We start from the raw sequence: 57,671 nt of genomic DNA on the forward strand, positions 1-57,671 counted from the left end.
TGGTAGCGGGAGCTGGATTTGAACCAACGACCTTCGGGTTATGAGCCCGACGAGCTACCAGACTGCTCCATCCCGCATCAATAGAAGTTTTTCAGCTGCATACACCAACTTAAATTTCTGGATTATAAGTTGGTGCGGAAGGGGGGACTTGAACCCCCACGCCCGAAAGCACTACCACCTCAAGGTAGCGTGTCTACCAATTCCACCACCACCGCAGCTGTGACGCATTCTAGTCGCATCACTCAAAAAAAGAAAGGACTAATTAAAACTATTCGGCCGTTTTTGGTGCAGTTGGTGAAGTTTCAACCGGTTGTACCGGCGCAGTCGGTGCGGACTGGACTGATGACAAACTATACGCATTTGTGGTTTGCTTCTTGGCAAGAACCGCCAAAGTCAGACTGGTTACGAAAAACAGCGCAGTAAAAATCGCAGTCAAGCGGGTCATGAAATTCCCCGAACCTGATGCTCCGAATACTGTTGCTGCACCGCCGCCACCGAAAGAGGCACCAGCATCTGCACCTTTACCATGCTGAACCAAAATCAAGACAATCATCAAAACAGCTAAGATAATATGTACTACCAGCACAAAAGTTTGCATGCCGAACTCCTAATTATTGTGTATTTGCAAATGCCTGAGCAATTTTATGGAATGACTCAGCATTGAGTGATGCACCACCGACCAATGCCCCGTTGATATCCGGGCAGGCTGCTAACTCTACTGCATTTTCCGGCTTGACACTACCACCATATAAAATCGCCATAGTCTCGCCATAGCCCGTAATCTGGCTTAAACCTTGACGGATTTGTGCATGCATGGCTTGCGCATCTTCAGGAGAAGCAGTTTTACCGGTTCCAATTGCCCAGATCGGTTCATAGGCAATCACGACATTTTTCCACTGATCAGCATCCACTACAGCAGCAATATCACAAATCTGCTGCAATACTACCGCTTCTGCCTGTCCGGCTTCACGTTGTTCCAGACTTTCACCTACACAGTAAATCACGGTTAAACCGGCACTTAAAGCATGCTTGATTTTAGCATTTAAAATGTCAGTATTTTCCGCAAATATTTCTCGGCGCTCAGAATGACCTACCAATACATACTGGATTTGGCTGTCTGCAAGTAATTCAGCACTGACTTCACCGGTGTAGGCGCCCATTCCTGAAATACGTGAAACATCTTGCGCTACAGTGTAAATAGGACGAGAAGCGGATGACAGTTCTGCCTGAATCTGGCTTAACGCAATAGCCATCGGCGCCACACCCAGATGACATTTACCCTCAGAGATTGGTGCTGTTTCCAGTAAACTCTTAAGACCACGCACCAAGCTCAATGCCTCTGCCTGCACCGGATTCATTTTCCAGTTACCTATCACCCAAGGGGTAATCGTCGAAACCGACATAATTAACCTATTTCATTTACATATTTTCAATTGGGCACATTCTACACGGAATTGGAAAATTAAAAGAATAGTTTTCTTATCACTCATTCTAGGTTTAGACTATCCTAAATGGTTATTTTTTGTTATCACTTAAAAAAATAGGGACTTCTTCTAACCAGTTCATAGTTTTACTGGATATGAGGAAGGTGGCAGCACTCTTTGCTATGGCATTTTTACGTAACAAACGTATAATTTTAATATAGTAATTAAAAAAATTTGATGAGTAGGCATTTATAGCATGACAGCTTTACAGGGGTCGCCGAGATTTACCGGATTTATTCGTCGTTTGGTCGAGGAAGGCGTAATCTCGGCTGAAGATATGCGCAGTGCTTTGGCGCATGCCAAGCAGGAAAAAATAGATATTGTGGCCGAGCTGATTAACCAGCAACAGCTTTCTCCCACCGTCATTGCCGAAACGATTTCAGTCGAATTCGGAGAACCGCTATTTGATATCAGTGTTTATGACCCTGCTCAAATCCTGCGGGATATCATTGACGAGAAGCTGATTACCAAGCATCGCATCCTGCCAATTTTTAAAAATTCCAGTATTTTATATATTGCCATCAGTAACCCGACCAATATTGAAGCAATTGATGCGGTCCGTTTTTCCACCAAACTCAACATTGAAACCATTATTGTTGAACACAATAAACTTGAAAAACTGATCGAGCAGAATTTTACCGAAGAAAGCACTTTTGAATTCGATGAAGACTTTGATCTGGATGTTGATGTCGAATCTGCTGATCCGAATAAAGAAGAGGATGACAGTAACAAGGGTGAAGAAGCACCGATTGTCAAATATATTAATAAATTGCTGATTGATGCGATCCGTATGGGCGCTTCAGATCTACACTTTGAACCTTATGAAAAAATCTATCGGGTACGTTACCGGGTCGATGGCGTTCTACGTCAGATTGCAACCCCGCCCTTACAGCTGGCAAACCGCCTGTCTTCACGTCTTAAGGTTATGTCACAAATGGACATTTCAGAAAAACGGGTACCGCAAGACGGCCGAATCAAACTAAAATTATCCAAAAACAAAGCCATTGATTTCCGTGTCAACTCTCTCCCTACCCTGTTTGGCGAGAAGCTGGTACTGCGTATTCTGGATCCATCCAGCGCGATGCTGGGGATTGATGCTCTGGGCTATGAACCGGAACAAAAAGAACTGTTTATGCAGGCGCTGGACAAACCGCAAGGGATGCTGCTGATCACCGGCCCGACGGGTTCCGGTAAAACAGTTTCTCTTTACACCGGTCTGAATATTTTAAACCGTGAAGATACCAATATTTCGACAGCGGAAGATCCGGTCGAGATTAACCTGCAAGGGATTAATCAGGTCAATGTCAATAATAAAGTCGGCCTGACCTTCTCTGCTGCACTAAAGTCCTTCTTACGTCAAGACCCGGATATCGTAATGGTCGGTGAGATCCGAGATCTGGAAACTGCAGAGATTGCGATTAAAGCGGCGCAGACCGGTCATATGGTGATGTCGACACTGCATACCAATAGTGCACCTGAGACTTTGACCCGTTTACGCAATATGGGGGTGCCTTCTTTCAATATTGCCACTTCAGTCAACCTGGTTATTGCACAACGGTTGGCGCGTCGGTTGTGTTCACAATGTAAAAAACCTGCCGATATTCCGAAACAAAGCTTACTGGAGATGGGTTTTACCGAAACCGACTTGCAGCAACCTGAGTTCCAAATTTATGAACCGGTGGGCTGCAATGAATGTCGCGAAGGCTATAAGGGTCGTGTGGGTATTTATGAAGTTATGAAAGTAACACCCGAAATTTCCAGAATTATTATGGAGGACGGCAATGCACTTGAAATTGCCGATGCTTCCGCACGTGCAGGTTTTAACAATTTACGCCGGTCAGGTTTAGTCAAGGTGATGCAGGGGGTGACTTCTTTACAGGAAGTCAATCGTGTCACCAGCGAATGATCGGGCGCTGATCTAAAATAAGGATAAAGGTATGGCAGCAGTAAAGAAAGGCCAGATGATGCCGATCTTCAGCTATGAAGGAATTGATCGTAAAGGGGCAAAGATCAAGGGGGAATTGCCAGCAAAAAATATGGCTCTGGCCAAGGTCACCCTTCGGAAACAAGGCATCAGCATAAAAACCATTCGGGAAAAGAAAAAAAATATCCTTGAAGGCTTGATGAAGAAAAAAGTCTCGACACTGGATATTACAATTTTTACCCGACAGTTGGCGACCATGATGAAAGCCGGAGTACCGCTGGTACAAGGCTTTGAAATTGTTGCAGAAGGTCTGGAAAACCCATCCATGCGTGAAGTTGTACTGGGAATTAAAGGGGAAGTCGAAGGGGGTAACACTTTCGCTGGAGCACTGCGTAAATACCCACAATACTTCGATAAATTATTCTGTTCGCTGGTGGAATCAGGCGAGCAGTCGGGTGCTCTTGAAACCATGCTTGATCGTGTTGCGATTTACAAAGAAAAGAGTGAATTACTCAAGCAAAAAATCAAAAAAGCGATGAAGTATCCAGCTTCGGTAGTCGTGGTTGCGTTGATCGTTACCATTATTCTGATGGTCAAAGTGGTCCCAGTTTTCCAGGAATTATTTTCTTCATTTGGTGCTGATCTACCCGCTTTTACCAAGATGGTGGTCAATATGTCGGACTGGATGCAAAAATATTGGTTCCTGCTGATTATTGCCATTGGAGCCATCATTACTGCTTTTCTTGAAGCCAAAAAACGTAGCAAGAAATTTCGCGATTTTCTGGATAAAGCAGCGCTTAAGGCACCGATTTTTGGCGATCTGGTATATAAGGCGATTATTGCCCGTTATAGCCGTACCTTGGCCACCACTTTTGCAGCTGGTGTGCCCTTGATTGATGCACTGGAATCTACTGCGGGCGCAACCAATAACGTCGTATATGAAGATGCTGTGATGAAAATACGTGAAGATGTCGCCACAGGTCAACAGCTGCAGTTTGCTATGCGGGTCACCAACAAGTTTCCTTCCATGGCCATCCAAATGGTCGCAATTGGTGAAGAATCTGGTGCACTGGATGCCATGCTGGATAAAGTGGCCACGCATTATGAAAATGAAGTCGACAATGCAGTTGACGGCTTAACTTCGATGATGGAGCCATTAATTATGGCTGTTCTCGGTGTGCTTGTCGGTGGTCTAGTGATTGCCATGTACCTTCCAATTTTCCAAATGGGTTCTGTGGTTTAATGCAAGATCTTATTCAATATTTTATTCAAAACCCAACGGCGTTGTATATCGCAGTTGGGCTTTTTAGTTTATGTATCGGCAGCTTTCTAAATGTAGTGATTTACCGCACGCCCAAGATGATGGAACAGGAATGGCGTACCGATTGCCAGATGTTTTTGCATCCAGAACAGCCGGTGATTGATGAAGCGAAATTAAGTTTAAGCAAACCCGCTTCGACTTGCCCTAAATGTTATCAGCCAATCCGCTGGTACCAGAATATCCCAGTTATCAGCTGGCTGGTCCTGCGCGGAAAATGTAGCAACTGCCAGAATCCTATCAGCATCCGTTATCCTTTGGTTGAAATGCTGACGGCAGTTTGTGCACTGCTTGTCGTAGCAGTATTTGGTCCGACAATGCAAATGCTGTTTGGCCTGATCCTGACTTATGTGCTGATTGCGCTAACCTTTATTGATTTTGATACCCAGTTATTACCGGACCGTTATACCCTGCCCCTGGCTGCACTAGGTTTGGGGGTAAATAGTTATGCACTCTATACCTCCCCAAGCTCTGCCATTTGGGGGTATATCATTGGTTTTCTGTGTCTATGGATAGTGTATTACCTGTTTAAAATCATCACCGGTAAAGAAGGCATGGGTTATGGCGATTTTAAATTACTAGCGGCTTTGGGTGCCTGGATGGGTCCATTATTACTGCCTTTAATTGTGTTGCTGTCTTCCCTAGTAGGTGCGATTATCGGTATCATTCTGCTAAAAGTCCGCAAGGAAAATCAGCCTTTTGCTTTTGGTCCCTATATTGCGATTGCCGGCTGGATTGCTTTTCTTTGGGGTGAACAAATTATGAAAGTGTATTTAGGTCAATAAATTGAAATTTGTACTCGGTTTAACTGGTGGGATTGGCAGTGGCAAGTCTGCTGCCAGTCAGTGGTTTGAAGCACAAGGGATCACGGTAGTCGATGCCGATGTGGTAGCGCGTGAAGTGGTCGAAATTGGGCAGCCTGCACTGACCCAGATTCAGCAGGCTTTTGGCGATTGGGTACTGCTTGCCGATGGCTCACTGAATCGTCGTGCCTTGCGTGAATATATCTTCCAGTCTCCTGAAGCACGCAAAACTCTGGAAAGTATTACCCATCCGGCAATTCGTACTTCCATTATCCAGCAACTACATGCTGCGCAAAGTCCCTATGCCATTCTGGTTTCACCACTTTTATTTGAGACCAATCAGCACGAACTCACCCAGCATACCTTGCTGATTGATGCCACCATCGAACTGCAAATTGAGCGGGCCTCACAACGTGACGGCCAGAATATCGAACAAATTCGCAATATCATTGCTGCCCAAATGTCCCGCGAACAAAAGCAGACCATGGCCGATGATATTGTCCTAAATGATGGTCATCTGGATCATCTCTATGCTCATCTCAGACCATTACATCAAAAATATTTAAACATGGCAGCCAGCTGAAGCATAAAAAAAGCAGTCTGATTAAGACTGCTTTTTTTGTTCTGCCAATTTTCGGCTCAGACTGTCCTGATGCTGTAACCAGCGCCACGGCTGTAAGGCCCCAACTGCCATACCCATCAGGCCACAGACCATGGCCAGACTTAAAGTTTCATTTAATAAAGGTACAGCCAGAATTGCCGCAATAAAAGGTGCAAGATTGGTAATACTGCCTGCCTTAAATGCACCAAGACGCTTGATGGCTTCTACATAGCTTAAAGTGGCAATAATCACCACAAATATGCCGTGAAAAATGGTCTGAAACAGTAAATGCTTGGGTTCAGGCACACTCAAATTTTTCGGTAAAAATAGCAGATAAATCGGCACATATATCACTGCCGACCAGATCGCGACCCCACACATTGCCTGCCATGCAGTTAGCTGATATTTACGCAATAAAACGGTAAAAATCGCCCAAAGTATGGCACTGATAAAAAACAGCCCGTCCCCTGCCCCAAAGGCCACACCAGTTTCCCGATACATCAGCATACTCATGAGACACAATACTACAATCATAATGATCAGGCTGGCCCAGGTATGTTTATCAAAAGCCTGCCCCATCAGAAAAAAAGCCATGATCGCGGTACAGATCGGAATACAGCCATTCAAGAAAATTGCAGCATGGGCGGTAGGTGCGTAGTGAAAAGCACTATAGGCAAACAGGCAATAAATCACCCCGCCAATCATCGCTAAAATAAAAGGCTCTTTTTTCAGTAAAAAAGCGGCCTCTTTACGATAAAGCAAGATCGGCATCAGAATCAGGAAGGCCAGAGAAAAACGCAAGGCCACGATATCCCAGGCACTGATCTGCCAAAGCGCATTCAGGCGGGCCGTTAAGGTAAAACCGCCCCAGATGCACATGGTAACAACTAAAAAAACATAGCCTTGCGTACGGTCTGACAATGTCATCATCAATTAAAGGTTACGCTGACGGCAGGCTTCATACAGCGCCATACCTGTAGCCACACTGACATTCAGACTTTGCAGATTGCCTGCCATCGGAATATACACGGTCTGATCACATTGGCTTTGCGTGATTGGACGCAGGCCAGTATCTTCCGCACCCATCACCACACAGACGCCGGTACCGGTGAAATCAAAATTCTGGATCGGTAGTGCTTTTTCATCCAGCATGGTACCGACCACACGAACATTAAAATCTTCTTTGATTTGACCCAAAGTACGCGCCAGATTGGTCACCTGAATGAATTTGACTTTGTCCGCACCACCTGCAGCCACTTTACGTGCTGTCGGGGTTAGGGTAGCTGAACGATCACGTGGTGCAATCACTGCCTCAACGCCCATTGCAGCGGCTGTACGGATACAAGCACCGAGATTATGCGGATCGGTAATATGATCCAGAGCCAATAACAACGCTTGAGGATTTGCGCTCAACAGTGATTCAAGATCTTTTTCATTCAGTGTCGGATGTGCACGTACCGCAGCGACCACGCCTTGGTGAAACGGCTGGCCGGCCAGTTTCTCCAGTTTGTCACGGCTGGCTTGCTGCACACTGATTCCAAACGGTTCAGCCAGTTCCAGTACACGCTTTAAACGCTGATCATCGCGTCCTTTGAGAGTGAATAATGTCAAGACACGTTCAGGCTCAAGCTCTAACAATGACTCCACTGAATGTACGCCATAAAAATATTCAGGTTTTGCCATGAACGACCTCTAGATTAGTTATATACAAAAGAAAAATCCCGTAAAGCTGACTTCACAGGATTTCTGTAGCTGATTAGTTTAACCGATTCGCACTGAAATTTCTTGCCCGGTTTACACTGATCTTGAATCTGGACTTAACCTTCAAAATGGCAGACATAGTCCAGCACATCATCGGTTTCGATTTTAAAACGGCTATTGCCCGGTACATAGAAAGACTGACCGGCACGGAACAGCTCACTTTCTTCGCTATCGCCAATCTGAACACGGCATTCACCTGAAACAATTTCCATGCGCTCAGGAACATGTGTTTCAAAGGTCAAGGCATTTTCTGATGGCAGAATGACACCCAACGTTTTCTTGGTCCCGTCTTCAAATTGTACAATGTGACTAATACACAACCCGCCGAAATATACATTAGATTTTTTAAGTACCGATACATGATCAAACTGAGCTGACATGCGATTTCTCCAGATAAAGCATTTTGTAATATTTTGATTGCTGTAGTTTAAATGTGCACCCTCAACTAATCAATCGAAGTTTATCGACGTCGATAAAATATTCTGTATCGCTGAATCCCTTTTAGTTGCAGCATGTTTTGGCCTGTATTTTGCTGGCATATCGGCTTCAGTTTCGACTTAACCACCTTCTGCTGAAATAATTTTATTTCAACTATTAGCTTAGAGAACATTGATGGCAAAAATATGAAAATCAGCAATGAATTAACATACTTCTGAGTCAGCTTGTTGCGAAAATACAGTGAAATAAGCATATATGAATCTTTAAAATTTAAGATAGAATGAAATTGATTCGTCCTGATTTATAATAATCCCAGCCATGTTGCGACCCCCAATCCGACATCAGGCTATTTCAATCAAACTTTTCGCAGCCCGGATGCGTTTATGCTGACACATTTAACTCTGATCAATTTTGCTTTAGCTGAGCATCTTGCTATTGATATTGATAAAGGTTTTAACGTTTTAACCGGTGAAACCGGTGCAGGTAAATCCCTGTTACTAGATGCATTGTCTGCCTGTCTGGGTGAGCGAACCGATACCAATTATGTGCGTTATGGTACGGAAAAGGCAGATGTCACCGCCAGCTTCAGCTACCAAGAGCACAGTCCTGAAGCAGCCTGGTTGAAAGAGCATGAACTGGATGATGAATCAGGTGAAATTCATTTGCGTCGGGTAATTTTTGCTACCGGCCGCAGCAAGGCCTGGATCAATGGACGTCCGAGCAGCCTGTCAGAGTTGAAAGAAATTGGGCGTCTGCTGGTTCAACTTTATAGCCAGCATAGCCAGCAGCAACTTCTGGAACCACCTTATCCAAAACACTGGCTGGATCGCTATAGCAATTTTTATGCACCAGCTCAGGAAGTGCGGGACGCTTATAGCACCTGGCAGAAAAATATTCGTCAGCATCAGGCAGCGCTAGATGCACAAGCGAACCGTAAGCAGCGCATGGAAACCTTGGAACTGCAGCTAGAAGAACTGGAAGAAATTGTTCAGACGGATTATCAGGAGATTGAACAGGAATTTGACCGGCTTTCCCATCATGAAGCGATCATGCAGGACTGTGTCTATAGCCTGAATAGTCTGGATGAAGGCGAACAGAATATTTCCCAAGAACTGGCTTCCATTCTACGTCGCATGGAATCACATGCCGGTCGTAGCGAACAGCTTTCCCAGATTCATACTTCTTTACTAAATGCCCAGAGTGAACTCGAAGATGCAACGGCAACATTACGCCAGTTTATGGATCGGCAGAGTTTTGATCCGGAACGTATGGAAGAACTGAATTCAACGCTGGAAATTTTTCATCGTTTGGCGCGCAAATATCGCACCCAGCCGGAATTACTAAAAGAAGAATATGAGGCCTGGCAGCTTGAACTTGAACAGCTACAGCAACTGGAAGATCCGGAAACCTTGGCTGAGCAGGTCGAAGTCTCTTATCAGGAGTTCCTGCACAAAGCCCAGCATCTAGACCAGATCCGTCGTGATGCGGCTAAGCCACTCGCTAAAAAACTGACTGAACAGGTTAAACAGCTGGCGCTACCTGAAGCGCATTTTGAGTTTAAATTTGAGCCTCTGGAGCATCCGTCCAGTGAAGGTCTGAGCTTTATACAGCTGCTTTTCACGGCCAATAAAGGCATTCCGGCTCAGCCGCTGGCTCGCGTTGCATCAGGCGGTGAATTGTCGCGTATTGCGCTGGTGATGCAAGTCATGAATGCGGAAAAAACCGAAGCCGAAGTACTGGTCTTTGACGAAATTGATGTCGGGATCAGTGGTGGTACTGCAGAAATTGTCGGACGTTTACTGGCCGGTCTGGGCCAGCATGTACAGATTTTGTGTATCACCCATCAGGCACAGGTGGCAGCACAGTCTGATCATCATTTGCTGGTAAAAAAACAGCAGACCGACCCTGCGAGCAGTACCATTATTAATCTTGAAGAAAATAATATTATTCAGGAACTTGCAAGAATGACAGGGGGTATGGAGATTAGTGAAACGACTTTACAGCATGCCCGCCAGTTACGTCAGCTGAAATTTCAGCAAGCTTAAATCTTTACAATCCGGACAAATAAAATTTGGTGAATCCAAAAAGCTCGAGTAACGTAGCAATTAGGATCATAGGATTTCTCTGCGAAGAAATTAATTTTAAGGAGAACTGCTCAGGTGACCAAACAGTTTCTGACACATCGTTGTCTGATTGCACCGCCGCATGCGAATAATGATTTTTTTGCCCGGACGGTCATTTATCTCGCGCGTCATGATGAAGATGGTGCTCAAGGCATCATTATTAATCGACCTGCCGGCATTCAAATTAAAGAATTGCTGAATGATCTTGATATTGAGGCAGACAACGTCAATCCGCATGAAGTATTGCAAGGTGGCCCTTTACGTCCCGAGGCCGGCTTTGTCTTGCATACCGGCCAGCCAACCTGGCATTCCTCCATTGCAGTCGGAGAAAATGTCTGCATCACGACATCCAAAGATATTCTGGATGCGATTGCACATAATGAAGGGGTCGGTCGCTATCAGATTGCCCTTGGTTATGCCAGCTGGGGCAAGCATCAGCTGGAAGAAGAAATTGCCCGTGGTGACTGGCTGATATGCGATTCCGATATGGATCTGATTTTTAACTTACCTTATAACGACCGTTGGGATGCTGCCTATAAAAAAATGGGCGTAGACCGCAACTGGTTATCTTCCGAGATTGGACATGCCTGATGTAAACGCGCCACAAACGATTATGGCGTTTGATTTTGGTACACAAAAAATGGGAATGGCTGTCGGTCAATCCCTGATTGCAAGTACCAATCCCTTAGCTTTATTTCCCATGAAAGATGGGATCCCCAACTGGGATGAACTGCTTAAAATCGTAAAAAGCCATCAACCAGGCTTATTTCTGGTGGGTTTGCCACTGAACATGGATGATAGTGAATCTGAACTGTCGACACGGGCGAGAAAATTTGCCCGCCGTTTGCGTCATCAGACCAATATTGAAACCTGGATGGTGGATGAACGTTTGACCACCCGTGAAGCACGCGATGAACTGGATCATTATCAGGCGCAAGGTCGTGGCAAAAAACTGTCTGCGGACAGTATTGCGGCTGCCCTATTGATTGAAAGCTGGTATAGGCATCCTGCCGGAATTACACCTTAATTTACTTTGAAAGGTTAAAAACAGTATCCTTTGGGGTACTTTTTTATGTCTGAATGCCGCCTAAGGATAAAAATAACGAAAAGTCAGATTAATTCTAGGTTGCAGCACTTTAGTGGTTTTACGGATACAGTGCTTCCAGTATTGCTGGGTCTGTCCACGCATTACAATCAATTGACCACTCTGCAACAGCAGATCGACTGTTGCCTGCTCGGTTTTATGTTTAAAGCTCATCTTGCGGGTGGCCCCCAGACTGAGCGAGGCAATAACATTTTCCCGGGATGTTCCCACATATAACGCAGCTTCATCATCACTGTGCCAGCCCAGACCTTGCGAACCATCTTCATATAAATTGGCCAGACAGGAATTAAACGAATGACCGACCAGCTTTTCAATATGCTGTTTTAAACGGAACAGACCCGGTGTCCAGATCTGAGCCTGCTTGAAACTTCCAGAATAGTGATACTGATAGTGTTCATCGCCATACCACACCACTTTGCGTCCCGTAATATAATGCTTGCCAAATAAATTCACTTCGTCCGGCTGCCAGACCAGATGAGCCAAAAAATGCTGTAGATATTGCTGGCTCTGCTTTTCATCCAAAATCTGGCCATAATCCTCCACGATCCCATCAAAGGGTAATAAATTGGCTTGAGCTTCAGGCGCAAAAAGATCCAAAGTCATTTTAACAGATGGCCTAAAAGTACGATATTTGCTAAAAATCTTGGGACTTAAGCTGAAAAATTACAATTCGGTTTCACAAATAAATACAACATTTGCTCTTGTCGCCATTTTTATTCCTGCCTAGACTGAGTTCAACTTTGACAATAAAAATAATTACTTATGAACTTATGGCAGCTGTTTTTAAAACTTCGTCCCTTTGTACGTCCTTATCGGCTGCTGGTAATTGCCACCCTGATTTTAACCCTGATCGGCTCCTTTACTGCACAGGTCAATGCGCTGACCCTGCAATACGCTGTCGACAGCATCAATGCCCTGCTGGAAAAGGGCCAAGGACTGGAGCAAGGCTGGCATATTCTGATCACGATTTCGGCGATTTTGCTCGGCAAAGAAATTATCAATGCCTTTGTTCAGTTCGGGCAGAAGTTCTATGGAGAGAAACTGCGGATTTTTGTGTCTCAGGATCTGGCTCAAGGCATCATTGAAAAGTTTTTAAAATACCGGCTGGCTTTTTTTAATCAGGACAATAATCAGGCCGGAAAACTACAAACCCGGATTGACCGTGGCATCAGCTCCCTCACCCGGCTGGTACAGATTTTCTTTATTGATATTTTACCGTTGTTTACCAGTGCAATTGTGGCATTGGGCCTGATGTATTACGCCAATGTTTATGTGGGTCTGGTGGCCACTGCCATTGTCCCGATCTATTTCTGGCTGACCTACAAACAGGCGCAGAAACTGGGGGGCTGGCGTCGTAGTCTGCGAGATGGCCGGGAGAAAAAGAGTCAGGGCATTCTCAGCATCATCAATTCGATTACGGTCATTAAATCTTTTAACCGGGAATCGATTGAATCGGAAAAGCAGCTGAGCTTACAGCGTGAGCTGACCGATAACCAGATGAAAACCCGGCAGACCAGTTTCCTATTTGATGGCCTAAAAACCTTTATTGAACAGATCGGTATAGTCCTGATTATTATTCTGACTTCCTATTTTGTACTGGATGGACAGATGAGTATCGGCATGATCATGTACCATGTGCTGCTCTTTAATAATGTCTCTGCCCCGATTCGCTCTCTGCACCGGATTTATGATGAAGTAAATGATGCCATGATCTATTCGGAGAGCTTTTTCAAGATTCTGGAAGCGGATGCTGAAATTGAGCAAAGCGGACAGCAAAAACCACCTGTCCAAGGTCGATTTCAATTAAGTGGCGTGAATTTTTATTATCCGAATGGGCATCATGCCTTAAAAGATATCAATATGGAGATTCGTCCCAATACCATTACCGCACTGGTGGGATTATCCGGAGCCGGAAAATCAACCTTGATCAGCTTACTGGATAAATTTTATGAACCACAGGAAGGTCAGATCAAGCTGGATGGGATCGACTTAAAAGATTATGACACTCAATATCTGCGTGATCATATTGGATTGGTATTACAGAAAAACCATATTTTCCAGGGCACGATTTTTGACAATATCCGTTATGGCAAAACCAATGCCAGTATGGATGAGGTGATTGCAGCTGCTCAAAAAGCCTCGATTCATGAACAGATCTTACAACTACCGGATGGCTATGATTCCGATGCCTTGCAACTGTCTGGCGGTCAGCAACAGCGGATTGCCATCGCACGGATGTTCCTGAAAAACCCGCCCATCATTTTTCTGGACGAGCCGACGGCGAGTCTGGATGCCATTGCGACAGAACAGATCAAACAAAGTCTGGATCAGATCAAGCAAGGCCGTACCGTGATTATTATTTCGCATAGCCTGTCTCAAATTATTGATGCAGACTATACCTACGTGATGAAAGAAGGTTGTATTGCCGAACACGGTGAACATGACGCGCTTTATCATCAGGATGGCGTGTATAAGGAAATTTTTGATGCGATGGCCAAAAGTCTGAATATTGAAAAAATAGCCAAGACTTTTGAAGATGATGCAGAAGAAGAAACCCATAGCTAGCTTTTCTATCCTCATCAAAAAAACCTCCAGTACGGAGGTTTTTTATTTGAATTGGGGAGATTTAACGCTGCACTCTCTGTTCAATTTCTTCAACGCTGGTATGGCGCACATCAAAACCTTTGACCATATAAATGACCTGTTCCGAAATATTCCGGGCATGATCACCAATTCTTTCTAGCGAACGCAGTACCCATAATACATTGATGACACGAGTGATATGCCGCGGGTCTTCAATCATATAAGTCATGAGCGTACGTGTCGCCGACTGATATTCACGGTCAATATCTGCATCTGCCAACATGACTTTCAGCGCCTGATCTACATCCAGACGCGCAAAAGCATCCAGTGCATCATGAATCATCACCCGCACCTGGTTGCCGATATGCCGGGTTTCCATATAACCGCGCGGTGAACCACCCTCTTCACACAGACTTTGTGCAATCCGACCTATTTTTGAAGCTTCATCTCCGATCCGCTCCAGATCGGTATTGGCTTTAGACATGGCAATTACCATGCGCAGGTCAATCGCAGCAGGATGACGGCGCGCCAGAATCAGGGTCAGCGCTTCATCGATTTCACGCTCCATCTGATTTACGACATTGTCCTGGAACTGCACGTCTATTGCCATTGAAACATCTGTATCCAATAAGGCATGAATGGCGTTGGCTACCTGCTGTTCTACCAGTCCGCCCATTGTCATAAATTTGGTATTGACGTCCTGCAATTCATCATTAAATTGCGAAGAAATGTGATGAGTTAATACAGGATTATTTGGACACAAGGAAAGCTACTCCTGAACGGCAGAGAAAAAATGATCAATAATAAGTCATATTAAAGCATATCTATGATGAAAGTTTGATGACAATCGTGATGCTATAGAGGCTGCGATGGATCATATTCAATCAGCCAGGCATTCAGCGCTGCCAGTTCCTTTTCAGTCAACTGCCCGACCGAGGCCTGCAATTGCAGGACATGTAGCAGATAATCATATTTGGCATTCAGATAATCGGTCTTGGCAGAAAAGGCATTGCGCTGGGCCAGCAACACATCAACCATGGTCTTTAACCCTTCGTCATATTGTGCTCTGGATGCCCGCGAGACAACTTCCGATGATTCCATCGCAGCTTGACGTGCATTCAGCTTGGCCTGATCGGTTTCTACCTGCATGAAGGACTGCTTTACATCAGCATTGGCTTTACGGATCGCAGCCTCCAGCTGGGCTTCACTTTTTTGTACATTTATGCCTGCCTGACGAATACTTTTTTGCGTGCGTCCCCCGGTATATAGATTCCAGTTCACTTCAACGCCAATCTGGTCAAAATCGCCGTTGCTGGACATAATCGTTTCCGGTGGCTGTTTGAGATAGCCATAGGTGCCTACGGCTTCGACCTGAGGATATAACGCAGCCTGTTCGACGCGTTTGGCATCTTCAGAATATCGTCTTTGCAGACGTGCCTGCAGAATTTCCAGATTCTGATTTTGCGCCAAATCTATCCAGAACTGCATATTACTCGGAACCGGTTTCTGGAACTGAAAGTCGTTGCGTAATACTGCCAGATTTTCCCGATAAGGCCCAATTAACCGAGCCAGCTGCTCTTGAGCCAGAACCAGCTGGACCTGAGTTGAAATCCGGTTGGCCTGGGCACTTTGATACTGGGCATTGGCCTCACTCACATCACTACGGGCTACCAGACCTTCTTTCAGTTTGGCATTCATCATTCGTAGCTGTTCAGATAAAGCCTGTTCTTCCTGCAAATATGCTGTGGTCAAAGACTGCTGCCGTAAGACATTAAAATAAGCTTCAGCCACCTGTAAAATATGCTGCTGTTTTTGCAGCTGTAAATTTACTTCACTCAGTTCGACCGAGGTTTTGACCTGTTTATAGCCTTGCCAGGCATCCCAGCGGAATAAAGGCTGGCGTGCAGTGAGTGCGAGCTGACGAGTCGTGGTGCTGGAAGTCACCAAGCTGGAAAATTGGGGATCGGCAGGCGCATCCGTGGACTGGTTTTTACGGGTCACATTTCCTGAAAGGGTAATGGTCGGCAGCAAGTTGCCGCTAGCAACCCCCAGATTGAGCTGATCTGCCTGATACTGCAATACATTCGCCTGCCAGGTTGGATCATTTTGCTGGGCACGTGCATAGGCTTCTTGCAAATCCAAAGCAAAAACCGACGGGCTGCTCATCAATAAACTAGCCACGACAACGAGTTTTAGTTTCATTTTATAGTATTAATCCCCAACCGCGATTCAAAGCAAAAAATTGCTGGCGCTTTAAGCCAAATTATACTAAAGATATCTTTTGAATTTTTACGTATGATTTTTATTAATTTTTTAATATAAAGATCAATTTTTATCCATCATTCATTCAATTTCTGCCCAGCCCTATCGGCAATGTAACAAAGCAATTCACAATACTAAACATAGTATTTTAATTTGATCTATACAATATCTTCCTACAAGGCCGTTATTTTCTGAATTCACCTATACAGAGTCCTGAAGCATAGTGTTAATGCCATTCAAGTCGATATTCAAAGCCTGTTTAGTTATTGGTGGTGTGCTGTTTCTAGGAGGTTGCCAACAGCCCTCTGACCCACAGATCCAGATTGAACAGACTGAAGCCAAACAAAAGCAAAGTCCAGTCAATGACTTTAGCCTCATGTGCCAGAATATTGAAAAAAATATGTCCCAGATTAATGACCAGCGCACCACGTTCGCATTGGAACAGATTAATCAGGATCTTAAAGTGTGCCTGCCGTTGATGGATCTGGCGGAGCAAAAGCACCTGATGCTGCGTTCTACCGAAATGTATCAGCGCTTTTTAAAGGTAGACCGTACCGAGTTCCAGCAACGTGCTTTCGAGCAGTATGCACTGGAAATGGCACAGCATCCGACCATTCAGCAAGCTCATTTTCAACAGCTTACTCCACGGGACCAGTATCTGTTAAAGCATAAAAATCAGGCTTATGTAGAACTGCTGGACTTAGGCAATGGCAATTTGCAATATCGCCGTAGTCCGGAATATCTGGCCCGTATTTTTGCTCCGTATCTACCGGCTGCCGAAAAAGCCTTTATTGAAAATCTGGCAGAACAGAATAAGGACCCGGTACTGGTTGAAAAACGCCTGCAGATTGAAGCACCTGAAATTGCAGCTCGTAGTCTTTTCTGGGAAGACTATCTCAAGACTTATCCCAACAGCAGCTATAAACGCGATGCCGAATATCTGCTCAAGCAATATACCTATTTCCTGTTTAGAGGTACCGAACAGTCACCAGTTTCGGAAGACTATCGCGACCGTTATGCTGTGGATACCAGCCACCTGGAAACGATCATCGGGCTGGCAAACGGCCAGAAATCGAAGCTGTCTACACAGGCACGTCTATTCTTAGAGTTTCTGGACATGAATCCGGAACAGCGTCAGCAAGCCTTGCCTGCAGACTATAGAAACCGTTCAGCAACAGAACAGATTCTGTACTATGCCCAGATCAGTCCGCCCTCACAAAAATACGATAAAGACTGTTTTACCGATGCCATCTGCATCTAGTTCATCAGTGATAGATTCAGTTCATTTGACAAGGTCTGAATCATTCCTTGCTTAAAGTTGAGAGATTTAAACCTGTTTATTCTACCTAAACTGAGCTAAGCTTTAGCCTCGCTTGACGGAGCGCGAGTAAATCCTCGCTGAGATCATGTGATTCCTTTTATCGTTATCAGGAATTGAGCATGAGTACCGTTGAACCTGATCAGGTTAATACCTGCGTAGGAATCAAGCCAGCTAAAAACCCAGCCCTTGCTTTATCTGTTCAGGATAAATCTGCCTACGTTTTTGGTCGTGCTTGATTCGTTGATGTCATTCATAAGGATCATAGCCATGAACCAGTTAACGAATCTTTCTTCTGAAACTACCCTCTCCGCTCATGAACAGGAAGCCCGGGATCTAACGCGGATTCTGCCCGCTTCACGTAAAGTCTATCTGCAAGGTTCCCGTCCTGATATTCAGGTGCCCATGCGGGAAATTTCCTTAAGTGAAACCCCGACCAGTCTGGGTGGCGAACATAATCCGCCCTTAATGGTGTATGACACCTCTGGTGTGTATACCGATCCCAATGTGACGATTGACCTGAACAAAGGTCTGCCGAATGTTCGTGAAAACTGGATTGAACAGCGCAATGATAGCGAAATTCTGGATCAGCTCAGTTCTGAATTTGGCCGCCGGCGTTTACGCGATATCCGTACCGCCGCAATCCGTTTCGCGCATATCCAGAAACCACGCAAAGCCAAACGTGGCTGTAACATCACCCAGATGCATTATGCCAGGCAAGGCATCATCACACCGGAAATGGAATACATCGCCATTCGTGAAAACCTGCGTCAACTCGATGGTGTCGATATGCGCCAGCATCCGGGCCAGAATTTTGGTGCGCAGAATTTACGTGAAATCACCCCGGAATTTGTGCGTCAGGAAGTCGCTGCAGGACGTGCAATTATTCCGGCCAATATCAATCATCTGGAACTGGAACCGATGATCATCGGGCGTAATTTTCTGGTGAAAATCAATGCCAATATTGGTAATTCTGCACTCGGTTCAAGTATCGAAGAAGAAGTCTCGAAAATGACCTGGGCGACACGCTGGGGTGCAGATACCATTATGGACCTCTCGACCGGCCAGAATATTCATGAAACCCGGGAATGGATTATCCGCAACTCTCCTGTACCAATTGGAACCGTACCGATCTATCAGGCCCTGGAAAAAGTCAACGGGGTGGCCGAAGACCTGACCTGGGAGATCTTTAAAGACACCCTGATTGAACAGGCTGAACAAGGTGTGGATTATTTCACCATTCATGCTGGCGTGCTTTTAAGATATGTACCGCTGACTGCCAACCGTTTGACCGGTATCGTCTCGCGTGGCGGTTCGATCATGGCGCAGTGGTGTCTGGCACATCATCAGGAAAATTTCCTGTATACCCATTTCGATGAAATTTGCGAAATCATGAAAGCCTATGATGTGTCTTTCAGTCTTGGCGATGGTTTGCGTCCCGGCTGTGTGCAGGATGCCAATGACGAAGCACAGTTTGCAGAACTTCGAACCTTGGGTGAACTGACCCATCGTGCCTGGGAGCATGATGTACAGGTGATGATTGAAGGTCCGGGCCATGTCCCGATGCATATGATCAAGGAAAATATGGACCTGCAACTGGAGGTCTGTAAAGAAGCTCCATTTTATACCTTGGGACCACTCACCACCGATATCGCACCGGGTTATGACCATATTACTTCGGCAATAGGAGCCGCGATGATTGGCTGGTATGGTACCGCGATGCTGTGTTATGTCACCCCTAAGGAGCATTTAGGTTTACCCAATAAAAAGGATGTCAAAGACGGCATTATTACCTACAAGATTGCCGCGCATGCAGCCGATCTGGCCAAAGGTCATCCGGGTGCGCAAGCTCGGGACAACGCCCTGTCCAAGGCCCGTTTTGAATTCCGCTGGGAAGACCAGTTCAACTTGAGTCTGGATCCGGACACAGCACGCAGCATGCACGATGAAACCATGCCGAAAGCCGCACATAAATCGGCACATTTCTGCTCCATGTGCGGACCGAAGTTCTGTTCAATGAAGATTAGCCAGAATGTTCGGGATTATGCCAGTCAACAGGCTACTCCTGGTCAGCCGGCCACATCTCAAGCCGAAATAGAAGCAGGTATGGACCAGATGAAAGCCAGCTTCCATAATTCCGGCCAAAATTTATATCACAAACTTTAAAACTTTAAAAAAAACAGTTGTCTTCAAAAAAAACTCAGATAGGATGAAAATAAATCAATTTCTTCATTCTATCTGAGCATATGAATATTATTAAACAGGCCTCTTATAATAAAAAAGACTTTCACATAGAGGCACGTGAGTTCTTGTACCGGGGATTTATCCAGGTGGAAAAAGTCAGCCTGAAGCATCGTTTATTTAATCAGGAAACATCGACTCCTGTTTTGCAACGCGAGCTGATTCACCGGCCAGAAGCCGCAGGGGTGCTGATGTATAATCACCAACAGCAGAAATTCGGCCTGATTGAACAGTTCCGGATTGGTGGACTGGACGATGTTGACTCTCCATGGCAACTCGAAGTAATTGCTGGTGTTCTGGATGGAGACGAAGCACCTGAAACGTGTATCCGCCGTGAGGCACTCGAAGAATCAGGCTGTACACTGGATGAGTTACAGCATATTTTCAGCTTCTATCCTTCAGCAGGTGCCTGTTCCGAGCTGTTCCATTTATATGTGGCCCAGACCGAATTGCCTGAACAGGGCGGTATTTTTGGCATGCCGGATGAAGGGGAAAATATCCAGCTGCATATTCTGGATTATGCCGATATTCCCGTCTTGCTCACCAATGGCCGCTTAAAAAATGCACCTGTCATTATGGCCTTGCAATGGTTGCAGCAAGATATTCATACTGCAGGAATCTGTCTAAGGGGAAAGACATGAGTTTCAAGCAGTCGAGCATCAACACACAGCCAGATTGGACCATTATCCAGATTTCTGATACTCATCTGATGGATCGGGAAGGACTGGAATTTGCCCGGATGAATCCCGAGCAGAGTTTTCATGAAGTGATGCAGCATATTCAGCAGCGCTTTCCCCAAATGGATGCACTGATTCATACTGGTGATCTGGCACAGGTTCCGGTCGAAAGCACTTATCAGCGATATCTGGAATATATCCGGTCTTTAAACGTACCGTATTACCAGATTCCGGGCAATCATGATGACACGCGGGTCTTCCCTTTTTACCAGAACACCAATCAGGCCCATGCAATTCATTTTGGTACCTGGACCATGATCCTGTTAAATAGTGCCGTTCAAGGCAAGGTCGATGGCTGGGTGGAACAGGACCAGCTCGACCAATTAGATCAATTATTGCTTGAATTCAAGCATCAGCATGTCATCGTTGCTTGCCATCATCATCCTTTTGCGATGAAATCGCACTGGATTGATCAGCACCGGCTCAAAAATGCTGAAGATTTGAAAGATGTACTGGCTCGACATCAGAATATCAAACTGGTTCTGTTTGGTCATGTGCATCAGGATTCCTGCAACGAATGGCACGGTATCTACTTTTTATCCACGCCATCGACCAGTGTGCAGTTCAAACCTGAGAGTGAAGATTTTGCACTCGATCAGGCGGCACCGGGCTATCGTGTATTACATTTGCAACAAAATGGCGAGTTTGATACTTATATAGAACGGGTGGCACTGAGCCAGCAAAATATTAATACCGAAATTTCAGGTTATTAACTTTCCAATTTGTTTTTTTTGCATTACTTTATTGCAACCCAAGGAAATGTGATATGCATAGTCCATACATCAAAGACTATCAATAAGCATAAAAAGTCTATATGATGACGGCCCCCACAGGAGGATAATCCTTCTACAGGGTGGATAAAAATTGCATATCACCATATTTTTTGCGTAGCAATCATACGCATATGATGAGGAATGCCCTAAATGGCGAATGACAACCAAAATCAAGTCTTAGACAATCAAACTGAAGTTGTAGAAGAGAAAGCTGCAAAGCGCGTACGTAAATCTAAACCTAAAACGACTGATGGTGGTTCTACTGCTAGCTTATTTGGTATTGAACCTTATCAACCTAAAAAAAATGAAGAATATATGTCTGAAGGTCAGCTTCAGCATTTCCGCGAAATCTTGCTGGCCTGGAAAGCTGAACTGATGTCAGAAGTGGATCGTACCTTAAATACGATGCAAGACGAAAATACCGCTCTTCCAGATGTCAACGACCGTGCGACTCAGGAAGAAGAGTTTGCCATCGAACTTCGTACTCGTGACCGTGAACGTAAACTGATCCGCAAAATCGAGCAATCTATCGAAGCGATTAAAAACGATGACTACGGTTTCTGTGAAACTTGTGGTATCGAAATTGGTCTGCGCCGTCTGGAAGCACGTCCAACTGCAACGTTATGTATCGACTGCAAGACTTTGGCAGAGATCAAAGAGAAGCAAAATAACGGTTAATGATGCTGTTGAATAATCCTCCCCTAACCCCTCCTTTAAAAAAGGAGGGGGACAATAGGATGGCTTATGTGGGTCGGTTCGCGCCATCGCCAACCGGCCCTTTGCATTTTGGTTCCCTCATTACTGCTATTGCCAGTTACTGCGATGCCAAAGCCCATCATGGCAAATGGCTGGTCCGGATTGAAGACACCGATATTCCTCGTATTTATCCCGGCAGCGAAGAGCATATCCTGCGTGCCCTGGATGCCTTTCAGCTTGAACCTGATGCCGAAATCATTTTCCAGAAAGACCGTTTAGATATTTACGAAGACGTCATCCAGCAATTACGTCAGCAAGGCCTGGTCTATGCCTGTCAATGTACCCGTAAAATGCTCGGTTCCAACCATATCTATCAGGATACCTGCCGCAACTTGGGTCTGGCTTTTGAGCATCAGGCCATCCGTTTAAAAGTTGAAGATGTTGAAATCTGTTTTGAAGACCGGCTGCAAGGTCGGCACTGTTCAGAACTGAAAAAAGATCTGGGCGATTTTGTCTTAAAACGTCGTGATGGCATTATCAATTACCAGCTGGCTGTAGTGGTCGATGATTATCTGCAAGGCATGACTCATGTGGTACGTGGGGCTGACCTTTTAGATAATACTGAACGGCAAATCTATCTGGGGCAGCTACTCGGTTATCCGCGTCTAAGCTATATGCATCTGCCGCTGGCAATGAATGATCAGGGGCAAAAACTGTCAAAACAGAATCTGGCCCAGGCACTGGATTTGACTCAGGCGCCACAATTATTAAAACAGGCACTTCAGGCTTTGCATCAGGCTGAAGTTGATTTAGATGCTCCACAGCGGATGCTGCAACAGGCAGTGGCGCAATGGGATATCAAGCGGATTCCACATACAACTGAGCTACAAGGTCACTATTTATAAAAACAGCTTTTCACTTAAGCTAGACTTCTAGAATGAAAAATAGATAGGAAGAATAGTATGTTTTTTATTTTTGGTGTCGGCCCTAAAACCAAAACGATTGAGAAAAGCCAGTTTCTGTGTCCAGTCTGCCGGACCCGTTCGGGCTATGAGCTGAAACAGCAGCGTAATTATTTTTCTTTGTTTTTTATTCCCTTGATTCCACTTTCCAAGCCTAAAACTGCTTTTGTGACCTGTTCCAATTGTGGAACCGCAATGCCGAGCACGGTACTGGACCATGCTCAGCCAGAGCCAGGACGAAACTCGAATCTAGAAGCTTGATTCTTCGCGGCTTGGATTGACCTGACGCGTGGTCGAATCAATTTTCAGAATCAGACTGATCATGACTGCACAGATAATCAGGGATGAACCACCATAACTGATAAATGGCAGCGTCAAACCCTTGGTCGGCAACATGCCCATATTCATGCCGGCATTCACCAGAATCTGTAACAGGAAAATGATACTGATGCCATAGGCCAGATAGCCGGCACGCAGATATTGATGCTGCAAAGCACGATGTCCGATACGGATACAGCAAACCAGCATGGTAAAGGACAAGATCAGGATGGTCGAAATGCCTAAAAAGCCAAATTCCTCACCCAAAATTGCCAGCATGAAGTCAGTATGCGCCTCAGGCAAATAAGACATTTTCTGGATACTATGCCCCAAGCCTACCCCTGCCCATTCGCCACGGCCAAAGGCCATCAGGGCATTGGAGAGCTGATAACCGGTGCCTAAGGGATCTTCCCAAGGATTCGAGAAAGACAGCAGACGTTGCAGACGATACGGTTCCAACAGAATCGCGGCAGCAAAGGCGCCGACCAGGGTCATGAAGGCCACACCGAACTGAATCCAAGGTGCGCCTGCCAGAAAGAACACGCCAAGCATGGTTAAAGTAATTACCACAGTTGCACCCAGGTCAGGCTCGAGAATAATCAAACCGACGGTAGCACCCATGATGGCACTTAAACGGACCAGACCCTTGATATTATTGCGTACTTCCTCGGCACGGCGTACCACGTAGTCTGCGGTAAAAATCGCCATCATCACTTTAGCGACTTCCGAAGCCTGCAAGGTAAAACCAGCGACCCGGATCCAGCGCTTGGAACCATTGACTTCCGTCCCGACAAATAGCACGGCCACCAAAAGTACGATGGTAATAATCCACAAAAAGAAAGTATTATTAAACCAGACTTTTAAGGGGATTTTATAAGCCAGAAAAGCTGCCACGGCAGCGACAAAAATCGAAATACCGTGCCGGCTAATATAGTGAAACGGATTTTCATGCATCCGTTCTGCATAGGGCATCGAGGCCGATGCCACCATGATCGAACCAATACAGAGCAAAGCCAATACACAGAAAATCAGCACATTTCGTGGATTCAGCTCAGCAGGTAGTCGAGGCACCCACTGCGTATAAAATTGATTTAATTTATTGATCGTAGTCTGAGCAAACCCAGCCATATCACGAATCCTTGTTATTCTTAATTGAGTTCATTCACATACGCAACAAACTTGCGACCACGCTCAGGATAACCCGAGAACATATCAAAACTTGCGCATGCAGGAGACAATAGCACGACATCATGTGCCTGGGTGTGCTTTTGGCAGATTTCTACCGCCTGCTGCAGGCTGTCCGCATGGATGAGTTCAGTCGTACCCGCAATCACTGCTTCAATGAGGGGACGATCTTCACCGATCAATACCGCTACTTTGGCATATTTGCTTAATGATTCACGCAAGGCCTTAAAGTCCTGCCCTTTGCCCTGCCCACCGAGAATAATCGCGACCTTACCGCCTTGAGCTTCAATCGCCATGCCCAGACCATCTAGCGCAGCTAAAGTTGCACCGATATTGGTACCTTTGGAGTCGTTATAATAGCGTACGCCCTGTACTTCCTTGACGAATTCACAGCGATGTTCCAGACCTTTAAAAGTCTTTAAAGTGTTCAGCATACTTTCTAGTGGCAAACCAATCGCTTCACCCAGTGCCAGACAGGCCAAGGCATTGGCAACATTATGCGTGCCCTGCATATACATCTCGCTACTTTTCAGCAGACGCTCACGACCACGCGCCAGCCAGATGCTGCCATCGGTATCCTTAAGAATACCGTACTGGTTCATATCCGGTGCATTCAAACCGAAACTTTGCATCGGGGTCACATCTGGGACCAAAGGACGGGTCAAAGAGTCATCACGGTTATAGACGACTTTTTTCACACCCTGGAAAATCCGGTGTTTCGCCGTGTGATAACCCATCATATCGCCATGACGATCCAGATGATCTTCACTCATGTTCAATACCACCGCGACTTCAGCCGCCAGATTTGAGGTGGTTTCCAGCTGAAAACTGGACAGCTCGAGTATATACAGCTCAGGATCATCTTTGGTCAGGTCTAGCGCAGGACGGCCCAGATTGCCACCGACAGCGACTTTTTTGCCTGCATCCGCTGCCATCAGGCCAATCAAGGTAGTCACGGTACTTTTGGCATTAGAACCGGTAATCGCCACAATGGGCTTATCCGTAGCACGGCGTAAAATCTGGATTTCACTGACTACGGGAATACCCTTGTTAATCGCTGCCTGAATTTCAGGAAGTTTAGGGTCAAGCCCGGGGCTAATCACGATTTCTTCTGCAGACAGCAATAACTCTGCATCAAACTGACCAAAACTGGTCTGAACCTCAGCCGGAATCTGGTCATGTCCTGGCGGGTTAGCTCTAGAATCTGTTACTGCAACGCGGTAGCCCTGACTATGCAAGAAATTGACTGCTGCAACACCTGATATTCCGAGTCCTGCAACGACTTTTAACCCACCACGTTGTATTAACATTTTCGCCCCATATTTTGGTCTATTTTGAAACTGACGAAATGGTAGCACTTTGCTGTTTTGAATGCCTTTTCTGATTGGCTTTTCTGCACATTTTTTTGTGTCCATGCGTAAAAAAAACCGTCATGATCATGACGGTTTTTAAAATTCAGCCAGAACAGGAAATTATTTCCATTTTACCGCTTGTTGAGCCGGCTTTACGTCTGAACCTTTTTCTGAAACCGGACAGGCACAGTTGCCACCGCAGCCTGCCGCCACACCCGGTTGCAGCCATTTGGCCAGACGCTGCCAGCCCTTGGCTGCACAGGCATCAGACAGCTTCTGGAAGACTGAGTTAGAGGTGTTCGGAAACACCTTTTTGAATACGACCAGCATGCTCCAAAGCACCAGTGCTGTCACAATTAGAATTTCAATCATCTCAATCTCCCATACATATAAAATGCAGCAAATTCAATTGGCCAAGGCCAAGTTGAGATTTAGCCCAAATAATATGAAGCAATTTGATAAGTCAGGAATGACATAAAATATGCCAGACCAAACAGGTAAACCGTCATGATACTGACAGTTTTCCAGGAACCGGTTTCACGTTTAACCGTTGCCAGAGTCGCCAGACAGTGTGGTGCATAAATAAACCACACCAGCAAAGACAAACCTGTCGCCACTGACCAGCCTAGATCACCTCCACCGCTAATCAGTGCAGCCAGACCTTCAGACATTGCATCTTCATCAACTGCCGACATCGCATAGACTGTGCCCAGTGCTGCAACGACCACTTCACGCGCTGCCATTGCCGGAATCAGGGCAATACAGATCTGCCAGTTAAAACCGAGCGGTGCAAAGATCGGTTGCATCAGATGACCGAGCATCCCTGCCAATGAATAATCAATCGCTGGCAGGGTTGCCCCTTCTGGTGGCTGTGGGAAAGTACACAGGAACCACAGTACAATCGATAAGGCGAAGATGATGCCACCGACACGTTTCAAGAAGATTTTGCCGCGATCCAGCAAGCCGATCCAGACGTTCTTCAAGTCCGGAAAACGGTAGCTTGGCAGTTCCATCAGCAGCATGTGCTGTGATTTATCTTTGTGGAAGAATTTCAACACAAAAGACACCAGCAAGGCACTCACGATACCCGCCATATAAAGACCAAACAGCACCAGACCTTGCAGATTGAGGAAACCCCAAACAGTTTGTGCCGGTATGAATGCTGCAATCAGCAAGGCATAGACTGGCAAGCGCGCCGAACAGGTCATTAAGGGGGCAACGAAAATCGTGGTTAAACGATCTCGTGGATCACTAATGGTACGCGAAGCCATAATCCCGGGAATGGCACAGGCAAAGCTGGACAATAATGGAATAAAGGCACGTCCTGATAAACCGGCTTTAAACATCAGCTTATCTAATAGAAAAGCAGCACGCGGTAAATAACCTGATTCTTCCAGTACCAGAATAAAGAAGAACAGAATCAGAATCTGCGGCAGGAACACCACCACGCCACCGGCACCGGCAATAATCCCGTCCACCACCAGACTATTCAGTAAGGGATGGGAAATATATTCGCCGAGGAACTCACCAAGCCAGCCGAAGAAGGTTTCAATGCCATCCATAAACGGAGCAGCCCAGGCAAATACAGCCTGGAAAATCACAAACATCATGACGGCCAGACTAATTAAGCCCATTACCGGATGCAGAAAAATCCTGTCAAGGAAATCGGTACGTTTATCTTCCTGATCGACGAAATTGACCACGTCATTCAGAATGTTTTCCACGCGCTGGTGACTGTTACCTTTCAAGCCACTGAGTTCGGTCTGCGGTACAGAATACTTGCCCTGATCTAGCGCATTTTTCAGATTTTCTATGCCTGAATTACGTACAGCCACCGTTTCTACCACAGGCACGCCCAGTCGTTCGGACAGCTTCTGGGTGTTGATCTGCATGCCACGTCGGCGTGCTTCATCCATCATGTTCAGCACAACCAGCACCGGACGGCCCAGCTCAATCATTTCCAGTACCAGACCCAGATGCAATTTTAGATTAGTGGCATCCACCACACATAAAAATGCATTCTGTTCCTGCTCTTCAGCAATTTTACCTTGTACGACATTACGGGTAATCTCTTCATCCGGACTGGTCGCATCCAGACTATAAGTTCCGGGCAAATCCAGTACCCGTACCGCTTTGCCTGAAGCAAGCTGAAATGTACCGACTTTACGCTCAACCGTGACACCTGCATAGTTGCCGACTTTCTGGCGAGTTCCGGTTAAATGGTTGAATAATGAAGTTTTACCGCAGTTAGGGTTACCGACAAGGGCAATACGTAATGTATCACTCATGCCGACACCGCCTGCTCGATTTCAATTTTGGCTGCTTCTGATTTACGCAAAGCAAAACGTGTAAATCCAACTTGAATCAAAATGGGATCTCCACCAAAAATACCTTTAGTAATCACCTGTACCTTCGTACCGGGCACAAAGCCTAGAGTTTCCAGGCGACTCGCTACAACATCGTTGAGAGCACCTTCACCATCAGCCGTTCGACTTACTTTTCGGATGATGGCTGTTCGTTTTGCTTTTAAATCAGACAAACGCACCGTGAAAATTCCTGAACTATTTTGGACAGTATACAAACAAATGAGAATAATTAACAAATAAGATTGATTACATGCTGAATTAGTTTCATATCACATCGACAGTTTGGTGAAATTAAACTACAGTGGAGAATATCTATTAAATTCATCGCTTTTTCAGATCAGATCTTTTCACTCTATGCTGAATAAAAAACCTCGTATTCCCGCCCCTGTCCAAATTCCTGAAGTATTCAGCTATTTACAGGGTTTTCGTGACTATCTGATTGCGCAAACGGTCAGCCCGCATACCCGCAACGCCTATCTGTCCGATCTGATGCAATGTGCAGAATGCCTGAGCAAACCCTTGCCACAATGGAGTCATGATGATATTTCCGATGTGCTGATTGCACTGACCAAACAGCAAAAAAGTCCGCGTTCGATTGCCCGCTGCCTGTCTGCTTTGCGTTCATTTTATAAATTTCTGCGTGAGCAAAAACTGCGTAGTGACAATCCGGTTGCTGCACATAAAACCCCGAAACTGGGCCGGGCCTTACCCAAAGATCTCTCCGAAACAGATGTAGAAGCCCTGATTCATGCCCCGAATATCAACACGGCATTAGGACTGCGTGATCGCGCCATGTTTGAAGTACTGTATGCCTGCGGACTCCGGGTGACCGAACTGATTAACTTGCGTCTGGAACTGATCAACTTAAAACAGGGATATTTACGCATTGTCGGTAAGGGCAATAAAGAACGTCTGGTACCGATGGGCCAAATGGCCTGTGAATGGGTAGAAAAATATTTAACCGAAGCCCGTCCACAATTATATAAAACTTCGACCGATTATCTGTTTCTGACCCAGCATGGCGGCATCATGAGCCGACAGAATTTCTGGTATGCCATTAAGCGTTATGCACTGCAGGCCGGAATCCAGGCCGAACTGTCCCCACATACCTTGCGCCATGCCTTTGCCACTCATTTACTCAACCATGGCGCAGACTTACGCGTGGTACAGATGTTGCTTGGACACAGTGACCTGTCTACCACCCAGATTTATACCCATGTGGCACAGGTCCGAATGCAGCAGCTGCATGCAACCCATCATCCACGTGCTTAAATCGAAACCAGACCGAATAAACTGAGAAGTTTGACGTGTTTGCATTTTTTTTTGTTATGCTAATGCTCTGTTTTCAGTCCAAGAAGAAAAGGGTTATTTATGACATTTGCCCGCTCAAAAATTTTTATGGCTTGCACACTTGCTGCTGGTTTGGGTCTTGCTGCATGTTCCAACTCCAATAACGAAGCTAAAAAGCAAGATACACTGACTGCAAGCGCACCCGCAACGGGCGAAGCGTCTACCCTCACCGAACGTAATGCACAACAGCGTTTGGTTTCTACTCTGGAAAAGCATTTCAAAACTGCCGGTATCAATGCCAAGATCACCGATATTAAAGCGACCGAGGTGCCGAACCTGTACTGGGTCAGCCTGGAAGGCATGTCTGCGGTCTATGTAACCAGTGATGGCAAATATCTGATTCAGGGTGATGTGATCCGCCTGGGAGACAAACAGCTACATAACGTCAGTGAAAGTCTGCAAGCCGGGATCAACAAAAAACTGTTTGATGGACTGAAAGCTGAAGATCTATTGATTTATCCAGCCAAAGGCAAAGCCAAGCATGTGGTCTATGTATTTACCGATGTCAGCTGTCCGTATTGCCATAAATTTCATGAGCAAATGGACGAGATGAATGCCAAAGGCATTGAAGTGCGTTATATCGCCTGGCCACGTGGTGAACAGCATATGCCGGCCATGGAAGCGATCTGGTGCAGTGCCGACCGCCGAAGTGCATTTGACCAGGCGATTGCGGGTGCACAGATCAGTGCAGCCAAATGTAAAAATCCTGTTCAGGATCAATATCAAATGGGTCTGAATATAGGTGTAAATGGTACCCCTGCAATTTATAGTTCAGAAGGAATTTATCTGGGGGGTTACCTGTCTGCCGCTGAGTTATTGAACCGGCTTAAATAACTCATTTTAATACGTTATTTAACTTTAATTTATAAATAAAGATATTCTGAAATGACCCTAGAGTCAGGCAGTTTTTTTAGCTATGATCTAGGTTCTTGTAAAAAACTGTGTAATTTGGAGTGTGACGTGAAACCAGTTCGTCTGGCAATCCTCGGTCTTGGTACTGTAGGTGGTGGTGCCTTGAAACTATTAAAAGAAAATGCTGCTGAGATTAAACGTCGCACCGGTCGTGAAATTGAAATTACCTATGTAGGCACCCGTCGTCCACGTCCTGATCTGAATCTACCGGCATCAGTCAAACAGAGTGCAGACTTGATGGACATCGTACGTCAACCTGATGTAGATGTGGTGGTGGAAGTCATGGGTGGAATTCATCCTGCTTTCGAAATTATTATGGAAGCCATGAAACATGGCAAACATATCGTGACAGCCAATAAAGCACTCTTGGCTGAACATGGTAATGAACTGTTTAAGGCGGCTGAAGACAATGCCGTGCAAATTGCCTATGAGGCGGCAGTTGCAGGTGGTATTCCCATTATTAAAGTGATTCGTGAAGGTCTGGCAGCCAACAAGATTGAATGGCTGGCAGGGATTATTAACGGTACTGGTAACTTCATTCTCAGTGAAATGCGTGAAAAAGGTCGTGCTTTTGACGATGTGCTGAAAGAAGCACAGGAACTCGGTTATGCTGAAGCCGATCCAACCTTTGATGTTGAAGGCATTGATGCTGCGCATAAACTGACGATTCTAGCTTCATGTGCATTTGGTATACCGCTCCAGTTCGATAAAGTATTTACTGAAGGCATCAGCAAAGTGACTGCGCAAGACGTGAAATATGCAGAAGACTTGGGCTTCCGTATCAAACACTTGGGTATTGCACGCCGCACAGATGCCGGAATCGAATTACGCGTTCATCCTACTTTAATTCCAGATGACCAGCTAATTGCCAATGTGAATGGCGTGAAAAATGCCGTGCTTGTTCAAGCCAACGCGGTCGGTCCAACACTGTATTACGGGGCTGGTGCAGGTGCTGGTCCAACAGCTTCTGCAGTAGTCGCAGACGTTGTGGATATTGTCCGTGATATTATTTACACCGAAGACGGTGCAGGAACCATTCCACAACTGGCCTTTGAAGCCCTGACCGATTTACCGATCTTAACTCGTGAACAAATGACGACCGGCTATTACATCCGTATTAATGCCGAAGATCAAATGGGCGTGCTTGCCGATGTCACCACGATTTTAAGCCGTGCCGGGATCAGTATCGATGCTATCATGCAGCAACCACGCTTAAAAGACCTTATTCCTATCGTGATTCTGACTGATCCAGTCAAGGAATCAAAAATGGATGAAGCCCTTCAACAAATTCAAGCATTACCCGTCATTCATGGCGAAATTGTACGAATTCGTTTAGAATCGCTTGATAATTAATCGGGTCGAGGGGACACTCTTCCCTCGCCAAGCTCTACACACAATTGGAACATCATCATGTCGAATGCCAATCGTTATACTGGTTTAGTTGACCGCTATCGCGACCGTTTACCAGTGTCTGCAACTACTCGTGCGATCTCTTTGGGTGAAGGTAATACTCCGCTGATCAAGCTTGAGAATATTCCACGCATCATTGGTAAAGACGTTGAAATCTATGTGAAGTACGAAGGCTTAAACCCGACTGGTTCATTTAAAGACCGTGGTATGACCATGGCAGTAACCAAGGCGGTTGAAGATGGTTCTAAAGCCATCATCTGTGCTTCTACCGGGAATACCTCAGCTGCTGCTGCTGCCTATGCGGCACGTGCAGGCATCAAAGCCTTCGTTTTAATCCCGGAAGGCAAAATTGCTATGGGTAAAATGGCACAGGCGATGATGTATGGTGCGATCACCATGCAAATTCGCGGTAACTTCGATGACGGTATGCGTCTGGTTAAAGAAGTTGCAGATCAGGCACCGGTAACGATTGTAAACTCAATTAACCCTTACCGTTTGCAAGGTCAAAAAACCATTGCTTACGAGATCGTTGAAGCTTTAGGTCGTGCTCCGGATTACCACTGCTTGCCAGTCGGTAACGCGGGTAACATCACTGCACACTGGATGGGCTATACCGAAGCGGTTGCCAACCAGTCGAAAGAAGAATTTGAGCAAGTCGTTTACGATGCTGAAAATGATGCTTTCACGGGTCCTAAACCGGCAGGTTTGCCAATCATGGCAGGTTACCAAGCCTCTGGTGCTGCACCGTTCCTTCGTGGCGGTCCAGTAGAAAACCCGGAAACTGTTGCAACTGCGATTCGTATCGGTAATCCGCAAAGCTTCAATCATGCTAAAGCGGTTGTTCGTGATTCGAACGGCTGGTTTGATGAACTGACTGATGCGGAGATTCTTGAAGCTCAACGTCTGCTTTCTATGTATGAAGGTGTATTCGTAGAGCCAGCATCTGCTGCATCTGTAGGCGGTGCCATCCGTGATATTAAAGCGGGTAAAATTGCAGAAGGCTCAGTGATCGTATGTACCGTAACGGGTAATGGTCTGAAAGATCCTGACACCGCAATTAAACAATGTGCTGATGCCGTAATGTTGTCGATTGATGCAACTATGGCTCAGGTAAAAGACTCAATTCTGTCAAATATGTAATTTCTGTCAGCATAAAAAAAACCCTGCGATTGCAGGGTTTTTTTATGAACCAATAAATTAGATTCGTTTTGGTTGCTGAGTTACCCAAGTCATTAAACGGGTGGCATCATTCGTGCGTGCCTGCGAACTGTTAGCCCCCAATAATACCACTGCCACCGGACGGTTATTCAGGGTCGTGTGCATTACAACACAGCGCCCTGCTTCATTAATAAAACCGGTTTTAGAAATATTGATATTCCAGCCGCCATTGCGTACCAGTGCATTGGTATTATTGGATTTCAGCACGCGGTAGCCCAAGTTAAAGTCATAGCTTGGTGTTGTTGAGAACTGGCGAATCAGGCCATATTGAGAAGCAGTATTCACCAAAATCCCCAAGTCACGGGCGGAGGCCACATTACCTGGATGCAAACCTGTTGATTCCATAAAGTGAGTAGAATTCATCCCGAGTTCTTTGGCTTTTGCATTCATTTTGGCAATAAACGCTGAGCGACCACCAGGATAAGTACGTGCTAAAGCTGCCGCAGCCGGATTTTCAGACTTCATCAGGGCAAATAACAATGCTTCAGCACGGTTCATACTATCCCCTGCTCTTAAAGTCGAGCTTGAGCTCTTGCACCCTGAGCAGGAAAAATCAGCCTGTTGCAAGGTGATTTTTTCTGACATATTCAACCGTGCATCTGAAATGACCACGGCTGTCATTAATTTGGTAATGGATGCAATCGGATAGGCAGTATTGGTATTTTTACTAAACAGCACTTCACCGGTTTGTGCATCCATGACCAGTGCAGCCCGTGCATTTACAGAAGGTTGATTACTAAAATGATTAGTATCAATAATCTGTGGTGCGGTATAGGCTGGCTTGACTGCTGCTGGCGCTACTGTTCCGGCCGGACGCAAAGTAGTCATCACTGTAGCTGAACCAGGTGGCGAAGGTTCGTTGGCAGATGCATTAAAATCATCGCTCATTAACTGGTTAACTTCTTCAGAAGACCAGCTGATACTGGATCCGCCCTCTGCTGTGCCAGAATTCATAATGATCTCGGCAAAACTTGTCGTGCTCATGCTGATTAACACGGACAGGCCGAGTAGATGCCTTAGAGACTTGTTTATTTTCTTCATTATTCCTTCACTCAACTAACAGAGGTAAGATTGATTTGCGTATTACCTCTAATATGCCTTACATTTAAACACAATCCTGAACATTTTTTGTTCTTGACACTGTGTGCTAGGTTTCAGATTTAATCTTGCGAATAGGATTGCTAATTTTGTACTTTCATTGCAAGCTTATTTTGCTTTATGTAACAAAAAAATGATTTTTTTAATAGAGGGAGAGTATAGGTGATCACAGTTTTAGTTGTGGACGACCATGAATTAGTACGTACTGGAATTTGCAGAATGCTGGAAGACCATGCGGAGGTTCAGGTAATTGGCCAGGCTGAATCTGGTGAAGAAGCAATCTCTCTGGTTCGTCAACATCATCCGAATGTAGTGCTATTAGATGTCAACATGCCGGGTATTGGCGGCGTAGAAACTACGCGCCGCCTGCTACAGACGGCGCCTGAAACCAAAGTACTAGCGGTCAGTGGCCTGGCAGAAGAACCTTATCCCTCTTTACTTCTTAAAGCAGGTGCCAAAGGCTATATCACCAAGGGAGCACCCATTACGGAAATGGTACGGGCGATTAATAAAGTCATGCAAGGCGGCAAATATTTTAGTGCCGACATTGCCGAGCAGCTCGCCAGTTCTTACCTTTCCGATACACAGCAGTCGCCTTTTGATGCACTTTCAGAACGGGAAATGCAAGTGGCCATGATGGTGGTTAATTGTATCAGCGCCCAGGAAATTGCCGACAAACTCTTTGTCAGTGTTAAAACCGTGAATACCTATCGTTACCGTATTTTTGAAAAACTGAATATTGACAGTGATGTCAAACTGACTCATCTGGCCATGCGCTATGGGCTGATTAAACCTTAGCCTTTGGTGAATCATGGTGCATATGGCACAACAAAAAAACTATGCTGAACTGAATCAATACCATCTAGGTATCTGGTATAGCGCTTATCGCCTGCTGATCAGCACTGGTCTGCTGCTGATTTTTCTGCTGACCTATCCCGAACTGAATACAGATTACCAATATCCGCAGCTGTATTATTATGCACTGGGAGTCGGGATAGCGATCAATACTGTACAGCTGTTTGCATTGAAATGGATCAGACATCTGATCCAGCCGCAGCTGATCATGATTTTCTTTAGCGATGTCTGCATTTTAAGTTTGCTGACCTTGGCCAGTGATGGCCCTAATCTGCAGATCGGACTGCTGTTTGTAATCACCATCTTTTCTGCATCCTTATTATTGGATGCAAAAAAGGCCTTGGTGGTCACGCTGGTTGCTGTTATCAGCGTAATTTACCAGCATTTTATCGGCAGCATTTTTGCATTTTCTTCGCTGAGTAATATCAGTAATAGTGCCTTACTGGCTTTTTTATTCTTTATGGTTTATGGCACCGGACAAATTGCCGTACGCCGTTTTCAGATTCTGGAAAATCTAAACTTTTCTCAATCTCTAGAACTGTATCGCTTACAGAATATCAACCGCTATATTCTGGAACAGATCGAAACCGGCTATCTGGTACTGGATGAAAACTATCATGTGGTACTCAGCAATCCTGCCGCCTGCAATCTTCTGGGAATTGAATCCAAATATGGTCATGAGAAGTTTACCCTATACCACTCACAACCTGATTTATTTGAACTGATCCAGTTTGAAACGCTGGAAAATGGTGAGCGTTTTCAGTTTGAATCCCAGCAAAGTCGCTATAACATTCATGTGCAGGTACAAAAGTTGATTGTACCGCACCAGACCCTCATGCTCCTTGTGTTGCAGGATGCCAAAAAGCTGAATCAGCAGGTGCAACAGCTCAAACTTGCTGCTTTAGGTCAGCTCTCTGCCAGTATTGCGCATGAAATTCGCAATCCCCTGGCAGCCATTGTGCAGGCCAATGATTTATATCTGGACTCGGAAACTGAACAGCAACAGCTACTCCAGCAGATGATTGGCCGACAGGCCACCCGGATTGACCGGATTATTCAGGACACACTGAATATGGTCAAAAATAAAGAAACCCATCCGGTGCCGATTCATCTTAATGAATTTATCCCGTTATTTATCCAGGAAGATCTGGCTGATATTCGCGATCAGATTCAATTTAATATTGATATCCCCCTCATGATTCAGTTTGATGAAGCACAGTTCCGGCAAATCCTGATTAACCTGATTCGTAATGCCATTCGCCACAATGCAGCAGATGCAGCCTATATTCAGCTGAATGTGCATCCCTATGAACATCGGGTCTGGATTGACATACGAGATTTTGGCTCGGGCGTGGCTGTACATGACCAGGCCTTACTGTTTAAACCCTTTTTTAGCACTTCAATTAGCGGTACCGGATTAGGACTGTATTTATCACATAGTTTTTGTGAAGCAAATCAGGCACAATTAAACTATATACAACAAGAACAGGGCGCATGCTTTCGCATCAGCTGTCAACGTATCACGCTATAAAGGGGTCAAGGAAGATGAATGGGGAACAACAACCACTAGTACTCTTGGTGGATGATGAGGAAGATTTATGTACCCTCATGCAAATGTCACTACTGCGTATGGGAATTAGTACCCACATTACTCATCGACTAGAAGATGCTAAAAAATATCTTGCCAATCATCAATATGATGCCTGCCTGACTGACCTGAACCTGCCCGACGGCAATGGTCTGGAATTAGTGGACTGGATTGGTAAGCTCTATCCCGCAGTTCCGGTCGCGGTCCTGACTGCCTATGGCAACATGGAAATTGCCATTGCTGCACTCAAAGCAGGGGCTTTTGATTTTGTCAGTAAACCGGTTAACCAGAAACACCTGGAACAGCTACTCCAAAAGGCCCTGAATAAACCGGTAGATTATTCGCATAATAATCCGAATGAAGCGCTCGAACATAAAATGCTGATTGGACAATCCCTGCCGATTCAGCAATTACGTATTACCTTACAAAAAATTGCCCGATCCCAGGCACCGGTTTTTATTACGGGTGAATCCGGCACTGGCAAGGAAGTCGTGGCCAATCTGGTCCACCGCCTGAGCAACCGCAATGAAGGGCCTTTTATTGCAATCAACTGTGGTGCCATTCCGACTGAACTGATGGAAAGCGAACTGTTTGGACATAAAAAAGGCAGCTTTACCGGCGCTGCGCAGGACAAACAGGGCCTGATTCAATCTGCACATGGCGGCAGCCTGTTTCTGGATGAAATTGCAGAACTGCCACTTTCCATGCAGGTCAAACTGTTACGTGCCGTACAGGAAAAACGTATTCGTCCACTCGGTTCAGATACCGAAATTGATGTGGATTTCCGCGTGATCAGTGCTACCCATCAGGATCTGGAAGCCTTGGTGCAACAAGGAAAATTCCGTCAGGATTTATATTTCCGTATTCATGTCATGGATCTGACTTTACCGCCGCTGCGCGAACGCGGCCAGGACATTCTGTTACTGGCTGAACACTTTATTCAGAAAATTTGCCAAGAATGGGGAATTCCCAATAAAAAACTGACTGAACGCAGTAAAGAGTTTTTATTGGGGCAATATTACCCCGGTAATGTACGTGAATTGCGTAATATTATGGAACGTGCAATTACCTTGAGTGATGAAGAACGGATTGATCTTCAGCATCTGCAGAGTGCACCCCTACGTCAGGCACTAAACAGCTCTCAGGAGATAAATACACTTACGAGCGAGATCATTGCGACCGAAACCCTGATTGCCCCTAGAAAGCTGCCTGAAGAAGGATTGGAGCTATATCTGGAAAAGGTGGAAAAAGAAATTTTACTGAATGCGCTGAATATGACCCACTGGAATCGGACACTGGCCGCCAAGAAACTCGGCATGTCGTTCCGTTCCCTGCGCTATCGTTTAAAAAAGTTCGGACTCGATACTGAAGAAGACGAATAATTATTTTTGCTGGAGCAGCAAGTCTGTGACATGGTCCAGATAGCTCTCCTCACGCATCTCCTGCTTGAATGGATAATTGAAATGCGGCTGTATTCCCCGCCCTTCAATCATCTGTCCGCTCGGGCTAAAGTACTGCGATACGGTCATCTGTAGAGCCGAACCGTTGCTTAAAGGAAAGAGTTTTTGTACCACCCCTTTGCCATAGCTTTTTTCACCCACTACCCAAGCACGGTTATGCTCTTTTAAGGCGGCAGTAAAGACTTCTGCTGCAGAAGCCGAGCGGTTATTAATCAGAACCCCAACTTTCAGATTCTGAAACTCAAAACTCGGCAAGGCCTGAAATTGCTGGTTACCTTCAGCCCGGCTTTTGGTCGATACAATCACGCCCTGATTCAAAAATAAATCGGCAGATTCCACTGCTGCAGAGAGTAAGCCCCCCGGGTTATTGCGCAGATCAAATAATACGGCTTTTAAGCGTTTATCCGAATAACTTTCAATCAGTCGTTTGATTTCATTGGCAGTATCTTGCTGAAAAACTTTAACCTGTAAAACCAGGACCTGATTATTGTGCAAGCTCGATTTAATTTCGGTATCCAGCTTGGTATTGCGTACCAGACGAAAGGCCGGACTTTGGGGAGAAAGCTGAACCGTGAGCGTAGAGCCAACTGCTCCACTGAGTAATTGCCGGACCTGCACCTGATTCAGGCTGCTTAATACCTGATCGTCAATTTTATAAACGGTGACACCATTTCGCAGACCCTGTTTGGCTGAATCGGCGTCGTCACTCAGACCTCGAATCACCCATTGCTTCAGTCGTGGATCAAACTGCAGGTCGAAATCAATGCTGGCCAGCTCTCCTTCGGTATATTCACGCAGCTGTTTATAATCTTCAGGAGACAAATAACGGGAATAGCGGTCCAGGCCACTGACCAAGCCCTGAATGGCCTGCTGAAACAAGGCATCGTCATTTTTATCTTGAATATAATTGTCTTTTACAATGCCATAAATTTGTACGAATTCCTGAATGGAAGCCACAGGAATTTCAGAATACACCTGTCCATTCATTTCCATATCATCGAATGCCGGCTCGTCGGAGCCGGCACTCCAGGCTGAATGACTCAAACACATCAGTAAGCATAGTATTACGACAGACTTCCAGCGTGTTCTTGTCATTCTTTTACCTTTTCAGAATTTTATTAAAGATTATGCATCAAGCTGAATCAGGTTACGGCCCTGCATTTCAGCCGGTACCGGAACTTGCATCAGGCTTAATAAAGTCGGTGCGACATCTGCCAGCACCCCACCTTCCACGATTGTGGCCTGAGTTGGGCCGACATAAATAAATGGAACCAATTCAGTCGTATGCTGGGTATGTACCTGACCACTGTGGTAGTCCTGCATCTGCTCAACGTTACCATGATCGGCAGTCACAATCATATGACCTTTTTGCGCCATCACGGCTTCGTAAACCCGGCCCAAACAGGTATCAACCGCTTCAACTGCTTTTACCGCAGCATCGAATACGCCAGTATGGCCGACCATATCCCCATTGGCATAGTTCACCACCAGCAGGTCAAATTCACCTGAATTGATCGCAGCAACCAGTTCATCAGTCACTTCATAAGCACTCATTTCCGGTTTAAGGTCATAAGTGGCTACGTTTGGCGATGGAATCAGGATACGTTTCTCACCCGGATATTCGTCTTCACGACCGCCACTGAAGAAAAAAGTCACATGGGCATACTTTTCTGTTTCCGCAATACGCAGCTGGGTTTTGCCCAGGTTTGACAGGTATTCGCCAATCGAGTTGACCAATGCTTCAGGCATATACGCCACAGGTGCATCAATCGTGGCTTGATAACGCGTCAGCATGACAAACTTCGCCAGATTTGGCACCACTTTACGTTCAAAACCGGCAAAGTCTTTTTCCACAAATGCGCGGGTCAATTCACGGGCACGGTCAGCACGGAAGTTCATGAACACCACGCTATCGCCATCCTGAATTTTTGCCAGCTCGCCAATACGGGTCGCTTTGACAAACTCATCCGACTCACCAGCTGCATAGGCCTGTTCCAGACCTTCGACTGCAGTTGCTGTGTTACGAACCGCTTCACCTTCAGTCAGCAGACGATAGGCCTGTTCAACACGATCCCAACGGTTATCACGGTCCATGGCAAAATAACGGCCGATCATGGTCGCAATACGACCTTGACCTGGATATTGCGCAAATAATGCATCGAGTTTTTCTAATGAAGGCTGTGCGCTTTTAGGCGGTGTATCACGACCATCTAAAAATGCATGTAAATAGACTTTGGCACCACGTTTCAGTGCGAGCTCTGCCATCGCCACGATATGATCTTCATGTGAGTGCACACCGCCTTCAGACAAAAGGCCAAGCAAATGTACTGCCCCACCTGCAGCTTTGGCTTTCTCTACTGCATCGACCAGCACTTCATGTTCAAAGAAGTCACCTGTACGAATGTCTTTGGTAATTCGGGTAAAGTCCTGATACAGCACACGGCCTGCACCGAGGTTCATATGTCCGACTTCCGAGTTACCCATCTGGCCATCCGGCAGGCCAACATCTTCACCTGAACCCGAGATCAAACCATGTGGATGCTTGTTCTGCATTGCAGTTAAATTTGGTCGTTTAGCTGCTAAAAACGCATTGTCTTCGACCGCTTCGCGATGACCCACACCATCCATAATCACCAAAACGTGAGGGATTTTGCCAGCAGTTGCATCCGTCATAATGAAATACTCTGTTCGTCTACGAATTAATCGCTCTATTTTAGCGAAGTTTATAAAAAGAGGCCATGACCCGGGTATGGTTTAGGCCGCTCATGATGATTGATTTGTTCTATTTCCCTGTGGTTTAGCGTGCCCGATGCAGCAGATATCCCCCGATACCAAACATGATCAGAATGGGAATAAATACGAACCAGGCTGGTGAGGGTGCATAAATCAGACTGGCATAGCCGAGGAAATCCTGCAGATAGAAGAAACCCAGTCCGGCAAATAAGGCGATCACCAGACGAAAACCCATGGATTGCTGACGCAACGGCCCGAAAATAAACGAACAGGCAATCACTACCAAGGCGATCAGGGCAAATGGGGAACCGACTTTCTGCCAGAAGGCCAACTGATAGGTTTTAGGCACTTGGCTGTATTCATGCATATAGCTCATAAAGCTCACTAGCTGGCTTGGCGATAAATCTTCTGGATCAATCGTCACCATATGCACATATTTCGGTTGCAAGGCTAGAGCCAGTGGCTGTTCAGCATGTTGCACCAGAGTCGCATTGCCATCTTTTAAAATATCAAACTGTTCGGTACTGTTTAATTTCCAGGCTCCATCTTTGACAAACTCACCCTCTTTAGCCTCTAAAGTGCCACGTAAACGGTAATTGTCATCGAAATCCAGCATCTGCACATTTTTCAGCTGACCTTTGGAGTTGGCATAATCGATATAAATAAAGCGCTGACCTTCGCGGGTCCAGTAACCACGGACTTCACCGAGTTGAGCGGCTTTACTGGCACTCTTGACGCTTTTAGCCTGTTCAGTGGTATACGGAATCACCCACTCACTTAAGGCAAAAGACAACACCACCAGCAACAGGGCTGAACGGATGACCCAGCCGACTATACGCCATAAGCTTACACCCACCGAACGCATCACGATCAGCTCACTATTCGAAGCTAATGTGCCCAGTCCCAATACTGCACCAATCAGTGCAGAAATCGGCAGGATTTCATACAAATATTTCGGCGCTTCCCAGAGTACATATTTCAAGGCATCCCAGGCGCCATACCCTTCTTTGAGTGAGCCCAGCTCACCCAGATAAGTAAATAAAACCTGTAAACCCGCCAATACCGCGGTTGCACCCAGCATGGCCAGCGCAGTGGTTTGGGTCACATGTTTTGCAACTATACGACGTGCCAACATTGTTAAGACCTCACTCGCTGAATCTGTTTCTTGATTTTCGGACCCAATTTCTGTTTACGTGAGAACAAGGCACCTGCAATTGCATAGGCAATCAGGATCAATGGATAGGCCCAGATTCCCATTTCCTGTTTACTGATCCGGGTCTTTACTGCCATCAGGGCCACAATCAGACTGGCAAAGATCATGAGGGCAGGAAATAACTTAAGATAACGACCCTGTCGTGGACTTACCTCAGATAAGGCCACAGCCAAGATCAGGGCAATCAAAATGGCAAAAGGCACAAACACCCGCCAGCCCAGTTCACTGGCCACCACAGGATCCTGACGGTTCTTCCATAATTGCGAAGTCGGCAAGGCTTCAACGTCAGTACTGGCAAACTCTACTTCTTCATTACTTTCCAGGCGCAGACGATAACTTTCAAATTCAGCTTGAGTATACTGCGGTGTACCCGGATAAATCTCATAACGGCGCCCCTGGACCAGATCTACCACATTGGCAGCATCATTTGGTATTTCGATTCGGGTCGCTTCCTGTGCCAGAATCATCACATCCGGCTTGCCTTCTTTTTGCGCACGCTGATAGAAGAATATATCTTTTAAGTTTTTACGGTCTTCAGACAGGTCACCCGCATAAATGGTATAGGGTCCGGAAGAGATAAATTCTTTGGGTCGTACCAGATCAAAACCGGTACGTACCGCCTGACTGGTGGTCAGGGCTTCAAACTGGCGTATTCCCCAAGGTGCAGCCCAGAGCATGAGTCCCGCCTGAGCAATCAAAAATACCAGGGTCATCGGCACTAGCAAGCGCGCCAGTTGATGCCGGCTGACACCACTACCATTCAGGACGGCCATTTCATGATCGACATATAAACGGCCAAAAACCAGCATCAGTCCAATAAAGAAACCGAGTGGAAGAATCAGGGTCAAGAATTCAGGCAGCCGGTAGCCAATAATGCTAAATAGAATGCCTGCATCCAGACGGCCTTGTGCAGCGACCCCAAAATACTTGATCAGTCGACCACCCATCATGATCAAAGTCAATAAGGCAATCACCACCAAGGATGTCGAGATAACTTGCTTGACCAGATAACGCCGAATAATCAAATTAATTCTTCCAAAATAAGGTCTATAAAACGAGTGCTAGTTTACCCGAATAGCAAAAATATAAAACCTAAGCCGCTCAGCCCATTGAAAATCTATTCAGATAAATGTTTCAATGACTGAATGATTTACCAATCTAGACAGGCGTGAAAACAGAATATGAAACTTACAATTAATACGTCATTCCCAGAGAATGGATCAAGTCAATCTTTGTTGATTTTAGTTGACTCAGAACAGCTTCAGAATACAACAGCAACCTATCAAATCAATAATTTAGACACATTAATTGAAGCCTCTCAATTCAAGGCAGCATTGGCCGAAAGCCTGAGCCTAATTGGTCAGGTAAGTCAGTCTAGCCATGCCGCACTGATCGGCTTGGGCAAAGTTGCTGAACTGCAACCGGCCAAACTTGCAAAAATCGCACAGACTATTATTCAGGCCACTCAAAAAAAATTCAAACAGATTTCTGTAGACCTGAACCAGCTTCCACAAGAATTCCATTATCTGTTTGCCCTGTTTCTAACTCAGGCCAGCTATGGTTATGATGAATACAAATCCAAGAAAAATGAATTTGTACTTGAGCAGATCGACCTGATTGCCACCCATAGCGTATTAACTACCGAACAGTTGCAACTGGTACAAGCAGTGCAGAACGGACAAAACTTGGCACGTGACCTAGGTAACCGTCCAGGCAATATCTGTTTCCCTGAATATCTTGCAGAACAGGCGGTGGCTTTGGCCGCTGAATATCCAGACCTGCTTAAAGTCACGGTGCTGGACGAACAGCAGATGGCAGATTTAGGCATGGGTGCCTTCCTTGCAGTAAGTAAGGGTTCAGAGCGTCCGGGCCGTATTATCAGCATAGAGTATCAGTCAGAGCGTAGCGAAGCACCGGTCGTGCTGGTAGGTAAAGGCATTACGTTTGATACCGGCGGTATTTCTCTCAAACCAGGCGCAGGCATGGACGAAATGAAATACGACATGTGCGGTGCAGCCTCTGTGCTCGGCACGATGCGTGCATTGTGTGAGTCCCGCTTACCATTGCATGTCGTAGGTACCATTGCTGCAGCAGAGAATATGCCTTCAGGCAAAGCCACCCGTCCTGGCGATATCGTGACCACCATGAGTGGTCAGACCGTCGAAATCCTGAATACCGATGCCGAAGGCCGTCTGGTGCTGTGCGACACCCTGACTTATGTAAAACGTTTCAATCCTGCTTTAGTGATTGATATTGCAACTTTAACTGGTGCTTGTGTGGTCGCCTTAGGTTCAGTGCTAACCGGTATGTTCACACCAGATGATAAACTGGCAGCAGAGCTGGAAACTGCCGGTCAAGATTCGTTTGACCGGGTATGGCGTATGCCGGTACTGGAAGACTATCAGGAACAGCTTGACTCACCATTTGCAGATATTGGCAATATCGGTGGTCCAAAAGCCGGTTCTGTGACTGCTGCCTGCTTCTTACAACGTTTTACCCGTGAATATCGCTGGGCACATCTGGATGTTGCAGGTACGGCATGGAACTCAGGTACCAATAAAGGTGCAACCGGCCGTCCTGTCCCACTATTGATGCAATTCCTAGCCAACCGCGTTCAGTCGAATGGCTAAAGTCAGCTTTTATTTATTTGAAAAAAGCCCTGAACGGCAAGTGGACAGCGCTTGCCGTTTATGCCGCAAGATTCTGCGCCAGCCGGCGCGGATCTGGTTACTGTGTGCTAATGCCGAATTGCAGCAACAGCTGGATGAACGCCTGTGGAGCTTTGATCCAGGCAGTTTTATTCCCCATGGCATTGACCAGCCTCAGGCCACGGTCTGTATTTCGGCAAGGCTACCTGAAGAGTCTGACTGGATTATTTTCAATTTTAATCCGGAAGCACTTGAACCTTACGCGAAATTTAGTCACATTATTGAGATTATTGAAAACCAAGAAACGGCTAAACAGCAGGGCCGTGAAAAATTCAAACAGTATCGTCGTTTAGGCATTGAGCCAAACACCCATAAGCTTTAACCGATATTATTCATAAGGAGAGGCACGTGGCATTAAATGTAGGTCCCGATTTTAAACAGCGCTGGTTAAATGTGCCGGAAGCTGTACGTCAGACCTTTATCGATGACCTCTCTCGTATCTGCGATATTTTAAAACCTGAAACGTCTTTGGAAGAATGGCAGAGTCGTGAGCAGCGCTTGCAGCAGGAATCTGAACGCAAGATTGAAGCAGCCTATGCGCAGCGCAAGGCCGAATTGATTGAAGAAGCCCGTATTCGCAAACAGCTCGCGCTCGAAAAAGCTCTGGCCGAAAAGCGTGCCGAAGAACAAGCCTATCTAGAACAGCTACGTCTTGAAGAACAGCGAAAATTGAGCGAACAGAACCAAATGCTTGCTGAAATGAATATGCATCTAAAGACTGAAGTGCAGCACTATGTTGACCGCTTTCGGAAAAACCCTGAGCATACTTTTGACTTTGCCAAAGGCCACAGCCAGATTGAGGACCAGAACATTTTATCCGAATTAGAAAGTGTGCGTTTACGTCTGGAACTTGAGGCAGAAGCGGTGATTGAACAAACTGTCAATGCACTCAGAGAGAAAATGCGTGCTGCAGCCAAAGAAGAAATTGAGTATATCATTCAAAACTCTGAATTTTCTGAGCAGCCACGCAATAGTTAGATCATCCTTTCACATAAAAAGCCCGAACATTCGGGCTTTTTTAGTTTTATCCTAGAAAAAGTCGGCCAGCATAAAGGCGGCATTTCCGAGCAGATAACCAATACTTAATAAAGTGCCAATCCAGAGTATACCCCCCACAATATTATAGAAGCTGAATGTGGCAAAACTCATATGGGCCGATCCTGCAGCAAAAGGGCCAAATGAGCGAACAAAGGGAATAAAGCGCGCAATCACGATAGTTTTACCACCATGTTTCATAAAATAGTGATTGGTTTTCACCATATATTCTGGCTTAAAAAAACGTGAATGCTGATTGAAATATTTTAAACCGAGAACTTTCCCAGTGTAATAATTCACGCTATAACCCAGCACTGTAGCAGTAAATAGCAACAACCCCATGGAATGCAAGGTCACGATATCACTGCTGGCGCATAACGCTCCCACAGCCAGTAACAAGCTGTCACCCGGCAGAAAAAAGAAAAATACAGAACCGGTTTCTGCAAAAATCACCAGAAACAGAATTGCATAAATCCATACCCCGTATTGATCGAGCAATAGCGGCAATGACTGTTCCAAGTTAAGTAAAAAATCGAGCATTCGACCCGTCCACCCAGGCAATATTTGCAAGTTGAACTGCTGATTATCCCGAAAAATAAAAAAACAGTCTAATTTTTCAATCAGACTGTTTAGTAAATCAGCATTTTTCTTATTTTAAGAAACCGTTTTCAGCCAGAAAATCCATGCTGATTTTCGATTGTTCAGTGGTTTCAGCTGCTTTATCACCCAGCAATAAACGTTCGATATAACGTGCCAGTACATCAACTTCCAGGTTGACCTTGGTTCCCACCTTCCAGGTACCGATATTGGTCCGCTCCGCTGTATGCGGAATCAGGTTGAGACTAATGACACTGCCACGCAAATGATTAATCGTCAGACTGATGCCATCGACTGTAACCGAGCCTTTTTCTGCCAGGTATTTGGCAATTTCGGCCGGTGCCGTCACTTCATAATAAATCGAGCGGGCGTCTTCACGAACCAGCGTGATTTCGCCGACTGCATCCACATGACCTGACACAATATGACCGCCAAAACGCGTAGTCGGCAACATGGCTTTTTCGACATTGACAGGCTGGCCTGCTTTCCAGTTACCCAGTGTAGTCCGGTTCAGGCTTTCACGGGAAACATCAGCCGCATACCAGTTCTCGCCCCAGTCAATGACTGTAAGGCAAATACCGTTGGTCGCAATAGAATCACCCAGATGTACATCGGACATGTCCAGATCAGTCTGAATCCGCAAACGTACATCACCGCCAACGCTTTGCAGACTTTCAACTTTGCCGAGGCTTTCGATAATACCTGTAAACATTTTTATTTCCTTTTCAATTCTTTTACCAGAGTGCCAACTGGGTACTAACGCCGGTCGTATCCACACCGCCCAATTCTGCATAATGATGCAGCTGGCTGAGTAACTGGCGGATTGGCGGACCCGACTTGGCGTGGGTATCGGTAATCACAATAAATTCCAGTACGCGGGCACGTTCGGACTGACGCTGTTTACTAACACGATAACGCGGTACATCCTGGGTCAGCAAGCTGACCCGGCCACGTTTCAGGTTGGCCTGTAATAAATCGGTGGCGCTGATATTCCCGTCGGTTGAATAACTGGTCAGAATAAAGCGCGCATTGATGGTGGCCAGCAGGCTCTCATAGGCTTCTTTGGCATATTTAGAGGAGTTGTACTGGCTCGGACGCTCTTTGCGCCATGCCCGGTCAATCCCACTCTTAAAGCCCTTGGTATCCGGAGTCGGTAAATCGGCTTGATCCCATAAGGTCAGCGCATTCAGCACATGATAATTACTGCTATACGCATGCTGATTATACGGTGGATCCAGATAAGCCACGTCTACTTCAAAGCCGCTCATCTGGTTGGCCAGATGCTGGGCATCGACACACCACATTTCTGCGGCCATTCCCTTTTTCTGATCCGACTCGCAAAAACGGCTTGGGGTCAGCCACAGCAATGATTCAATCCGTTCCAGCGCAGTTTGGGTTTTCCCGCCCCAGCCATGGTGGAAGCTTTTGAAAACACCAGACGTATTGCTGACAAAACTGGCTGAATACAGCAAAGGGGCCAGCAAGGCAGACATTTCCACATCATCAATTGCACCTTGGGCCTGCCAGGCGGCAATCTGCTGGCGAATCGCATCAATACGCATGCCGTTACGGCGTTTGAAGAACAAACGGTCACGGGCTGGATCATAGATTTCATCATTACGTGGACAGAGGTTGTGCGTGACCCAGCCTTTGACTTCAGGCAGACGGTTCAGGTAGTCAATGGCTTTCTGATAGCCACCCAACTCTTTAAATGCCGGTGCTTCCGTACAGGCCAGTACCGCATGATTCAGTGCATGGCTATACGGTTCCCAGTCATTGGCAATCACGCGATAACCATTCTGGCGGGCCAAACGTGAAACCACACCTGAACCGGCAAAAAAATCAGCAAAGATTGGCGCACGACCATCGCTACGTTTCAGGGTTCCTGTACTCTCCAGAGCTTCCAGAATCAAATGCAGTAAACGGCGCTTATTGCCCAGATAAGGAACCAGTTGATGGAAAAGATATTCATCGGTGGTACGCGCCGCATGGCGACGTTTATGATAAACCGTAGGCTCTGAACTCATAGTGTCTCTTGAAAAGGAATTAGCCTGAAGCGCACGTCATCACCCAAGAGAGTCACATCGCGCAGCTTAAATCGGAGTTGTTCGGCCATACGGCTGAATTCTGCATTAAACATGGTACGCGCAGACTGGCCTAATAGGGTTGGTGCAACGTAACTGATCAGTTCATCAACCAAGTGTTCTTGTAAAAATACGGTAGATAAGGTCGCCCCTGCTTCCACCAGCACATCATAAATCTGATGCTGTTGAACCAACAGCATCAATAATTCTTGTAAGGTTTGTACAGGCAAGTGTAGCACACCCAGATCAGCTAGTTCTTGACGAAAAGGCCCCATCACCATTACGGTGTCGGCTTGCGCTAAAATTTTTGCGTTGAGTGGTAAACGCCCCTGACGGTCCAGAATAATCCGTTTCGGTTGCACCACTGTCTTGATATCTTCAACGCCATCCAGTTGACGCACATTCAGTTCACAGTCATCCGCAAGGACCGTATCAATCCCGGTAATCACCGCGCCTGAAATCGCACGCCAGTGCTGTACATCCTGACGCGCTGCTGCACCAGTAATCCATTTTGATTCACCCGATGCCATCGCGGTACGGCCATCCAAGCTTGAAGCAATTTTTAAACGTACATAAGGTTGGCCGGTTGCCATAGCCTTCAGGAAACCTTGATTCAGCTGATGCGCTTCATCCTCACAGATGCCAACATCTACCTCAATGCCCGCATCTTTCAGGATCTGTACGCCCTTGCCGGCCACCAGCGGATTGGGATCAGGACAGGCAACAATAACTTTTGCCACGCCTGCCTCAACTAAGCCTTTGGCACAAGGCGGTGTCCGGCCATAATGCGCACAAGGTTCTAAAGTCACATAAGCGGTTGCACCACGTGCCTGTTCACCGGCCTGACGCAGCGCAAAGACTTCAGCATGTGGCTGACCGGCTTGGGGATGAAAGCCTTCACCAATCACGATGCCATCTTTAACAATGACACAGCCGACATTCGGATTCGGTTTGGTGGAATATTGCCCTTGACGAGCCAATTCAATGGCACGCTGCATCCAGACTCGATCTTGATTCAATTCAGCCATGTTTATTCGTGTAATTCTCGTTGTTGCATCTGTTCAATCTGATGACGAAAAGCTTCGACATCCTGAAAATCCTGATAAACCGAAGCGAAACGTACATAGGCAACATGATCCAGAGCAAATAAAGACTGCATCACGATTTCACCGATGGTACGTGATTTCACGTCACGCTCACCCAGACGGCGAATCTGTAGCTGGATATCACTTAGCACGGTTTCAATCTGTTCCTGGGTCACCGGGCGTTTTTGCAAGGCATGCATCAGGGAGCGACGTAGTTTGGCTTCATCGAAAGGCTCATTCTTGCCATCTGACTTGATGACACGTGGCATCACCACTTCATAACTTTCAAAGGTAGTGAAGCGTTCATTACAACTGACACATTCACGACGACGACGAATCTGACAGCCTTCAGCTGCCAGGCGTGAATCAATCACTTTACTGTCTGCAGTATTGCAAAATGGGCAATGCATAGCGGTTTAATTGAGCAAATCCAGATGATTTCCGAGTGTAGCAAAAATTACAAACTTTGTAGAGCTTTACGCAACATATAGAAAAAAAACAGCCCATTCGGGCTGTTTTACACTATATATTGATTATGAGATAGTTATTATTATTCGACACGTTCGCCATGTTGGCTCAAATCCAGTCCCATACGCTCATCATCAGATGTCACACGGATTCCAATGATCAAGTCAATGACTTTGAGGATAATGAAGGTCATGATTGCAGAATAAGCGATTGTTGCAAGAACCCCTTCAACCTGAACCCACAGCTGATGCATAACATTGGCAGGGGCATTGTCACCCATGATGAATTCGCTGGCAAAGAAGGCTGTTAAAATCGCACCTACAATACCACCTACGCCATGCAGGCCAAAAGCATCCAAAGAATCATCGGCTTTCAATGCGCGTTTCAGTGCCGTAATCCCCCAGAAACACACCACACCACCGATCAGACCCATCGCCAGCGCACCGCCTACGGTCACAAAACCTGCAGCAGGAGTAATTACGACCAGACCTGCAACTGCACCTGATACACCACCCAGTACAGAAGCTTTACCACGCACCAGTTTTTCAGTAATTAACCAAGAGATAGCTGCTGCTGCTGCTGCCACTTGAGTCACGATCAAGGCATAGCCTGCAGAACCGTTTGCACCTAGTGCAGAACCACCATTGAAACCGAACCAGCCTACCCAGAGCAAAGATGCACCGATCACTGTAAGGGTCAAGTTATGTGGTGCCATAGATTCACGGCCCAAGCCCATACGTTTGCCCAGCATATATGCCGCTACCAGACCAGCAACACCTGAGTTGATATGTACGACTGTACCACCGGCAAAATCAAGCGCGCCATCGTTACCTAACCAGCCGCCACCCCACACCCAGTGGGTAATTGGGGCATAGACAATCACCACCCAAAGTGCGATGAAAGCAACGAAAGCACCAAATTTCATACGTTCTGCAATCGAACCGCTAATGATGGCAACCGTAATAATGGCAAAAGTCATTTGGAAAATCACGAATAGGATTTCAGGAATCGTGCCCGAGAGTGCTTCTGTGGTGATTCCCGCTAACATGAATTTATCCAGGCTACCTATAAAGGCATTACCTTCCCCGAAAGCGAGGGTATAACCAATGATGACCCAGGCAATACTGACCACTGTAGCAGCAACAAAGCTATGTGCCATGGTCGCCAGGACATTTTTCTTGCGGACCATACCGCCATAAAATAGCGCCAAACCAGGAATGGTCATCAATAAAACCAGAGCGGTCGAGGTTAAAATCCAGGCGGTATCACCAGTATCTAGCGTTGGTTCTTCTTCTGCAGGTATTACGGCTTCGACTGGCGCTGCTTCAGCAATGACTGCTGTAGTCTCTGTTGTATTTAGTGTTGTATCGCCTGCTTCTTCAACAAGCACAATTTCTTCTGTTGGTGTTGTTGCTGTTGCAGCTTCTTCAGCCCATGCAACAGAACCACCAAAAAGAGCGCCGGCCATGCCGAACGCGAGTAGCATTTTTTTCATCGTATCCCCCAACCAAGTTTTTGTGAGTTATTAGGTACCCAGCAAACTTCGTGCCAAGTTAGACAGCGTCTGCCCCTGTTTCACCTGTACGAATACGGATGACTTGTTCCAAGTTAGTTACGAAAATTTTTCCGTCACCGATTTTTCCAGTGCTAGCCACACGGGTAATAGATTCAATTACTGAGTCAACCATGTCATCGCTGATGGCAATTTCAATTTTGACTTTCGGTAGGAAATCTACAACGTATTCAGCACCACGATAGAGTTCAGTATGGCCTTTTTGACGACCAAAGCCTTTCACTTCAGTTACAGTGATGCCTTGAACACCAATTTCAGACAATGCTTCGCGCACATCATCTAATTTAAAAGGTTTTACAATTGCAGTTACGAGCTTCATGTTTGTTTTCCTTCGGCTTATTTCACCAGTAAGGTTTTACGTTCAAATTTCATGCCAAGATCCCTAAGGTCGGGGGAAATTAGAAAGCTCGGCATGTGGTCTATTTATACCTTATTTTATACTTATAAAGTCCTTGAATCTTCAAAAAATAGACATTTTTTATGTGGATTTTTACAATATCTCTGCCCGAATAAGTCTATATTTTATCTGAAATACTATAGTCTGCATTTTAGCAATGCTAAACTGTGCGCTCCTTTCTATGGCAATGGATCAGACGATGATTGAAACCTTATTACAAGCAATTATGCAGCAAGTCGAACAACCTAAGAAAGATTTGGAACATAATCTCCGTGCCCTGTTAAATGAAGCTGTGGCTAAAATGGATCTGGTGTCTAAAGAAGAAATTGAACGTCAACGCACTGCCCTAAATAAAGCCAATTATCGTCTGGATGAATTGCTCAAACAGGTTGAGGCACTAGAAGAGAAAATTTCGAACAAAAAATAAGCACAAGTACAGTGCACAAAAGACACCAGACCTATAAAAATAACGCACCAAATTGGAACAACAATAATGTCTTTTGCCAAAATTTATACGCGAGGCTTGCTTGGCCTGCATGCACCTTTAATAGAAGTCGAGGTTCATGTCAGTTCGGGCATGCCTTCACTCACTATTGTGGGGCTTCCAGAAGCAGCAGTACGGGAAAGTAAAGACCGGGTACGGTCGGCTATTTTAAATAGCGGCTTTCAATTCCCCACCAAACGTCTCACCATTAATCTGGCGCCAGCAGATCTGCCAAAAGATGGCTCACGTCTGGACTTACCGATTGCTTTAGGCATTTTAGTGGCTTCAGGCCAGCTCCCAGAAGATTGCACCGAGCATCTTGAATTTATTGGAGAATTGGCCCTTGATGGTCAATTACGTCCGGTCAGTGGAACCCTGAGTATTGCGATTGCCTGTCAGAGTGATCAGCATCAACTGATCCTGCCTGGCCCAAATGCCCAGGAAGCCTGTCAGCTCCCTGATTTTAAAGTCTTCGCAGCCAATCATCTGAAAGAGGTGTGTGAACATCTTTCCCAGACACAGTCCTTGCAGCAGATAGAATCCGGTTCACTTGCTACAGACCATTTTTATAAGTTTGATCTTGCGGATGTAAAAGGACAATTACGACCACGACGTGCTTTAGAAATTGCTGCAGCAGGTGGTCATTCCCTGCTGTTTCGTGGTCCGCCTGGAACAGGCAAGACTTTGCTGGCCTCCCGATTGGCCAGTATTTTACCGCCTTTAAAGACCCAGGAAAATCTGGAAGTCGCCAGTATCTATTCAGTGGCGAATGCCAATCATCCTTTTGGGCAACGCCCGTTTCGGGCACCGCATCATACTGCTTCTGCCGTGGCACTGGTCGGTGGTGGTTCACATCCCAAGCCAGGAGAAATCACCCTGGCGCATTTAGGGGTTTTATTTCTGGACGAACTGCCTGAATTCGACCGCAAGGTTCTGGAAGTCTTACGGCAGCCTTTGGAGGCAAAGGAAATTGTCATTTCCCGGGCATCACGCCAGATTACTTTTCCCGCCAATTTCCAGTTGGTGGCTGCTATGAATCCATGCCCATGTGGCTATGCCTTTAATCAGGATATCCGCTGTCAATGTTCGCCTGAAAGTATTAAGCGTTATCAGAACCGGATCTCAGGCCCCCTGCTGGACCGGATTGATTTGCATATTGATGTACCGCCATTACAGGCGCATGAGTTACAGGACAATAGACCTACAGAAAACTCGGAAACGGTCAGACAACGCGTCATTGCAGCTTATGAAATTCAGATGCAACGGCAAAACACCTTGAATATGAGTCTGAGTCCGAAGCAGCTAGAGCAATATGCCGCATTAGATCAGTCTGCTCAGAATATGCTTGAACTGGCGCAGCAAAAATTAAATTTGTCAGCCCGAGGCTATCATCGGGTCTTGCGTGTCGCACGTACCATTGCCGATTTGCATCAAAGTCCCGATATCCAAAGCCAGCATCTGTCGGAGGCTTTATCTTATCGCGGGCAGCAGCAGATTTAGAATATTAAAAAAGGCGACCTGAGATCGCCTTTTTTAAACACCAAAGATTAGAAGCTGTAGCCTAGTCCTAATACCACTTTATTTTTCTGTTTATCTTCAAAACGGTTATAACCACCAAAAATATAATTCATGCTGGCGGTGATGCCTGTATCAGCAAGTGGCTTGCTTAGACCGATATCGAAATGACGGAAACCGAAACTGTTTTCTGTTCCTTTTATGTCGCCATCTTTGGCATAAATATATAGGCCAAGTGCAGTATCCAGACTAAAATCTTTTGGCAGTGCATAGCTATAGGTGCCTTTTAGATAGGTATCCCCTGCATTACCCCAATCAAGATCTTCAAGCAATGTTTGAGCAGTCACACCAAAATCTTTGTACGTCAGACCCAGCATGGTTTCAAAACCATTTGAGCCTGTATTGCCAATATCATAATAGTAATAATAAGTTAAACCCGCTGTATAACCCCAGTCTTCATTGATTGAACCGTTATAGCCCGCATAAAAATCATTTTCAAAGGCATTGGGCAAATCATCACCATAGTCTAATGTCGAACCCCACCAGCCTGCATAGAAACCAGAAGCATGATTGTAGTCCAGCCCCCCCTGTAAAGTAGCGCCCTTATTTTCTGGCGTATTGGTAATACCACGCAGGTTATAGCTTGAAAGTACGCTGATATTTCCAGATACCGTATGTTCAGCAGCCGGTTCCTCAGCAAAAGTAAAAGAAGATGCAGCGCCCAATAAAGCAAGAGATAATACTTTTAATGTTGATTTCATTGTGTGACTCCCCCAGATCGTCTGAGACGTTTTTTATGGTCATTGATTAAACTCAAGCTCGAAACTGCAAGAGCTATGCCAATCTGGATAAAGGAAACTCGAAACAATAAAACCTACAAAATGATTAATATATAAGTTTCTGTTTTTAAATTAAAATTTAAATTATTCTAAAAAGTATGTGCTAGGTGATTTCTTGACTCAAAAGATTTGAGCACCATTCCTCCGTTTTTTAAGGCTTATACATAATTATTTACAACTTGCCCTATTTTGATTCTTCTTTTAGAAGAACTAAAATTTATGCCAAAAAACCGTGCATATTTTTTGATCATATTTTTTTACACATTATTCAGTATAAAAGCCATTTCTTCTTATTTTGCATTCTTAAAAAGATAAGTTTTACCTTCTAACAGGTTTTTGTTTATATTAATTTTTTACCAAATGGTTATAAATCCATTTTCGTTAAGTTTCGCTATTTTTTAATTTGAGTTAAAAAAATTAGACTTTAATAGAAGATCTGCAATAAAAAATGACATTTTTTCCATCAATTCTTATACAATTCTTAAAAATTCTCTACTAGTTTGTATAAGGTCATCTCCCAATGCAAAATATAAAAAAATTAACATTGATCGTTATGATTCAAGCTGCTTTGGTGTCATCTGTGTATGCCAATGAACAAGCTGAAGCTAAAGGTTTTGTTAAAGGTGCTGACGGTACGGTTTTATTCCGCACCGGTTTTCTAAGCCGTGACAAAAAGAATGGTGTAGCGGATACACGCTCATCTGCTCAAACGGCGATAGTTAAACTGGACTCTGGCTTTACTAAAGGTGTAGTTGGTTTTGGTGCAGGTATTATCGGTGATGCATCTTTCAAGATAGGCAAAAATGCACACGCGGGGAATAACATGATTCCCCTGCATAATAATGGTGCCAAAGATGCCCAAGGCCGGGTGGATCCTTATAGTACCTGGGCACGTGGTGGGGCATATGTGAAAGCTCGTGTTTCTAGTACGACAGCTACTTATGGTACTCAGGTTCTTGATATTCCTGTACTCGCAAGTAATACCGCACGTCTGGTTCCCGAGTATTTTACCGGGGTACTGGTCACAAGTAACGAAATAGACAAGCTGAAGCTTACAGCAGGTAAATTCACCAAAGACCAATATTCAGACCAACTTAGTACTGATGGCCGTCATCTGAAAAGTGCAGTAGTTTGGGGAGCAAAATACGACTTCAATGACCACCTTAACTCCTCTTATTATGGAGTTGATGTTAAAGATAAACTGGAACGTCATTATGCGAGTGTCAACTCTACCCATGACCTGAAAGATGATTCATCTTTAACTTTAGATTTGAGTGGATATCATACTAAGTTTGACAAGGATGCCAATACCTACTCTCAGACCACGACTGATCTGGCAGACCGTCATAATACAATCTGGGCGGTTTCAAGTGCCTATAACAAAGACGTGCACAATATCATGCTGGCTTACCAACAAAACTCAGGCAATGTTGGTTACGATTATGGTGAAAATGCTGATGGCGGTCAGAGCATGTATCTTCCCAACTCTTACCTTTCTGACTTTATTGGCAATAAGGAAAAATCTGCTCAGCTACAGTACAGCTATAACTTCAAAAATCATGGCATTCCAGGTTTAAACTGGACCACGGCTTTTGTTTATGGCTGGGATATCCATGTTGCGAATCCGGATAACCGCGCTGAATTAATCACCAGCAATGCTCAGGAACATGAATTTTTTAACCAGGTTAAATATACCGTTCAATCTGGTCACCTGAAAGATGCAAGCTTACGCTTACGTCACTCTTATTACCGGGCGAGTGATGACTACCAATCTAGCTATATTGGTGACACCAACGAATGGCGTATCTGGCTAGACATTCCTGTGAAATTATTCTAATTCACGCGAAATTCAAGCCATAAAAAAACCTGCATCATGTGCAGGTTTTTTTATACCAAGCTTTAAAAATTTAAAGCCCAATGAACAAAAAGCAATTATTTATTTGCTTCTGCATAAGCTTCAATTGAACTCATGACTTCCTGTTTTGCAACATCAGCCCCGTCCCAACCACTAAGCTTAACCCATTTACCTGGTTCAAGGTCTTTGTAGTGCTGGAAGAAATGTTCGATCTGGCTGATCAGTAATGGAGGAAGATCCGTATATTCCTGAACATCTTTGTAGATTGGCGTCAGTTTATCATGTGGAACTGCAACCAGTTTCGCATCAATACCACCGTCATCTTCCATGTTCAACTTACCCACAGGACGGCAACGAATCACAGAACCTGGTTCGACCGGATGCGGAGTTACCACCAGTACGTCTAATGGGTCACCGTCAAGTGACAGGGTGTTTGGTACATAACCGTAGTTTGCTGGGTAGAACATTGCTGTACCCATAAAACGGTCTACAAATAACGCATCAGAATCTTTATCGATTTCGTATTTGATTGGTGCTGCATTTGCAGGAATTTCGATGATCACATAGATATCGTTTGGCGCATCTTTACCCGCTGGGATATTGCTGTAGCTCATAGCATCACTCTTTAACAAGTTATATCTTTTAAAAAACCGCGACAATTATAACGGGTTTTAAAGAAATTTTTAGACTTTAAATCTCGAACTGTAAATATGTCCGCTGACTTGCTGACTTAAACGATCTTGATGATCAGCAGCAATAAAGCCACCGGGCATAACATCGAGAGCAACCATACAATAGAACGTAGAGTTGCCCAGTTGGCCAGATAGCAAATTCCGTACAAGGT

At 45.6% G+C, this 57,671-nt stretch carries 56 protein-coding genes, 2 tRNA genes and 1 riboswitch (1 of these 59 running past the window's edge); of the genes, 28 read left to right on the plus strand and 30 right to left on the minus strand.

Translation table 11 applies throughout. The features are described from left to right. The 4 genes from VXQ92_RS11000 to tpiA all read right to left on the minus strand — a co-directional run bounded on the left by VXQ92_RS11000 (position 1) and on the right by tpiA (position 1,403). Positions 1-77, minus strand: a tRNA-Met gene (locus VXQ92_RS11000). 53 nt (positions 78-130) lie between these two features. Beyond that, positions 131-215 (minus strand) — tRNA-Leu (locus VXQ92_RS11005). Between the two features lie 53 nt (positions 216-268). Continuing rightward, on the minus strand, positions 269-598 hold the full coding sequence (secG, locus tag VXQ92_RS11010; RefSeq protein ID WP_064094630.1) for a preprotein translocase subunit SecG: 330 nt from the start codon (positions 596-598) through the stop codon (positions 269-271). 13 nt (positions 599-611) lie between these two features. Further along, on the minus strand, positions 612-1,403 hold the full coding sequence (gene tpiA / locus VXQ92_RS11015) for a triose-phosphate isomerase (RefSeq protein WP_416681618.1): 792 nt from the start codon (positions 1,401-1,403) through the stop codon (positions 612-614). Between the two features lie 277 nt (positions 1,404-1,680). Here tpiA and pilB point away from each other — a divergent pair, with 277 nt between their 5' ends. From pilB to coaE, 4 genes are read left to right on the plus strand one after another with little or no spacing between them, the layout of a single operon-like run. Further along, the gene (pilB, locus tag VXQ92_RS11020; protein ID WP_416681621.1) at positions 1,681-3,390 is read left to right on the plus strand and encodes a type IV-A pilus assembly ATPase PilB; all 1,710 of its coding nucleotides are present in this window, start codon (positions 1,681-1,683) and stop codon (positions 3,388-3,390) included. Between the two features lie 31 nt (positions 3,391-3,421). Next, positions 3,422-4,651 (plus strand): type II secretion system F family protein, encoded by a 1,230-nt coding sequence (locus VXQ92_RS11025; RefSeq protein WP_064094633.1) that lies wholly within the window; start codon positions 3,422-3,424, stop codon positions 4,649-4,651. Then, complete coding sequence (locus VXQ92_RS11030) at positions 4,651-5,511, plus strand: prepilin peptidase (protein ID WP_416681624.1); 861 nt, start codon at positions 4,651-4,653, stop codon at positions 5,509-5,511. The genes VXQ92_RS11025 and VXQ92_RS11030 overlap by 1 nt, the downstream gene beginning before the upstream one ends. Before the next feature lies 1 nt (position 5,512). Next, positions 5,513-6,112, plus strand: coding sequence for a dephospho-CoA kinase (gene coaE / locus VXQ92_RS11035; RefSeq protein ID WP_191730922.1), 600 nt, complete (start codon positions 5,513-5,515; stop codon positions 6,110-6,112). A 21-nt stretch (positions 6,113-6,133) separates the two neighbouring features. On the opposite strand, the gene VXQ92_RS11040 is transcribed toward coaE, so the two are convergent. The 3 genes from VXQ92_RS11040 to VXQ92_RS11050 form a co-directional block, all read right to left on the minus strand. Then, complete coding sequence (locus VXQ92_RS11040) at positions 6,134-7,057, minus strand: DMT family transporter (RefSeq protein WP_413772523.1); 924 nt, start codon at positions 7,055-7,057, stop codon at positions 6,134-6,136. A 6-nt stretch (positions 7,058-7,063) separates the two neighbouring features. Further along, on the minus strand, positions 7,064-7,813 hold the full coding sequence (gene rlmB, locus VXQ92_RS11045; RefSeq protein ID WP_005101440.1) for a 23S rRNA (guanosine(2251)-2'-O)-methyltransferase RlmB: 750 nt from the start codon (positions 7,811-7,813) through the stop codon (positions 7,064-7,066). Between the two features lie 134 nt (positions 7,814-7,947). Continuing rightward, complete coding sequence (locus VXQ92_RS11050) at positions 7,948-8,271, minus strand: pyrimidine/purine nucleoside phosphorylase (RefSeq protein WP_004281089.1); 324 nt, start codon at positions 8,269-8,271, stop codon at positions 7,948-7,950. Between the two features lie 441 nt (positions 8,272-8,712). Here VXQ92_RS11050 and recN point away from each other — a divergent pair, with 441 nt between their 5' ends. From recN to ruvX, 3 genes are all read left to right on the plus strand, one after another. Further along, positions 8,713-10,374 carry a DNA repair protein RecN gene (gene recN, locus VXQ92_RS11055; RefSeq protein WP_416681627.1) on the plus strand — a complete coding sequence of 554 codons (1,662 nt, stop codon included), beginning with the start codon at positions 8,713-8,715 and terminating at the stop codon, positions 10,372-10,374. Positions 10,375-10,488: 114 nt separating this feature from the next. Next, the gene (locus VXQ92_RS11060) at positions 10,489-11,043 is read left to right on the plus strand and encodes a YqgE/AlgH family protein (protein ID WP_064094638.1); all 555 of its coding nucleotides are present in this window, start codon (positions 10,489-10,491) and stop codon (positions 11,041-11,043) included. Beyond that, positions 11,036-11,479: a Holliday junction resolvase RuvX gene (ruvX, locus tag VXQ92_RS11065; protein WP_416681629.1), complete on the plus strand. Its 444-nt coding sequence runs from the start codon at positions 11,036-11,038 to the stop codon at positions 11,477-11,479. Before VXQ92_RS11060 ends, ruvX begins: the two co-directional genes overlap by 8 nt. 60 nt (positions 11,480-11,539) lie before the next feature. On the opposite strand, the gene VXQ92_RS11070 is transcribed toward ruvX, so the two are convergent. Beyond that, positions 11,540-12,160 (minus strand): alpha-ketoglutarate-dependent dioxygenase AlkB family protein, encoded by a 621-nt coding sequence (locus tag VXQ92_RS11070; RefSeq protein WP_416681631.1) that lies wholly within the window; start codon positions 12,158-12,160, stop codon positions 11,540-11,542. 159 nt (positions 12,161-12,319) lie between these two features. Between VXQ92_RS11070 and VXQ92_RS11075 the strand changes: the two genes are divergently transcribed. Beyond that, positions 12,320-14,122, plus strand: coding sequence for an ABC transporter ATP-binding protein (locus VXQ92_RS11075; protein WP_416681634.1), 1,803 nt, complete (start codon positions 12,320-12,322; stop codon positions 14,120-14,122). 61 nt (positions 14,123-14,183) lie between these two features. Here VXQ92_RS11075 and phoU read toward each other — a convergent pair whose 3' ends face one another. Together phoU and VXQ92_RS11085 are read right to left on the minus strand one after the other, a co-directional pair. Beyond that, positions 14,184-14,903 (minus strand): phosphate signaling complex protein PhoU, encoded by a 720-nt coding sequence (gene phoU, locus VXQ92_RS11080; RefSeq protein WP_064094642.1) that lies wholly within the window; start codon positions 14,901-14,903, stop codon positions 14,184-14,186. A gap of 92 nt (positions 14,904-14,995) precedes the next feature. Beyond that, entirely contained in the window at positions 14,996-16,342 is a 1,347-nt protein-coding gene (locus tag VXQ92_RS11085) for a TolC family outer membrane protein (protein ID WP_416681637.1), read from the minus strand. A 289-nt stretch (positions 16,343-16,631) separates the two neighbouring features. On the opposite strand from VXQ92_RS11085, the gene VXQ92_RS11090 reads away from it, so the two are divergent. From VXQ92_RS11090 to VXQ92_RS11120, 7 genes are all read left to right on the plus strand, one after another. Next, positions 16,632-17,663, plus strand: coding sequence for a hypothetical protein (locus VXQ92_RS11090; protein ID WP_416681639.1), 1,032 nt, complete (start codon positions 16,632-16,634; stop codon positions 17,661-17,663). A gap of 106 nt (positions 17,664-17,769) precedes the next feature. Next, positions 17,770-17,902: riboswitch (TPP riboswitch) on the plus strand. Positions 17,903-17,990: 88 nt separating this feature from the next. Further along, on the plus strand, positions 17,991-19,886 hold the full coding sequence (thiC, locus tag VXQ92_RS11095; protein WP_416681641.1) for a phosphomethylpyrimidine synthase ThiC: 1,896 nt from the start codon (positions 17,991-17,993) through the stop codon (positions 19,884-19,886). A gap of 80 nt (positions 19,887-19,966) precedes the next feature. Beyond that, positions 19,967-20,602 carry an NUDIX domain-containing protein gene (locus VXQ92_RS11100; protein ID WP_416681644.1) on the plus strand — a complete coding sequence of 212 codons (636 nt, stop codon included), beginning with the start codon at positions 19,967-19,969 and terminating at the stop codon, positions 20,600-20,602. Then, positions 20,599-21,411 (plus strand): 3',5'-cyclic-AMP phosphodiesterase, encoded by an 813-nt coding sequence (gene cpdA / locus VXQ92_RS11105; RefSeq protein WP_416681647.1) that lies wholly within the window; start codon positions 20,599-20,601, stop codon positions 21,409-21,411. The genes VXQ92_RS11100 and cpdA overlap by 4 nt, the downstream gene beginning before the upstream one ends. A 210-nt stretch (positions 21,412-21,621) precedes the next feature. Then, positions 21,622-22,149, plus strand: a complete 528-nt coding sequence (dksA, locus tag VXQ92_RS11110; protein WP_416681649.1) for an RNA polymerase-binding protein DksA — start codon at positions 21,622-21,624, stop codon at positions 22,147-22,149. Between the two features lie 2 nt (positions 22,150-22,151). Continuing rightward, positions 22,152-23,072 carry a tRNA glutamyl-Q(34) synthetase GluQRS gene (gene gluQRS / locus VXQ92_RS11115; RefSeq protein WP_416681722.1) on the plus strand — a complete coding sequence of 307 codons (921 nt, stop codon included), beginning with the start codon at positions 22,152-22,154 and terminating at the stop codon, positions 23,070-23,072. 57 nt (positions 23,073-23,129) lie between these two features. Beyond that, positions 23,130-23,390: a zinc ribbon domain-containing protein gene (locus VXQ92_RS11120; protein ID WP_071851147.1), complete on the plus strand. Its 261-nt coding sequence runs from the start codon at positions 23,130-23,132 to the stop codon at positions 23,388-23,390. Here the strand turns inward: VXQ92_RS11120 and ftsW are convergent. The 5 genes from ftsW to VXQ92_RS11145 form a co-directional block, all read right to left on the minus strand. Next, positions 23,379-24,575: a putative lipid II flippase FtsW gene (gene ftsW / locus VXQ92_RS11125; RefSeq protein ID WP_064102355.1), complete on the minus strand. Its 1,197-nt coding sequence runs from the start codon at positions 24,573-24,575 to the stop codon at positions 23,379-23,381. The genes VXQ92_RS11120 and ftsW overlap by 12 nt on opposite strands. 20 nt (positions 24,576-24,595) lie before the next feature. Beyond that, a complete protein-coding gene (gene murD / locus VXQ92_RS11130; RefSeq protein WP_416681652.1) occupies positions 24,596-25,942 on the minus strand; it encodes a UDP-N-acetylmuramoyl-L-alanine--D-glutamate ligase in 1,347 nt (448 codons plus the stop codon). 162 nt (positions 25,943-26,104) lie between these two features. Continuing rightward, positions 26,105-26,356 (minus strand): DUF6587 family protein, encoded by a 252-nt coding sequence (locus VXQ92_RS11135; RefSeq protein ID WP_005248417.1) that lies wholly within the window; start codon positions 26,354-26,356, stop codon positions 26,105-26,107. A 59-nt stretch (positions 26,357-26,415) separates the two neighbouring features. After that, complete coding sequence (gene feoB / locus VXQ92_RS11140) at positions 26,416-28,272, minus strand: ferrous iron transporter B (RefSeq protein ID WP_416681656.1); 1,857 nt, start codon at positions 28,270-28,272, stop codon at positions 26,416-26,418. After that, positions 28,269-28,529 (minus strand): FeoA family protein, encoded by a 261-nt coding sequence (locus VXQ92_RS11145; RefSeq protein ID WP_416681659.1) that lies wholly within the window; start codon positions 28,527-28,529, stop codon positions 28,269-28,271. The genes feoB and VXQ92_RS11145 overlap by 4 nt, the downstream gene beginning before the upstream one ends. Positions 28,530-28,704: 175 nt before the next feature. On the opposite strand from VXQ92_RS11145, the gene xerD reads away from it, so the two are divergent. The 4 genes from xerD (at position 28,705) to thrC (ending at position 33,162) form a co-directional block, all read left to right on the plus strand. Further along, entirely contained in the window at positions 28,705-29,622 is a 918-nt protein-coding gene (xerD, locus tag VXQ92_RS11150) for a site-specific tyrosine recombinase XerD (protein ID WP_416681662.1), read from the plus strand. Positions 29,623-29,721: 99 nt separating this feature from the next. After that, positions 29,722-30,534, plus strand: coding sequence for a DsbC family protein (locus VXQ92_RS11155; protein WP_144723558.1), 813 nt, complete (start codon positions 29,722-29,724; stop codon positions 30,532-30,534). A 126-nt stretch (positions 30,535-30,660) separates the two neighbouring features. Then, positions 30,661-31,965, plus strand: coding sequence for a homoserine dehydrogenase (locus VXQ92_RS11160; RefSeq protein ID WP_064094657.1), 1,305 nt, complete (start codon positions 30,661-30,663; stop codon positions 31,963-31,965). A 57-nt stretch (positions 31,966-32,022) separates the two neighbouring features. After that, positions 32,023-33,162, plus strand: coding sequence for a threonine synthase (thrC, locus tag VXQ92_RS11165; RefSeq protein WP_416681665.1), 1,140 nt, complete (start codon positions 32,023-32,025; stop codon positions 33,160-33,162). 57 nt (positions 33,163-33,219) lie between these two features. Here thrC and VXQ92_RS11170 read toward each other — a convergent pair whose 3' ends face one another. Next, a complete protein-coding gene (locus VXQ92_RS11170; protein WP_064094659.1) occupies positions 33,220-34,281 on the minus strand; it encodes a serine hydrolase in 1,062 nt (353 codons plus the stop codon). A gap of 219 nt (positions 34,282-34,500) precedes the next feature. Here VXQ92_RS11170 and VXQ92_RS11175 point away from each other — a divergent pair, with 219 nt between their 5' ends. From VXQ92_RS11175 to VXQ92_RS11185, 3 genes are read left to right on the plus strand one after another with little or no spacing between them, the layout of a single operon-like run. Then, positions 34,501-35,136 carry a response regulator gene (locus VXQ92_RS11175; protein ID WP_064094660.1) on the plus strand — a complete coding sequence of 212 codons (636 nt, stop codon included), beginning with the start codon at positions 34,501-34,503 and terminating at the stop codon, positions 35,134-35,136. Positions 35,137-35,158: 22 nt separating this feature from the next. Further along, positions 35,159-36,724 carry a sensor histidine kinase gene (locus VXQ92_RS11180; protein WP_416681669.1) on the plus strand — a complete coding sequence of 522 codons (1,566 nt, stop codon included), beginning with the start codon at positions 35,159-35,161 and terminating at the stop codon, positions 36,722-36,724. 14 nt (positions 36,725-36,738) lie between these two features. Beyond that, complete coding sequence (locus tag VXQ92_RS11185) at positions 36,739-38,163, plus strand: sigma-54-dependent transcriptional regulator (protein WP_416681671.1); 1,425 nt, start codon at positions 36,739-36,741, stop codon at positions 38,161-38,163. Here VXQ92_RS11185 and VXQ92_RS11190 read toward each other — a convergent pair whose 3' ends face one another. The 4 genes from VXQ92_RS11190 to lptF all read right to left on the minus strand — a co-directional run bounded on the left by VXQ92_RS11190 (position 38,164) and on the right by lptF (position 43,212). Then, positions 38,164-39,336, minus strand: coding sequence for a S41 family peptidase (locus VXQ92_RS11190; protein WP_416681673.1), 1,173 nt, complete (start codon positions 39,334-39,336; stop codon positions 38,164-38,166). A gap of 30 nt (positions 39,337-39,366) precedes the next feature. Beyond that, positions 39,367-40,914 carry a 2,3-bisphosphoglycerate-independent phosphoglycerate mutase gene (gene gpmI / locus VXQ92_RS11195; RefSeq protein WP_416681676.1) on the minus strand — a complete coding sequence of 516 codons (1,548 nt, stop codon included), beginning with the start codon at positions 40,912-40,914 and terminating at the stop codon, positions 39,367-39,369. Positions 40,915-41,038: 124 nt separating this feature from the next. After that, positions 41,039-42,109 (minus strand): LPS export ABC transporter permease LptG, encoded by a 1,071-nt coding sequence (gene lptG / locus VXQ92_RS11200; RefSeq protein ID WP_064094664.1) that lies wholly within the window; start codon positions 42,107-42,109, stop codon positions 41,039-41,041. Between the two features lie 2 nt (positions 42,110-42,111). Then, entirely contained in the window at positions 42,112-43,212 is a 1,101-nt protein-coding gene (gene lptF, locus VXQ92_RS11205; protein WP_064094665.1) for an LPS export ABC transporter permease LptF, read from the minus strand. Between the two features lie 156 nt (positions 43,213-43,368). On the opposite strand from lptF, the gene VXQ92_RS11210 reads away from it, so the two are divergent. Genes VXQ92_RS11210 through VXQ92_RS11220 form a run of 3 tightly spaced genes read left to right on the plus strand, consistent with a single transcriptional unit; the run spans position 43,369 to position 45,873 of the window. Then, the gene (locus VXQ92_RS11210) at positions 43,369-44,817 is read left to right on the plus strand and encodes a leucyl aminopeptidase (RefSeq protein WP_416681679.1); all 1,449 of its coding nucleotides are present in this window, start codon (positions 43,369-43,371) and stop codon (positions 44,815-44,817) included. Further along, the gene (locus VXQ92_RS11215) at positions 44,810-45,217 is read left to right on the plus strand and encodes a DNA polymerase III subunit chi (RefSeq protein WP_064094667.1); all 408 of its coding nucleotides are present in this window, start codon (positions 44,810-44,812) and stop codon (positions 45,215-45,217) included. The genes VXQ92_RS11210 and VXQ92_RS11215 overlap by 8 nt, the downstream gene beginning before the upstream one ends. 26 nt (positions 45,218-45,243) lie before the next feature. After that, positions 45,244-45,873, plus strand: a complete 630-nt coding sequence (locus VXQ92_RS11220) for a hypothetical protein (protein ID WP_416681682.1) — start codon at positions 45,244-45,246, stop codon at positions 45,871-45,873. 51 nt (positions 45,874-45,924) lie between these two features. Here the strand turns inward: VXQ92_RS11220 and VXQ92_RS11225 are convergent, their stop codons facing one another. From VXQ92_RS11225 to glnK, 7 genes are all read right to left on the minus strand, one after another. Continuing rightward, positions 45,925-46,470, minus strand: coding sequence for a VTT domain-containing protein (locus tag VXQ92_RS11225; protein ID WP_064094669.1), 546 nt, complete (start codon positions 46,468-46,470; stop codon positions 45,925-45,927). A 109-nt stretch (positions 46,471-46,579) separates the two neighbouring features. Continuing rightward, entirely contained in the window at positions 46,580-47,239 is a 660-nt protein-coding gene (locus tag VXQ92_RS11230; RefSeq protein ID WP_416681684.1) for a riboflavin synthase, read from the minus strand. Between the two features lie 22 nt (positions 47,240-47,261). Then, positions 47,262-48,554 carry a DNA adenine methylase gene (locus VXQ92_RS11235; RefSeq protein ID WP_144723546.1) on the minus strand — a complete coding sequence of 431 codons (1,293 nt, stop codon included), beginning with the start codon at positions 48,552-48,554 and terminating at the stop codon, positions 47,262-47,264. Continuing rightward, positions 48,551-49,639, minus strand: coding sequence for a bifunctional diaminohydroxyphosphoribosylaminopyrimidine deaminase/5-amino-6-(5-phosphoribosylamino)uracil reductase RibD (ribD, locus tag VXQ92_RS11240; RefSeq protein WP_416681687.1), 1,089 nt, complete (start codon positions 49,637-49,639; stop codon positions 48,551-48,553). Before ribD ends, VXQ92_RS11235 begins: the two co-directional genes overlap by 4 nt. A gap of 2 nt (positions 49,640-49,641) precedes the next feature. Beyond that, positions 49,642-50,106, minus strand: a complete 465-nt coding sequence (gene nrdR / locus VXQ92_RS11245; protein WP_064094673.1) for a transcriptional regulator NrdR — start codon at positions 50,104-50,106, stop codon at positions 49,642-49,644. Between the two features lie 140 nt (positions 50,107-50,246). Beyond that, complete coding sequence (locus VXQ92_RS11250; protein ID WP_064094674.1) at positions 50,247-51,659, minus strand: ammonium transporter; 1,413 nt, start codon at positions 51,657-51,659, stop codon at positions 50,247-50,249. A 58-nt stretch (positions 51,660-51,717) separates the two neighbouring features. Then, on the minus strand, positions 51,718-52,056 hold the full coding sequence (gene glnK / locus VXQ92_RS11255; RefSeq protein ID WP_005094485.1) for a P-II family nitrogen regulator: 339 nt from the start codon (positions 52,054-52,056) through the stop codon (positions 51,718-51,720). A gap of 277 nt (positions 52,057-52,333) precedes the next feature. On the opposite strand from glnK, the gene VXQ92_RS11260 reads away from it, so the two are divergent. Continuing rightward, positions 52,334-52,561: an accessory factor UbiK family protein gene (locus VXQ92_RS11260; protein WP_064095169.1), complete on the plus strand. Its 228-nt coding sequence runs from the start codon at positions 52,334-52,336 to the stop codon at positions 52,559-52,561. A gap of 66 nt (positions 52,562-52,627) precedes the next feature. After that, positions 52,628-54,118, plus strand: coding sequence for a YifB family Mg chelatase-like AAA ATPase (locus VXQ92_RS11265; RefSeq protein WP_144723542.1), 1,491 nt, complete (start codon positions 52,628-52,630; stop codon positions 54,116-54,118). Positions 54,119-54,165: 47 nt separating this feature from the next. On the opposite strand, the gene VXQ92_RS11270 is transcribed toward VXQ92_RS11265, so the two are convergent. Then, on the minus strand, positions 54,166-54,894 hold the full coding sequence (locus VXQ92_RS11270) for a TorF family putative porin (RefSeq protein WP_144723540.1): 729 nt from the start codon (positions 54,892-54,894) through the stop codon (positions 54,166-54,168). A 598-nt stretch (positions 54,895-55,492) separates the two neighbouring features. Here VXQ92_RS11270 and VXQ92_RS11275 point away from each other — a divergent pair. Next, positions 55,493-56,809: an OprD family outer membrane porin gene (locus tag VXQ92_RS11275; protein WP_416681693.1), complete on the plus strand. Its 1,317-nt coding sequence runs from the start codon at positions 55,493-55,495 to the stop codon at positions 56,807-56,809. Between the two features lie 95 nt (positions 56,810-56,904). Here VXQ92_RS11275 and ppa read toward each other — a convergent pair whose 3' ends face one another. Beyond that, the gene (gene ppa, locus VXQ92_RS11280) at positions 56,905-57,441 is read right to left on the minus strand and encodes an inorganic diphosphatase (RefSeq protein ID WP_064094678.1); all 537 of its coding nucleotides are present in this window, start codon (positions 57,439-57,441) and stop codon (positions 56,905-56,907) included. 116 nt (positions 57,442-57,557) lie between these two features. Further along, on the minus strand, positions 57,558-57,671 hold the 3' end of the coding sequence (locus VXQ92_RS11285; RefSeq protein ID WP_191730902.1) for an MAPEG family protein. It continues 285 nt past the right edge of the window; only the last 114 of its 399 coding nucleotides appear in the window; the start codon falls outside the window, past its right edge; it ends in the stop codon at positions 57,558-57,560.

It is taken from the genome of Acinetobacter sp. 228 (assembly GCF_048147885.1).

What these genes read in the sequence shown, in the direction of transcription:
- VXQ92_RS11090 (WP_416681639.1), top strand. Translation starts at nt 16,632, where the DNA reads ATGCCATTCAAGTCGATATTCAAAGCCTGTTTAGTTATTGGTGGTGTG.
- VXQ92_RS11050 (WP_004281089.1), bottom strand. Translation starts at nt 8,271, where the DNA reads ATGTCAGCTCAGTTTGATCATGTATCGGTACTTAAAAAATCTAATGTA.
- VXQ92_RS11120 (WP_071851147.1), top strand. Translation starts at nt 23,130, where the DNA reads ATGTTTTTTATTTTTGGTGTCGGCCCTAAAACCAAAACGATTGAGAAA.
- VXQ92_RS11210 (WP_416681679.1), top strand. Translation starts at nt 43,369, where the DNA reads ATGAAACTTACAATTAATACGTCATTCCCAGAGAATGGATCAAGTCAA.
- VXQ92_RS11235 (WP_144723546.1), bottom strand. Translation starts at nt 48,554, where the DNA reads ATGAGTTCAGAGCCTACGGTTTATCATAAACGTCGCCATGCGGCGCGT.
- xerD (WP_416681662.1), top strand. Translation starts at nt 28,705, where the DNA reads ATGCTGAATAAAAAACCTCGTATTCCCGCCCCTGTCCAAATTCCTGAA.
- nrdR (WP_064094673.1), bottom strand. Translation starts at nt 50,106, where the DNA reads ATGCATTGCCCATTTTGCAATACTGCAGACAGTAAAGTGATTGATTCA.
- tpiA (WP_416681618.1), bottom strand. Translation starts at nt 1,403, where the DNA reads ATGTCGGTTTCGACGATTACCCCTTGGGTGATAGGTAACTGGAAAATG.
- ftsW (WP_064102355.1), bottom strand. Translation starts at nt 24,575, where the DNA reads ATGGCTGGGTTTGCTCAGACTACGATCAATAAATTAAATCAATTTTAT.
- murD (WP_416681652.1), bottom strand. Translation starts at nt 25,942, where the DNA reads ATGTTAATACAACGTGGTGGGTTAAAAGTCGTTGCAGGACTCGGAATA.
- VXQ92_RS11225 (WP_064094669.1), bottom strand. Translation starts at nt 46,470, where the DNA reads ATGCTCGATTTTTTACTTAACTTGGAACAGTCATTGCCGCTATTGCTC.
- glnK (WP_005094485.1), bottom strand. Translation starts at nt 52,056, where the DNA reads ATGAAGCTCGTAACTGCAATTGTAAAACCTTTTAAATTAGATGATGTG.
- VXQ92_RS11215 (WP_064094667.1), top strand. Translation starts at nt 44,810, where the DNA reads ATGGCTAAAGTCAGCTTTTATTTATTTGAAAAAAGCCCTGAACGGCAA.
- VXQ92_RS11250 (WP_064094674.1), bottom strand. Translation starts at nt 51,659, where the DNA reads ATGAAAAAAATGCTACTCGCGTTCGGCATGGCCGGCGCTCTTTTTGGT.
- rlmB (WP_005101440.1), bottom strand. Translation starts at nt 7,813, where the DNA reads ATGGCAAAACCTGAATATTTTTATGGCGTACATTCAGTGGAGTCATTG.
- VXQ92_RS11260 (WP_064095169.1), top strand. Translation starts at nt 52,334, where the DNA reads ATGATTGAAACCTTATTACAAGCAATTATGCAGCAAGTCGAACAACCT.
- VXQ92_RS11085 (WP_416681637.1), bottom strand. Translation starts at nt 16,342, where the DNA reads ATGAAACTAAAACTCGTTGTCGTGGCTAGTTTATTGATGAGCAGCCCG.
- VXQ92_RS11040 (WP_413772523.1), bottom strand. Translation starts at nt 7,057, where the DNA reads ATGACATTGTCAGACCGTACGCAAGGCTATGTTTTTTTAGTTGTTACC.
- VXQ92_RS11170 (WP_064094659.1), bottom strand. Translation starts at nt 34,281, where the DNA reads ATGAAGAAAATAAACAAGTCTCTAAGGCATCTACTCGGCCTGTCCGTG.
- VXQ92_RS11070 (WP_416681631.1), bottom strand. Translation starts at nt 12,160, where the DNA reads ATGACTTTGGATCTTTTTGCGCCTGAAGCTCAAGCCAATTTATTACCC.
- VXQ92_RS11185 (WP_416681671.1), top strand. Translation starts at nt 36,739, where the DNA reads ATGAATGGGGAACAACAACCACTAGTACTCTTGGTGGATGATGAGGAA.
- VXQ92_RS11075 (WP_416681634.1), top strand. Translation starts at nt 12,320, where the DNA reads ATGAACTTATGGCAGCTGTTTTTAAAACTTCGTCCCTTTGTACGTCCT.
- VXQ92_RS11230 (WP_416681684.1), bottom strand. Translation starts at nt 47,239, where the DNA reads ATGTTTACAGGTATTATCGAAAGCCTCGGCAAAGTTGAAAGTCTGCAA.
- cpdA (WP_416681647.1), top strand. Translation starts at nt 20,599, where the DNA reads ATGAGTTTCAAGCAGTCGAGCATCAACACACAGCCAGATTGGACCATT.
- ribD (WP_416681687.1), bottom strand. Translation starts at nt 49,639, where the DNA reads ATGGCTGAATTGAATCAAGATCGAGTCTGGATGCAGCGTGCCATTGAA.
- pilB (WP_416681621.1), top strand. Translation starts at nt 1,681, where the DNA reads ATGACAGCTTTACAGGGGTCGCCGAGATTTACCGGATTTATTCGTCGT.
- thrC (WP_416681665.1), top strand. Translation starts at nt 32,023, where the DNA reads ATGTCGAATGCCAATCGTTATACTGGTTTAGTTGACCGCTATCGCGAC.
- VXQ92_RS11190 (WP_416681673.1), bottom strand. Translation starts at nt 39,336, where the DNA reads ATGACAAGAACACGCTGGAAGTCTGTCGTAATACTATGCTTACTGATG.
- gpmI (WP_416681676.1), bottom strand. Translation starts at nt 40,914, where the DNA reads ATGACGGATGCAACTGCTGGCAAAATCCCTCACGTTTTGGTGATTATG.
- VXQ92_RS11100 (WP_416681644.1), top strand. Translation starts at nt 19,967, where the DNA reads ATGAATATTATTAAACAGGCCTCTTATAATAAAAAAGACTTTCACATA.
- VXQ92_RS11030 (WP_416681624.1), top strand. Translation starts at nt 4,651, where the DNA reads ATGCAAGATCTTATTCAATATTTTATTCAAAACCCAACGGCGTTGTAT.
- VXQ92_RS11180 (WP_416681669.1), top strand. Translation starts at nt 35,159, where the DNA reads ATGGCACAACAAAAAAACTATGCTGAACTGAATCAATACCATCTAGGT.
- recN (WP_416681627.1), top strand. Translation starts at nt 8,713, where the DNA reads ATGCTGACACATTTAACTCTGATCAATTTTGCTTTAGCTGAGCATCTT.
- lptG (WP_064094664.1), bottom strand. Translation starts at nt 42,109, where the DNA reads ATGTTGGCACGTCGTATAGTTGCAAAACATGTGACCCAAACCACTGCG.
- dksA (WP_416681649.1), top strand. Translation starts at nt 21,622, where the DNA reads ATGGCGAATGACAACCAAAATCAAGTCTTAGACAATCAAACTGAAGTT.
- thiC (WP_416681641.1), top strand. Translation starts at nt 17,991, where the DNA reads ATGAACCAGTTAACGAATCTTTCTTCTGAAACTACCCTCTCCGCTCAT.
- VXQ92_RS11270 (WP_144723540.1), bottom strand. Translation starts at nt 54,894, where the DNA reads ATGAAATCAACATTAAAAGTATTATCTCTTGCTTTATTGGGCGCTGCA.
- gluQRS (WP_416681722.1), top strand. Translation starts at nt 22,152, where the DNA reads ATGCTGTTGAATAATCCTCCCCTAACCCCTCCTTTAAAAAAGGAGGGG.
- ppa (WP_064094678.1), bottom strand. Translation starts at nt 57,441, where the DNA reads ATGAGCTACAGCAATATCCCAGCGGGTAAAGATGCGCCAAACGATATC.
- ruvX (WP_416681629.1), top strand. Translation starts at nt 11,036, where the DNA reads ATGCCTGATGTAAACGCGCCACAAACGATTATGGCGTTTGATTTTGGT.
- VXQ92_RS11025 (WP_064094633.1), top strand. Translation starts at nt 3,422, where the DNA reads ATGGCAGCAGTAAAGAAAGGCCAGATGATGCCGATCTTCAGCTATGAA.
- secG (WP_064094630.1), bottom strand. Translation starts at nt 598, where the DNA reads ATGCAAACTTTTGTGCTGGTAGTACATATTATCTTAGCTGTTTTGATG.
- VXQ92_RS11275 (WP_416681693.1), top strand. Translation starts at nt 55,493, where the DNA reads ATGCAAAATATAAAAAAATTAACATTGATCGTTATGATTCAAGCTGCT.
- VXQ92_RS11135 (WP_005248417.1), bottom strand. Translation starts at nt 26,356, where the DNA reads ATGATTGAAATTCTAATTGTGACAGCACTGGTGCTTTGGAGCATGCTG.
- VXQ92_RS11265 (WP_144723542.1), top strand. Translation starts at nt 52,628, where the DNA reads ATGTCTTTTGCCAAAATTTATACGCGAGGCTTGCTTGGCCTGCATGCA.
- feoB (WP_416681656.1), bottom strand. Translation starts at nt 28,272, where the DNA reads ATGAGTGATACATTACGTATTGCCCTTGTCGGTAACCCTAACTGCGGT.
- VXQ92_RS11155 (WP_144723558.1), top strand. Translation starts at nt 29,722, where the DNA reads ATGACATTTGCCCGCTCAAAAATTTTTATGGCTTGCACACTTGCTGCT.